The 42,864-nt window shown below is 73.9% G+C and carries 32 protein-coding genes (1 of these 32 cut by a window edge); 8 read left to right on the forward strand and 24 right to left on the reverse strand.

Going from position 1 to position 42,864, the window contains the following annotated elements:
- On the forward strand, nucleotides 1-321 hold the final stretch of the coding sequence (locus ABD823_RS07520) for a glycoside hydrolase family 11 protein (protein ID WP_344857234.1). 687 nt of this gene lie to the left of the window's left edge; 321 of the gene's 1,008 nt are visible here — the last part of the coding sequence; the start codon falls outside the window, past its left edge; its stop codon occupies nucleotides 319-321.
- A gap of 302 nt (nucleotides 322-623) precedes the next feature.
- Nucleotides 624-1,211 carry a DinB family protein gene (locus ABD823_RS07525; RefSeq protein WP_344857235.1) on the forward strand — a complete coding sequence of 196 codons (588 nt, stop codon included), beginning with the start codon at nucleotides 624-626 and terminating at the stop codon, nucleotides 1,209-1,211.
- Between the two features lie 38 nt (nucleotides 1,212-1,249).
- Here the strand turns inward: ABD823_RS07525 and ABD823_RS07530 are convergent, their stop codons facing one another.
- The gene (locus ABD823_RS07530) at nucleotides 1,250-2,566 is read right to left on the reverse strand and encodes a methyl-accepting chemotaxis protein (protein WP_344857237.1); all 1,317 of its coding nucleotides are present in this window, start codon (nucleotides 2,564-2,566) and stop codon (nucleotides 1,250-1,252) included.
- Between the two features lie 298 nt (nucleotides 2,567-2,864).
- Between ABD823_RS07530 and ABD823_RS07535 the strand changes: the two genes are divergently transcribed.
- Nucleotides 2,865-3,491: a mycothiol-dependent nitroreductase Rv2466c family protein gene (locus ABD823_RS07535; protein ID WP_344857239.1), complete on the forward strand. Its 627-nt coding sequence runs from the start codon at nucleotides 2,865-2,867 to the stop codon at nucleotides 3,489-3,491.
- A 137-nt stretch (nucleotides 3,492-3,628) separates the two neighbouring features.
- Here ABD823_RS07535 and ABD823_RS07540 read toward each other — a convergent pair whose 3' ends face one another.
- The 11 genes from ABD823_RS07540 to ABD823_RS07590 all read right to left on the reverse strand — a co-directional run bounded on the left by ABD823_RS07540 (nucleotide 3,629) and on the right by ABD823_RS07590 (nucleotide 15,890).
- Entirely contained in the window at nucleotides 3,629-5,188 is a 1,560-nt protein-coding gene (locus ABD823_RS07540) for an RICIN domain-containing protein (RefSeq protein ID WP_344857240.1), read from the reverse strand.
- Nucleotides 5,185-5,883 (reverse strand): hypothetical protein, encoded by a 699-nt coding sequence (locus ABD823_RS07545; RefSeq protein WP_344857241.1) that lies wholly within the window; start codon nucleotides 5,881-5,883, stop codon nucleotides 5,185-5,187. Before ABD823_RS07545 ends, ABD823_RS07540 begins: the two co-directional genes overlap by 4 nt.
- On the reverse strand, nucleotides 5,880-7,745 hold the full coding sequence (locus tag ABD823_RS07550) for a putative Ig domain-containing protein (RefSeq protein WP_344857243.1): 1,866 nt from the start codon (nucleotides 7,743-7,745) through the stop codon (nucleotides 5,880-5,882). Before ABD823_RS07550 ends, ABD823_RS07545 begins: the two co-directional genes overlap by 4 nt.
- Before the next feature lie 191 nt (nucleotides 7,746-7,936).
- On the reverse strand, nucleotides 7,937-8,545 hold the full coding sequence (gene pilO / locus ABD823_RS07555; protein ID WP_344857244.1) for a type 4a pilus biogenesis protein PilO: 609 nt from the start codon (nucleotides 8,543-8,545) through the stop codon (nucleotides 7,937-7,939).
- A complete protein-coding gene (locus tag ABD823_RS07560; protein ID WP_344857246.1) occupies nucleotides 8,545-9,249 on the reverse strand; it encodes a PilN domain-containing protein in 705 nt (234 codons plus the stop codon). The genes pilO and ABD823_RS07560 overlap by 1 nt, the downstream gene beginning before the upstream one ends.
- Nucleotides 9,249-10,283, reverse strand: a complete 1,035-nt coding sequence (pilM, locus tag ABD823_RS07565) for a type IV pilus assembly protein PilM (RefSeq protein WP_344857247.1) — start codon at nucleotides 10,281-10,283, stop codon at nucleotides 9,249-9,251. The genes ABD823_RS07560 and pilM overlap by 1 nt, the downstream gene beginning before the upstream one ends.
- 34 nt (nucleotides 10,284-10,317) lie before the next feature.
- On the reverse strand, nucleotides 10,318-11,106 hold the full coding sequence (locus ABD823_RS07570; RefSeq protein WP_344857249.1) for a prepilin peptidase: 789 nt from the start codon (nucleotides 11,104-11,106) through the stop codon (nucleotides 10,318-10,320).
- A gap of 82 nt (nucleotides 11,107-11,188) precedes the next feature.
- Nucleotides 11,189-11,659: a prepilin-type N-terminal cleavage/methylation domain-containing protein gene (locus tag ABD823_RS07575; protein WP_344857251.1), complete on the reverse strand. Its 471-nt coding sequence runs from the start codon at nucleotides 11,657-11,659 to the stop codon at nucleotides 11,189-11,191.
- Between the two features lie 116 nt (nucleotides 11,660-11,775).
- Nucleotides 11,776-13,005 carry a type II secretion system F family protein gene (locus ABD823_RS07580; protein ID WP_344857253.1) on the reverse strand — a complete coding sequence of 410 codons (1,230 nt, stop codon included), beginning with the start codon at nucleotides 13,003-13,005 and terminating at the stop codon, nucleotides 11,776-11,778.
- A gap of 2 nt (nucleotides 13,006-13,007) precedes the next feature.
- The gene (locus ABD823_RS07585; RefSeq protein ID WP_344857254.1) at nucleotides 13,008-14,123 is read right to left on the reverse strand and encodes a type IV pilus twitching motility protein PilT; all 1,116 of its coding nucleotides are present in this window, start codon (nucleotides 14,121-14,123) and stop codon (nucleotides 13,008-13,010) included.
- An 87-nt stretch (nucleotides 14,124-14,210) separates the two neighbouring features.
- Nucleotides 14,211-15,890: a GspE/PulE family protein gene (locus ABD823_RS07590; protein ID WP_344857256.1), complete on the reverse strand. Its 1,680-nt coding sequence runs from the start codon at nucleotides 15,888-15,890 to the stop codon at nucleotides 14,211-14,213.
- A 241-nt stretch (nucleotides 15,891-16,131) separates the two neighbouring features.
- Between ABD823_RS07590 and ABD823_RS07595 the strand changes: the two genes are divergently transcribed.
- Complete coding sequence (locus ABD823_RS07595) at nucleotides 16,132-17,553, forward strand: phosphoribosyltransferase family protein (RefSeq protein ID WP_344857257.1); 1,422 nt, start codon at nucleotides 16,132-16,134, stop codon at nucleotides 17,551-17,553.
- 1,302 nt (nucleotides 17,554-18,855) lie between these two features.
- On the opposite strand, the gene ABD823_RS07600 is transcribed toward ABD823_RS07595, so the two are convergent.
- Complete coding sequence (locus ABD823_RS07600; protein WP_344857258.1) at nucleotides 18,856-19,749, reverse strand: serine/threonine-protein kinase; 894 nt, start codon at nucleotides 19,747-19,749, stop codon at nucleotides 18,856-18,858.
- A gap of 29 nt (nucleotides 19,750-19,778) precedes the next feature.
- A complete protein-coding gene (locus tag ABD823_RS07605) occupies nucleotides 19,779-21,689 on the reverse strand; it encodes an N-6 DNA methylase (protein ID WP_344857260.1) in 1,911 nt (636 codons plus the stop codon).
- A gap of 84 nt (nucleotides 21,690-21,773) precedes the next feature.
- Between ABD823_RS07605 and ABD823_RS07610 the strand changes: the two genes are divergently transcribed.
- Complete coding sequence (locus tag ABD823_RS07610; protein ID WP_344857261.1) at nucleotides 21,774-22,571, forward strand: PP2C family protein-serine/threonine phosphatase; 798 nt, start codon at nucleotides 21,774-21,776, stop codon at nucleotides 22,569-22,571.
- Nucleotides 22,572-22,731: 160 nt separating this feature from the next.
- On the opposite strand, the gene ABD823_RS07615 is transcribed toward ABD823_RS07610, so the two are convergent.
- From ABD823_RS07615 to ABD823_RS07655, 9 genes are all read right to left on the reverse strand, one after another.
- Complete coding sequence (locus tag ABD823_RS07615; RefSeq protein ID WP_344857262.1) at nucleotides 22,732-27,942, reverse strand: DNA repair ATPase; 5,211 nt, start codon at nucleotides 27,940-27,942, stop codon at nucleotides 22,732-22,734.
- Nucleotides 27,943-27,950: 8 nt separating this feature from the next.
- Nucleotides 27,951-30,194 (reverse strand): flotillin family protein, encoded by a 2,244-nt coding sequence (locus ABD823_RS07620; protein WP_344857264.1) that lies wholly within the window; start codon nucleotides 30,192-30,194, stop codon nucleotides 27,951-27,953.
- Between the two features lie 11 nt (nucleotides 30,195-30,205).
- On the reverse strand, nucleotides 30,206-30,856 hold the full coding sequence (locus ABD823_RS07625; protein WP_344857266.1) for a hypothetical protein: 651 nt from the start codon (nucleotides 30,854-30,856) through the stop codon (nucleotides 30,206-30,208).
- A gap of 223 nt (nucleotides 30,857-31,079) precedes the next feature.
- A complete protein-coding gene (locus ABD823_RS07630; RefSeq protein ID WP_344857267.1) occupies nucleotides 31,080-31,904 on the reverse strand; it encodes a carbohydrate ABC transporter permease in 825 nt (274 codons plus the stop codon).
- On the reverse strand, nucleotides 31,901-32,878 hold the full coding sequence (locus tag ABD823_RS07635; RefSeq protein ID WP_344857269.1) for a carbohydrate ABC transporter permease: 978 nt from the start codon (nucleotides 32,876-32,878) through the stop codon (nucleotides 31,901-31,903). Before ABD823_RS07635 ends, ABD823_RS07630 begins: the two co-directional genes overlap by 4 nt.
- 74 nt (nucleotides 32,879-32,952) lie before the next feature.
- Nucleotides 32,953-34,209 (reverse strand): extracellular solute-binding protein, encoded by a 1,257-nt coding sequence (locus tag ABD823_RS07640; RefSeq protein ID WP_344857271.1) that lies wholly within the window; start codon nucleotides 34,207-34,209, stop codon nucleotides 32,953-32,955.
- Between the two features lie 69 nt (nucleotides 34,210-34,278).
- Nucleotides 34,279-35,670: a cellulose binding domain-containing protein gene (locus ABD823_RS07645; RefSeq protein WP_344857273.1), complete on the reverse strand. Its 1,392-nt coding sequence runs from the start codon at nucleotides 35,668-35,670 to the stop codon at nucleotides 34,279-34,281.
- 129 nt (nucleotides 35,671-35,799) lie between these two features.
- Complete coding sequence (locus ABD823_RS07650) at nucleotides 35,800-36,552, reverse strand: sugar isomerase domain-containing protein (RefSeq protein WP_344857274.1); 753 nt, start codon at nucleotides 36,550-36,552, stop codon at nucleotides 35,800-35,802.
- A complete protein-coding gene (locus ABD823_RS07655; RefSeq protein ID WP_344857276.1) occupies nucleotides 36,549-37,418 on the reverse strand; it encodes a MurR/RpiR family transcriptional regulator in 870 nt (289 codons plus the stop codon). The genes ABD823_RS07650 and ABD823_RS07655 overlap by 4 nt, the downstream gene beginning before the upstream one ends.
- Nucleotides 37,419-37,497: 79 nt before the next feature.
- Here ABD823_RS07655 and ABD823_RS07660 point away from each other — a divergent pair, with 79 nt between their 5' ends.
- The gene (locus ABD823_RS07660; protein WP_344857279.1) at nucleotides 37,498-38,556 is read left to right on the forward strand and encodes an N-acetylglucosamine kinase; all 1,059 of its coding nucleotides are present in this window, start codon (nucleotides 37,498-37,500) and stop codon (nucleotides 38,554-38,556) included.
- 467 nt (nucleotides 38,557-39,023) lie between these two features.
- Here the strand turns inward: ABD823_RS07660 and ABD823_RS07665 are convergent, their stop codons facing one another.
- Nucleotides 39,024-39,788, reverse strand: coding sequence for a PP2C family protein-serine/threonine phosphatase (locus tag ABD823_RS07665; protein WP_344857281.1), 765 nt, complete (start codon nucleotides 39,786-39,788; stop codon nucleotides 39,024-39,026).
- A gap of 221 nt (nucleotides 39,789-40,009) precedes the next feature.
- Here ABD823_RS07665 and ABD823_RS07670 point away from each other — a divergent pair, with 221 nt between their 5' ends.
- On the forward strand, nucleotides 40,010-41,596 hold the full coding sequence (locus ABD823_RS07670) for a peptide chain release factor 3 (protein WP_344857283.1): 1,587 nt from the start codon (nucleotides 40,010-40,012) through the stop codon (nucleotides 41,594-41,596).
- 92 nt (nucleotides 41,597-41,688) lie between these two features.
- Nucleotides 41,689-42,669: a Gfo/Idh/MocA family protein gene (locus ABD823_RS07675; protein ID WP_344857284.1), complete on the forward strand. Its 981-nt coding sequence runs from the start codon at nucleotides 41,689-41,691 to the stop codon at nucleotides 42,667-42,669.
- Nucleotides 42,670-42,864 lie beyond the last annotated feature (195 nt).

The following is a 42,864-nucleotide window of genomic DNA, read 5'->3' on the forward strand; positions in this document are numbered from 1 at the left end:
GGCTCCTCCGGCGGCAACCCCGGGGGCGGCGATCCCGGCGGCAACCCCGGCGGCGGTGGCTGCACCGCGTCGCTGTCCGCGGGTCAGCAGTGGAGCGACCGGTACAACCTCAACGTCTCGGTCAGCGGTTCGAGCAACTGGACCGTGACCATGAACGTGCCGTCCCCGGCGAAGATCATCGCTACCTGGAACGTCAGCGCCTCCTACCCCAGCGCGCAGGTGCTGACCGCCAGACCCAACGGCAGCGGCAACAACTGGGGTGTGACGATCCAGCACAACGGCAACTGGACCTGGCCGACGGTCTCCTGCAGCGCAGGCTGATCCCGGACCGGGACACCGCACCCGCGGCGCGGCGGCCCACGGCCGCCGCGCCGCACAGCCGCACAGCCGCACAGCCGCACAGCCGCACAGCCGCACAGCCGCACGGCCACCGGCCGGTGGCCGTCTGCCGCGGACACCGCCGACACCACGGGCCGCGGGCCGGGAGGACGCGGCCCGTACGGTGGCCCGGCGGCACACGGGCGGCGACCGCGTGGCCCGCCGCTGCCTTCCGGTCCCTTTCCGGACGGCGGACGGTGGACGGCGGATGGCGGGTGTCGGTGCCGCCTGGGAGGATGCCGGGCATGACCGGATCAGACCCGAAATCGGACCTCCACCGCTACCTGCGGAGCGCGCGCGAGGCCCTGCTGTGGAAACTCGACGGGCTCTCGGAGTACGACGTCCGCCGCCCCCTGACGCCGACCGGCACCAACCTGCTGGGGCTGGTCAAGCACGCGTCCGGTGTCGAGCTCGGCTACTTCGGCCTCGTCTTCGGACGTCCCGTCGAGGCGCCGCCCTGGTTCTCGGAGGAGGCCGAGCCCAACGCGGACATGTGGGCGACCGCAGACGAGACGCGCGAGGACATCGTCGGGTTCTACCGCCGGGTGCAGGCGCACGCGGACGCGACGATCGAGGCGCTGGAGCTGGAGGCGGTCGGCCGTGTGCCGTGGTGGCCGGAGGGCCGCAACGAGGTGACGCTCCACCGGATCCTGGTCCACGTCGCCACCGAGCTCCACCGGCACGCCGGGCACGCCGACATCGTCCGGGAGCTCGTCGACGGGGCGGCCGGGCTGCAGCAGGGCAACGACAACCTGCCCGCGCAGGACCGGGCGTGGTGGGAGGGCTACCGGGAGCGGCTGGAGCGGGCGGCCCGGGAGGCCGCCGGGAGCTGACGGGAGCCGCCCGGCGGCTCGGGCGCGTGGCGCGCCTGTCAGTCGAGTTCGCTGAGGGCCGTGATGACGTAGCGGTGGATGCGCTCCTCCACGGCCTGCGGGACCTTCGTGAACTGCAGGCCGATCTCCGCGGTGTCGTCGTGCGTCCTGCGGTGGACGACGGTGGCGCTCAGCGTCAGGGGCCGCCCGCCCGGCAGCGGGAGGTCGACCTCGACGAGGTCGCCCGTCGCGAGGGGGGTGTCCCGCCGGACGGAGCAGTGGGCGCCGGTCGTGCTCACGTCGACCAGGTGTGCGGGGTGGCCGCCGTCCGCCGTGTGGATCCGGGTCTTCCCGCTGATCGGCGCACGCGGCGCGTTGCGCCGTTCGAGCTGCTCGCTCAGGCGCGCCATGGTCGAGATCCGCCGCATCGCCCGGTCGAGGGACTCCTGGAGCAGGTGGACGCTGGAGCCCTGCCGCCGGGTGATGACGCCGACCTGCGAGGTCGCCTCGTCGAGGTCGCCGACGCCGCCGGTCATCTCGGTGAGCGCCCGCATCATGGCGCCGGCGTTCTCCTCCAGGGAGCGGACGACCGCGGTGATCTCGTCGGTCGAGCGGGTCGTCGCCGTGGCCAGCTCCTTGACCTCGTCGGCCACCACGCCGAACCCGCTGCCCGCCTCGCCCGCGTGGACGGCTTCGATCGTCGCGTTCAGCGCGAGCAGATGGGTCTGCGCGGCGACGCCCGAGATGATCTGGGTCATCCCCTCCACCTTGCGCAGGCTCGCCTCCAGCTGCCCGATGGTGTCGCCGGCCAGGCGCCCCCGCTCGACGACGCGGTGGGTGACGGCGTCGGTCAGGCCGACCTGCTCGTCGATGGTGCCGGCGGTGACGCGCAGCTCCTCGGTCTTGTCGGCCACGACCCGCAGTTCCTCCATGACGGCCGAGATGCTGCTGTTGATCATCTTCTGGGCGCGCTCGCGAGCCTGCTGCTCGTTGAGCCGCCGCTCGGTGTACATGGCGTGCAGCTGCTCCTCCCGGGCGGCGGTGGCCTGGTCCAGCTCCGCCCGCTGGGCGGCGATCGTGCCGAGCATGCCGTCGACGACGCGGCCCAGCTCGTCCAGTTCGCCGCCGCGGCCGGAGCCGAGGCGCGCGTCGCGGTCACCGGAGGCGAGCACGGCCTCGACGGCCTGCCGGAACGACCGGACCCGCCGCCGTTCCCGCCGCTGCGCCAGGAGCACCGCCGCGCCGCCCAGCGGCACCGCCGCGATCGCGGCGAAGCGCTGCTGGCCGGCGAGGGCAAGGGCGAGGACGAGGATGCCGAGGAGCAGGACGGCGGGTCCCGCGAGAGGGAGGCCCGTCCGAGGGCGCGCGTGGTTCACAGGGGTCTCATCGGACGGCGCCGGCCGGTTTTTAGGCCGATTCCCGGTGTCGGTCGTCACCCGGCGCGGGCGCGCCGTCCGGTGCGTCCGCGCCGCCCGGTGCCGGCGGGGCCGTTCCGCGCGCGCGCCGCCCGTACGGCCCTGCCGTGCCGCGTGCGCACGCCGCCCGGTACGGCAGGGCCGCACCACCGGGTGCCGCGGGGGACGGGTGGTCCCGTTGGTACGGTGTTCCGGCCCGCCGAGGAAGGCGGTCCGCCGGGGAAGGCCGCCCGGCGGCAAGGACGTGGAGAGCAGGAGCATGATGGCACCGTCGCAGGAAGCCGGGCGCCCCCGGGTGGACTTCTACTTCGACCCCGCCTGCCCGTTCGCGTGGATCACGTCGCGGTGGATCCTCGAGGTCGAGCGGGTCCGCGACATCGACCTGCACTTCCGGGTGATGAGCCTTTCGGTGCTCAACGAGCACCGCGAGCTGGAGGAGTGGTACCGGGAGTTCTGCGACCGGGCGTGGGGGCCGGTCCGCGTGGCGATCGCCGCCGCGCAGAAGCACGGCGACGAGGTGCTGCGGGACCTCTACACCGCGATGGGGACGAGGATCCACAACCAGAAGAACAAGGACTTCGCGGCGGTCGTCGCCGAGTCCCTGGAGGAGCTCGGGCTGCCGGCCTCGCTCGCCGGGGCGGCCGGCGTCACCGACTACGACGAGGCGCTGCGCGAGAGCCACCGCAGGGGCATGGAGCCGGTGGGCGACGAGGTCGGCACCCCGACGATCCACATCGACGAGGTCGCCTTCTTCGGGCCCGTCCTGTCGGCCATCCCCCGGGGCGAGCAGGCCGGCCGGCTGTTCGACGCGGCGCGGGAGCTGGCCGCGTACCCGAAGTTCTTCGAGCTGAAGCGGACCAGGACGGGCGGGCTCGACTTCGACTGACCCGCCGATCCACCAACCCACGGAGTCACCGACACCACTGACCTACCGAGTCACCGAGTCACCGAGCCGCGGCACCGGTGCCGGTGCCGCGGCGGAGCCCGCGGGCGTCCCCGGCCGGAGCGGCCCGCCCCGGCCGGTCACCTCTCCATGATGTCGGTCAGCGGCAGCGGCCGGTTCAGGTTGGGCGGGGCGTTCCACTTCTGCAGTTCGGAGCCGTCGCAGACGGCCACCTTCGCCTTGCTGGTGCCGTCGCTGTGCGTGTCGGGCTTGAGCGCGTCCAGGTCCGTCGGGGTCAGGCAGTTCCCGTAGCCGTCCATGATGCGGTAGCTGGTGGTGTAGTCGCCGGTGTCGCCGTACACGGTCCAGGTGAGGTTCTCCGGGAGCCAGCCGGTGGCGTTGCAGGCGGTCAGCGTGACGTACTGGTTGGCCGCGGTGGAGCCGGGGCTGCGCAGGCAGTACCCGGCTCTGCTGTCGTTGACGGTGCGGATGCGGCCGGTGGCGCTGGCCTCGGGCGCGGCGACCTCGGGGAACGACCACTTCTGGTTCCAGCGGACGTTTCCGTCGGGTGCCTGCTTGCAGAACCAGACGATCATGTATGCCTTGGTGACCTGGAAGTCCGTGACGTCCAGGCACCGGCTGAACTGCTCGAAGTTCACGAGCTGCCCGGTGGCGCGGCCCGCCATGCCCGTGCCGACGCCGGTCTCCGGGCGGAAGACCTGCTTGTTGAGCGTGCCGCCGCAGGAGCCCAGCACGACGGGGCTCCCGGCCGAGCCGGGGTTCTTCACGTTGAAGCAGAGGCCGTTCACGGCGACGCCGTTGCTCGTGCCCTGGAAGTTGGAGTTGTCGTTGAGGCTCCACTGCTGCCGCGGGGTGCGGTTCTCGCAGGGCCGGAACTCCACGGCGGCGCCGCTCTTCTGCGGCCAGCCCGCATCGAGGCACTTGCCCAGCGGGGCGTCGCCGTCGGGGTCCTCGGAGCCGACCAGCTTGAGGCTCAGGTCCTCGGTGTAGGCGAAGCGCTGCTCACCGGCGCCGGTCCGGCACGGCCGCATCAGCAGGTCGGCGCCGCTCGTGGGCGAGGCGTCGGGACCGGCGTCCATGCACAGCTGGGAGACGGTGGGCTGGGCGACGGGGATCGCCCCTCCGACGATGTTGGCGTTGGTGGTCTGGAACGCGTACGTCGCCTCGATCGTCCGGGTCCCCTCGGTGCCGGGGCCGAAGGCGCCGTCCGGCGCCTCGGTGCCGGTGGAGGAGAGCAGCGCGGTGGACGGCACGTCCAGCGGGGCGCAGCCCATCTCGGCGCCGTCGGCGTTTTTGTAGGTGATGCTCACCCGGTAGCGCGGGGAGCCCGCGCCGTCCTCCGGCAGGACGCCGGAGAGCTCGCACCCCGGCAGCATCTCCACCAGGCCGTTGCCCTCGGCGTCCGCGGCGGCGCGGATCTGCCCGAGCGCGACGTCGATGCCGCTCTGCGCGGCGTGCAGCGCGCGGACGCGCTCCGAGACGTCCCGGGTGGCGGACATCTGGCCGAGCACCACCGGCACCAGCAGCGCGCTCAGCGAGACGCCGACCAGGGTGAGCAGCAGGGCCAGGGGCATCGACCCCCGGTCGGAACCCGGGCCGGAGGTCCGGGCGGAGGTCCGGCCGCGGGCTCCGGCGGGAGCGTTCCACGGCCGGCGGCCGCGCATCGGCGTGCGGATCACGACGGTCTCCCTTCGGAGCAGACGTTGCGGGCGGGGGTCTCCCTGGAGGTGTTCAGGGCGGTGAAGGCGACATCGAGGTTCGCGGTGCCGGCGTTCTCCGCGGTGCCGACGCGGGCGGTCAGGTGCAGCTCCAGCCGCTGGAAGTCGGGGGTGAAGTCGGCGCCGACGGACCCGCCGCCGTCGCGGACCGGCGTGGACCCGGCCCGCTGCAGGACGAAGGGGGGCTTCGCCGTACCGGAGGGGGGCTGTACGGCGAGGCCGTCGGTCACGATGGACGAGGCCAGCGTCTCACCCGGCGCGCCCTCCGCGGGCGGGGAGCCCGGCGTCCAGCGCACCAGTTGCAGGACGCCCCGGCCGAGGTCCAGCCGGAGCTGCCTGCACTGGGGCCGGCCGGTGGCCGGGTCCTCGGCGGTGAACTCCACGTACCGGCGGCCCCGGACCGGGGCGCTCGGCTCGGAGATCCAGGACGCGTAGCGGATCTCCTTGTCCAGCCGCTGGAAGGCGACCTGCAGCTGGGACTGGGCCGACGCCACCGACTCGGTGGTGCTGACGGCGCGGTAGACCTGCAGGACGCCGGCCGTGAAGACCGCCATCAGCACGCCCAGGACACCGAGGGACACCACGACCTCGATCAGCGAGATCCCGTCGTCCCCGGCGGGGCGGGCCCGCCGGGGGAGCGGCCGGTCGCTCGTCACCGCACCCTCCACGTGAACATCAGCGTCGCCGTCTTGCGGGGCGAGTCCGTCACGGTCAGCGTGACGGTGTAGGTGCCCGGGGCGTCCGGGCTGCCGGAGATCACCCCGTGGTGCCTGCCGGTGGAGGCGATGGTCAGCCCCGGCGGCAGCCCCTTCGCCGCCCAGACGTCGTAGCCGCTGTTGCTCCCGCCCGTGGCCTCCAACGGCAGCCGGAGCGGCCGGCCGGCGGTGCTGACCTGGTCGGGGTCGTCCGGGTCCGGGAGCACCAGGGTGAGGTCGTTCTGCCGCCGCTTCAGGACCCGCCACGGGAACGTGGTGGACGCCTCCGCGCCGGTGCGGTCCTTGACGCGGACCGTGGTGAGGTACCGGGTCCCCTGCCGGACGGTGCCGGAGATCTCGCCGGTGTCCGCGTCGATCGCCAGGCCCGCGGGCAGGTTCTCGGCCCGCCAGGTGTACGGGCCGGTGCCGCCGTTCGCCGGGATCCGGAGCCCGTCCACGCGGTCGCGGACGAGGTTCGTCCTCGGCTGTGCGTCGGCGAGCTCCAGCGCCCGCTCCAGGATCTCCCAGTCGAACGCCACGGTGTCGGTCCTGCCTCCCTTGTCGGTGACCTTCACGGTCACCGGCGTGGTCTGCCTGGTCTGCGGGACGCCGGAGACGGTCCCGGTGGCCGCGTCGATCGCCAGGCCCGCGGGCAGGCCGGTCGCCGACCAGGTCAGCGGGGCCCGCCCGCCGGTCGCCGTCAGCTCCAGCGAGACCTTCTCACCGCGGAAGGTCTTCTGGTCTCCGGGCCCGGCGAGCGCGGGCGGGGTGTACACGGTCCAGGTGAACCGGGTGCCGTCGGCGTCCTGCCGCCGGTCGGTGACGGTGGCCGTCACGGTGAAGGTCCCCGGCTTCGTCGGCGTGCCGGTGATCAGGCCGCCCTCGGAGATGCTCAGCCCGCCGGGCAGGCCGGTGGCCTTCCAGGTCAGCGGGAGCCGCCCGCCGGTCGCGGTGAGCTGCAGGTTCGCGGCGTCGCCCACGTAGCCGTGCTGCGCCTCGGGATCGCCCGCGGCGGGCGGCGGCCGGTTGGTGTTGAAGACCGGCTCGGCGGACGGGCTGGTCAGAGCCGAGGTGACGTAGGTGCACCGCCCGTCGGGGCAGTCCTTCTGCGGCCAGGAGATCGCGACGACGACCCGGAAGAACGCGATGTCCGCCTTGCCGGGAGCGGGGTCGGGGGAGTCGGGGTGCTCGCAGGACAGGCCCGTCGTGTCCCCGGCCTGCTGGCGGCAGCGGCCGACGTACCAGGAGCGGTCGTAGTCCGTCCCGTTGACCGTGGTGGTCTCGGGCGAGGTCGGCAGCGGCGCGGAGGCGCCGGCGGATCCTTCCGCCAACTTGTCCCAGGCGGGCTCCATCGTCCGCAGGTAGGGGGCCACGGCGGGCGGGGCGCCGTTCCACTGCGTCATCGTGGCGCTCTCGCCCCGGCCGGAGGGCAGCGCCGAGCCCTTGAGCGCGCGCACCCGCTCGACGCCGTCACCGGCCAGCTGGACCGCGACCTGCTGGCTGCGCTGGCGGCCGGTGAAGCTCAGCGAGTTGGTGAAGAACACCGTCAGCGCGGACATGACGATGCCGATCACCACCATGGAGACCAGCACCTCCACCAGGGTGAACCCGGCCTCACCGCGCACGGGCGCACGGCGGGCCGCCGCGCCCGTCATGCGGCGGGCGGGCGCACCGGGCGTCCCGCGCGCGACCGTGCCGGACGTCCCGCGCATGGCCGTTCGGCGCGCGGCCGTACGGCGGGCGGGCGCCCGGCGGCGGCCGGCGGCGGGGGCCGCGGGCGTGCTCCGCGGCCCGGCCGTACGGCGGGCTCGACCGGCTGGCATCACGCCTCCTGGGGTCCGTCCGGGGTTCCGTTCCGGGCGGGGGCGGGTGCTCCACCCCGGAACAGGGCTTGTCACTGCTGATCGGCCGCGCCGGGCCGCTGTTTAGGGGTCGGTGAGCCCTGCTGCTCAGGGGCCGGGCCGCTCAGGGGTCGGTCAGGAGCCCTGCTGCTCAGGGGGCGGTCAGGGACCGGTCAGGAACCCTGAGCGGCGGTGCCCTCGGCGGGGGCCGCGTCCCCGCTCTGCGGGGCGACGAAGATCTTCAGGTTGACCACGGCGCTCAGCCCGTCGGCGAACGTGCCGCCGTCGCCCGCCTCGGCCGTGAGGCTGGTGACCAGCACGGCCCGCGGCTGCTCCTCCTGCAGTTCCTCCAGGAACGCCTCCAGTTCGGCGGCGCCGCCGGTGACGGTCACGGCGACGGGCAGGGAGTGCATCGCGGTGCCGGACACCTCGATCTGGACGGGGTCGCCGACGTTGACGCCCTGCACGAAGGCGCCCGCCGCCTCGCCCGCCCGCTGGAGCTGGCGCAGGAACCGCTCCGAGTCGGCCGTCGTCGGCAGCGCCTGGCGCGCCGTCTCCAGCCCGGCCCGGTAGCGGGGCAGGTCGTCGTTCTCCCGCCGCAGGTCGGCGAGCTTGCTGCGCAGGGTCGCCATCTGCACCTCGCTGGTCTCGGCCTCCCCGCGCAGGCGGTCGGCCCCGTCCATCTCCGGGCTGACGAGGAGGAACCAGCCGGCGGCCAGCAGGAGGGCGGCGGCGAGCAGGCCGCCGATGATCCAGAGCCGGTCCTTGCGTCCCGCGAACATCAGTCGCCCTCCCCGGCGCCGGTGGTGTACCGGCCGCCGAGCGCGGCGCCGGTGACGTCGACCCGCACGGCGAACCCCACCCCGGGGTCCTGCTCGCGCGCGTCGGTGAGCAGCGCGTTGCCCAGGCCGTCCACCTCGTCGAGCGCGGCGACGTACTCGGCGACGGCCTGCTTGCCGCCGGCGGTGCCCGTGATGCTCAGCTCCCCGACGAGCGTCTCGCCCGAGGTGTTCAGCCGGTCGGCGCCGGCCGCGGCCCCGCCGCCGGCCTCCCGCTCGGTGATCTTCGCGCTGAGGCTGGTGACCGCGACCCCGTCGGGGGCCGCCCTGCGCACGAAGGAGAGCAGGCGGGCCCAGGACAGGTCGTCGGCGAGCAGGGCCGACAGCTGGGAGTCGATGGCCTCCGTCTGCTGCCGGACGGTGACGAGCTCGGAGAACTCCCGCTGCTGGCGGGTGAGGTCCTGCAGGGCGCTCTGGGCGGCGGCCGCCTCGTCCGCCGCCTGCGCGGTCACGTGGCGGGCCGAGCCGTACCAGCCGGCCAGGAGCAGGGCGAACACCAGCAGGGCGGCCAGTACGGCGGCGCGGACCCGGCGGTCCCGCCGGGCGGTCACGATCTCCGGCGGAAGCAGGTCGGCCGCGACGGACAGCATCCGGAACGGGCTCTGCGGGGCCGCCGCGGAGTCGGGCGGGGTGAGGGTCGTGGTCATCAGGCTGCCGCTCCCAGGGCGAGGCCGATCGAGACGGCGGCGGCCGGGCGGAACCGGTCGAGGCCGTCGTGCTTGTCGCGGCGGCCGCGGCGCAGCCGCACCGCGGGGTCGGTGAACGCCACGTCGATGCCGAGCTGCGCGTGCAGGCTCTCGACGAGGCCGGGCAGCAGCGCGCCGCCGCCGGACAGGGCCACCCGGGCGACCCGGGTGGGGCGGCTGCCGGAGCCGAGGTAGGCGAAGGAGGTGCGGATCTCGCCGATCAGCGGGCGGACGGCCTCGCGGACGACGTCGGCGGCCTCGGCGTCGCCGCCCTCCAGGTCGCCGCGCACGCCGACGCGGCGCTTGAGGTCCTCGGCCTGCGCCAGGTCGACGCCGAGCCGGGTGGCGACGGTCTGGGTGACCTCCGCGCCGCCCCGGGGGATGGTGCGGACGATCAGCGGCACGCCGTCGTCGTGCACGACGACGCTCGTCGCGCCGGCGCCGATGTCGACGATGGCCTCCACCTGCGCGTCCAGGCGCGAGACGGCGCGCAGCAGCGCGAACGAGGCCAGGTCCACGCGGGCGACGTGCAGCCCGGCGTCCTCGACGGCGCGCACCATGTCGACGACGGCCTCCTTCGGCGCGGCGATCAGCAGCCCCCGGACCGTCTCCTTGCCGCCCGGGTCCTCCAGCGGGAAGAAGTCGAGCAGCGACCGGTCGGGCGGGAGCGGCAGCGCGTCGCGCACCTGGAACGGCAGGGACGCGCGCAGCTCGCGGGGCGGCAGGTTGCTCACGGACATCTCGCGGACCACGGTCTGCGGGTTGGTCACGCCGAGCACGACCTTGCGGGTGCGGAACTTCGCCGTCGACCAGAGCCGCCTCAGCTCGGCGGTGAGCGGCTTGGCGTCGTGGACGGTGCCGCCCTGCACGACGCCCGGCGGGAGCGGCGCCATGCCGGCGCGCGTGACGACCGGACCGTCCTTGCCGCGGGCGGTCTCCACCGCGCGGATCGACATCGAGCCGATGTCCAGGCCGATGGGGGTGACGGTGGCCATCAGGTGCTCCTCGTCGTGGTCGGGAACGGACAGGTCAGGCGGACGGCGCCAGGAGCCCGCCGTACCAGGCGGTGATCGGCCCGGCGGCGAACAGGGCGAGCAGGGCCCCGGCGAGCATGGCCGGGCCGAACGGCACGGCCGTCTTCCGGCCGGCCCGGCCGGTGGCCAGCAGCACCGCCCCGGCGAGCCCGCCGAGCAGGAAGGCGGCGAACGTGCCGACGACGACCGCGCCCCAGCCCAGCCAGCCGAGGTAGAGGCCGAGCAGGCCGGCGAGCTTCACGTCGCCGAAGCCCATGCCGCCCGGGTGGAACCAGGCGAGCGCGAAGTAGAAGGCGAACAGCACGGCCATCGCGGCCAGGGCGCGCAGGGCCGGTGCCCAGCCGGCGCCCGCGGCCGCCGCGGGGGCCAGCAGCGCGGCGGCGACGAGGTAGGAGGGCAGGACGATCACGTCCGGCAGCCGCTTCACCTCGAAGTCGATCAGGGAGAGGGCCACCGCGACCGCCGCGAGGTAGAGGTAGGCGGGCAGGTCGGGGGCCGTGCCGATCCGGGCGGCCACCGCGGCGAACAGCAGCGCGGTGGCCAGCTCGACCAGCGGGTAGCGGAGGCTGATCGGCGCCGCGCAGGCGGCGCACCGGCCGCGCAGTGCCAGCCAGCTCAGCACCGGGACGTTCTGCCAGGGCCGGACGGGGGCCTGGCAGCGGGGGCAGTGCGAGCCGGGCCGCAGCAGCGACTCGGCCCGCGGCACCCGGTGGACGACCACGTTGAGGAAGGAGCCGACGAGCAGGCCGAGCACGCCTGCCAGGGCGGTCACGAGCGTGTCCATCGGGTCTCTCCTTCCTCGGCGCGGTCTTCCGGGGGTACGGCGGGGCGGCGCGCGGTGCGCGTGCCGCCCCGCCGGCAGGGGGTCACTTGCAGGTCGTCTCGGAGATGCCCGTCTTCTTCGCCACGGAGCCGCCCTCGGCGCTGTTGTACAGGTACACCCCGTCGTCGTTGCCGCCGCTGTTCTTGGCGCAGATGAGGTAGCCGCTGCTCTCCTTGACGTAGGACAGCGTGGTGCCCTCGGAGACGTTCACCTTCTCCGTGGTGTCGGCGGTGGCGAGCTTGAGGACGAAGGTCTTCTTGTTGTCCGGCGCGCTGTCCGGGTACTTGCCCTTCATCGTGTAGAAGTTCTCCACGGTGGTGATGGCGCTGCGCACGTCGGACTGGGCGGCCTTGTCCGCCGCGCCCTTGGTGTAGTTCATGTAGACCGGGATCGCGATGGCGACGAGGACGCCGAGGATGACGACGACGACGAGCAGTTCGATCAGGGTGAAGCCGCGGTCGCCGTGCGCGCGCTTCTGCATACGCCGGAGCGCCGCCTGCAGCGCTGCCTTCATGGTGAGCCTCCTGTGACTCGGTGGGGTGGAAACGGCCTCCGGGCGGTCGCCCGGCGCCGGCCCGGCCGTGCGGCCGGGTGTTTCCGTGGCGCGCACGGAAAGCCTGAGGGGCCTCGTCAGCCCTGGATGTTCTGGTAGACGGTGAACATCGGCAGGTAGAGGCAGAGGACCATGCCGCCGACCGCGACGCCCATGACGATGACCATGAGCGGCTCGATGGCGGAGGTCAGGGACTCGGCTGCCGCGTCGACCTCTCGGTCATAGAAATCGGCAACCTTGTCGAGCATCTGACTGATTTGTCCGCTCTCTTCCCCGACCTCGATCATCTGCGCGACCATGCGCGGGAAGACCGGGTGCCGGCCGAGGTGCGTCGACATGGGCAGGCCGTCGCGCACGGCCGCCTGCAGTTCCTTCGTGGCCTCGCCGACGACCGCGTTGCCGGTGGTGGCGCCCACGACCTCCAGCGCCTGCATGACCGGCACGCCGACGCCGAGCAGGGTGCCGAGGTTGCGGGTGAACCGGCTGATGGCGATCTTCGTGAAGAGCGGTCCGAAGACCGGCAGGCGGAGCTTGAGGCGGTCGAAGGCGAGCCGGAGCGCCGGCTTCGTCCGCAGTCCCCGCCGGAGGAGGAGGGTCCCGCCGACGATCACGCCGAGGGCCAGCGGACCCGACCAGAGCAGGCTGTGGCTGGCGTCGACGAGGATCCGCGTCGGCAGCGGCAGCTCCCCGCCGAACTGGGTGAACATCTCCTCGAAGATGGGGACGATGAAGGCCAGCACGGCCGCGACGAGGATCGCGGTGAAGATCAGGACGATGACGGGGTAGGTCATCGCAGCCTTGATCTTCCCGCGCAGGGCGGCGTCCTTCTCGAAGGTGACCGCGATGCGCTCCAGCGCGCTGTCCAGGAAACCGCCGGTCTCGCCGGCCCGGACCATCGCCACCATGATCGCCGGGAAGACCTTGGGATGCCGGCCGAGCGCCGCCGAGAGCGAGATGCCCGCCTCGATGTCCGTGCGGACCTCGCCGACCGCCTTCTTCAGCGAGGCCTTGGCCGCCTGGTCCTCCAGCACGCCGAGGGAGCGGATCAGCGACATGCCGGAGGCGCTCATGGTCGCGAACTGGCGGGCGAAGACGGCCAGGTCCTTCAGCGTGGTGCGGCCGCCGAGCCCGGGGATCGTGATCTCCCGCCGGAGCAGCGAGCCGCCCTCGGTGACGGAGACGGGGACGAGGCCCTGGTGGCGCAGCTGCTGCACGGCCGCCGCCTGGTTGGCGGCCTCGATCGTGCCCTTGGCCCGCTTCCCGTCGCGGCCGACGGTCTGGTACTCGAAGGTCTTGGTGACGGCCATGGTCACAACCGCCCGACGAGGCGCCTGAGGTCGTCGGCCGAGTGGCAGACGTCCAGGGCGTGCTCGAAGCTGATGACCCGGTCCCGGACCCGCTCGGACAGGTGCTGGTCGAACGTGATCATGCCGTCGCCCGCGCCGGACTGCATGAAGGCCGGGATCTGGTGGTTCTTGCCCTCGCGGATCAGGTTGCGGATCGCGGGGGTGGCCATCATGATCTCCGCGACGACCGCGCGGCCGAAGCCGTCCATCCGCGGGACCAGGGCCTGCGTGACGACGCCCTGCAGCGCCATGGACAGCTGCGTGCGGACCTGCTGCTGCTGGTGCGGCGGGTAGATGTCGATGACGCGGTCGATGGTCTGCGCGGCGCTCTGCGTGTGCAGGGTGGCCAGGACGAGGTGGCCGGTCTCCGCGGCGGCCAGCGCGGTGGAGGTCGTCTCCAGGTCGCGCAGCTCGCCGACGAGGATGATGTCCGGGTCCTGGCGGAGCGCGTGCTTGAGCGCGTCGGCGAACGACAGGGTGTCCGCGCCGACCTCGCGCTGGTTGACGATGCAGCGCTTGTGCGGGTGGAGGAACTCGATCGGGTCCTCGATGGTGATGATGTGCCCCGAGCGGGTGCGGTTGGCCAGGTCGACGAGGCCGGCCAGCGTGGAGGTCTTGCCCGAGCCGGTGGGCCCGGTCACCAGCACGAGCCCGCGGGGCAGGTGGGCGAACCTCGCCACGCCGTCCGGCAGGCCCAGCTCCTCCAGCGGCCTGATGTCGTGCGGGATGGCGCGGAAGGCCGCGCCGTACGAGCCGCGCTGCCGGTAGAAGTTGGCGCGGAAGCGGGAGACGCCCTCGATGCTGTAGGCGACGTCGAGCTCCTGGTTCCGCTCGAAGCGCTCCCACTGGGTCGGGGTCACGGCCGCGCGGAGCAGCCGCTCGGTGTCGGCGGGGGCGAGCCTGCCGTACCCCTGCAGCTGGAAGAGGCGGCCGTCCACCCGGATCGCGGGGGGCGCGCCCACGGTCAGGTGCAGGTCCGAACCGCGCCCGTCGACCAGGGCCACCAGCATCGCGTTGAGGGCCGCGCGCGGGTCCCCGAAGCCCTCTCCCGGGTGGCCGGGCACCTGAACTGACTCCATCGGTTCTCCTTGACGTCCTTGTGCCGGGGCCCATCGGCGGGGCGGACCCCCACCTGAGCCGTTCCGCGTCCGCGGCGGCGCCGCGCGTCAGATGGCGACGCGCAGGACCTCCTGGACGGAGGTCTGGCCGGAGGCCGCCTTGACCAGGCCGTCGGTGCGCAGCGCGTGCATGCCCTGGGCCTCGGCGACGCGCTGCACCTCGGTCGCGGAGGCGTGCTGGACGGTGAGGCGCTCGATCTCCGGCGTCATCGGCATGACCTCGTGGATCGCGATCCGGCCGCGGTACCCGGTGCCGGCGCAGTTGCGGCAGCCGACCGGCCGCCAGAGCCGCTCCGGCCGGGGCAGCAGGCCGTACGGCCAGCCGGCGCCGGTCAGCTCGTCCTCCGCGGGGGCGTACTCCTCCTTGCACCAGTCGCACAGCCGGCGCGCGAGCCGCTGCGCCAGCACGCAGTCGACCGACGAGCCGACGAGGAACGGCTCGATGCCCATCTCGGTCAGCCGGACGACCGCGCTGGGCGCGTCGTTGGTGTGCAGGGTGGACAGCACGAGGTGGCCGGTGAGGGCGGCCTCGACGGCGAGCTGGGCGGTGGCCCGGTCCCGGATCTCGCCGATCAGCACGACGTCGGGGTCCGAGCGCAGGATCGCGGGCAGGACGGCCGCGAAGGTGAGCCCGGCCTTGTGGTCCACCTGCACCTGGTTGATGCCGGGCAGGCGGTACTCGACCGGGTCCTCCACCGTGATGATGTTGACGGTCGGGTTGCTGATCGCCGCCAGGGTGGCGTAGAGCGTGGTCGACTTGCCGGAACCGGTCGGTCCGGTCACCAGCACCATGCCGTGCGGCTTGGTGAAGGAGGCGGAGAAGCGCCGGTGGTTCTCCTCGGTGAAGCCGAGGGTGTCGAGCCTGAGGTTGATGCCGCCGGTGTCGAGGACCCGCAGCACGATCTTCTCGCCCCACACCGTGGGCAGGGTGGCGGTCCGCAGGTCGACCTTCCGGCCGTTGATCATGACGGTGATGCGGCCGTTCTGCGGGACCCGGCGCTCGGTGATGTCGACGTTCGACATGATCTTCAGGCGGGAGATGAGGGCCGACTGCACGTGCCGGGGGATGGTGTCGACCTCGTGCAGCACGCCGTCGATGCGGTAGCGCACCCGCATGTCGTGCTCGGTCGGCTCCAGGTGCAGGTCGGAGGCGCGGTTGGCGATGGCCTGCTCCAGCAGCGAGTTGACGTACCGGACGATCGGCGCGTCCTCCTCGACGGAGTTCAGGTTCGAGACCGTCTCGCCCTGCTGCTCGGCGCGGAGCGACTCGGCGATCTCGCCGAGGTCGTTCTCCTCGCGCTTGAGCCGGTCCATGATGCGGCGCAGGTCGCTGCGGGCCACCACGACGGGGCGGACCGTCATCCCGGTCGCCGCGCGCACGTCGTCGAGGGCCAGCACGTCGCCCGGGTCGGTGATGCCGACGGTGATCTCGCCCGCCTCCTCGTCCAGGGACAGCCCGAGGACGCGGTGGCGCAGCACCAGGGAGAGCGGGATCCTGGCCATCGCGGCGGGCTCGATCGGGTAGCCGACCAGGTCGACGCTCTTGATCCCGTACTCGATCGCCGACGCCTCGGTGAGCTGCCCCTCGGTGACGATGTGGTCGTTGATGAGGACCGCGCGCAGGGAGCGCCCGGTGCTCTCGGCCTCCTCGGCCGCCCGCTCCAGCACCTGCGGGTCGACGCCCAGCTGCTTCAGTGCGTCGAGCAGCGGAGAGAACAGTCGGTTCATGTCATCCCCCGGAAGACGGCCTGCCAGCGGGCGCGCAGGCCCGTTACGGAGACCCCATCGGCAGGCGGGGGCGCCAGTTGAGCCGTCCGCGCGGGAGGCGCGGGCGAGGGGGCGCGGGCGAGGGGGCGGGGAGGTGCTTGTGCGGGGCGCGGGAGGCGCTTGTGCGGGAGGAGGGAGGGTAGGGCCCCGGTGAGCGCCGCGGGCGGCCGGGGAGGCGGCCGCCCGGCAGGAGGTGATCGTGATGTTCGCCGATCGTCGTGACGCGGGGATGCGCCTGGCCGCGCGGGTGCGGGAACGCCTCGGAGGCGTGGACGCGGTCGTGGTGGGCCTGCCCAGGGGAGGCGTCCCGGTGGCCTTCGAGGTGGCGCGGGAGATCGGTGCTCCGCTGGACGTGATCGTGGTGCGCAAGCTCGGCGTGCCGGCCCAGCCGGAGCTGGGGTTCGGCGCCATCGGGGAGGGCGGCGTACGGGTCCTCAACGACGACGTCGTGCGGGCCGTCGGCGTCACGCCCGGGGAGATGGCGCAGGTGGAGCGGCGAGAGCGCGACGAGCTGGACCGCCGGGCCCGCCGGTTCCGCGGTGACCGCCCCCCGGTGAGCCTGGAGGGGCGCACCGTGGTCGTGGTGGACGACGGGATCGCGACGGGCGGCACCGCCCGCGCGGCCTGCCGGGTCGCGCGGGCGCACGGTGCCGCGCGGGTGGTGTCGGCGATCCCCGTCGGCGCGCCGGACGCGATCGAGAGTCTGCGCGGGGTCGCCGACGAGGTGGTGTGCCTGCACGCGCCCGCCGACCTGTTCGCCATCGGCGCCTGGTACACCGACTTCGAGCAGACCTCCGACGCGCAGGTGGTGGAGCTGCTCCAGCGGGCCGCGGCCGCGTACGCCGCCGCCTCAGGGGCGGATGGGCCTGCCGGGGACGCGGCCGGTGCGGGTGCTCCCGCGGGGAGCCGGGCCGGAGCGGCGGATCGGCCGGCGGGGAGCGGGGCCGGGGAACGGGCGGCCGGGGCGCGCGGCTCCGCCTTCGCCGAGGAGGTCGGGGCGGACGCCGGCGGGGTGCGGTTGCCCGGCAGGCTCGCCGTGCCGGAGGGGGCCGCGGGGGTCGTGGTGTTCGTGCACGGCAGTGGGAGCAGCCGGCACAGCCCCCGCAACCGCCAGGTCGCGGCGGCGCTCCACCGGGCCGGTCTGGCCACGTTCCTGTTCGACCTGCTCACCCCGGACGAGGAACTCGACCGGGGGAACGTCTTCGACGTGCCCCTGCTGGCCGGCCGGCTCGCCCGGGTGACCGGCTGGCTGCGCGGCCACCGGGCGGTCCGGGGGCTCCCGGTCGGTTACTTCGGGGCCAGCACCGGCGCCGCCGCCGCGCTCTGGGCGGCCGCCGACCCGGACTGCGAGGTCGCCGCGGTCGTCTCCCGGGGCGGGCGGCCCGACCTGGCGGGGGACCGGCTGCCGGCCGTACGGGCCGCGACCCTGCTGATCGTGGGCGGGCGGGACGAGGCGGTGCTCGACCTCAACCGGGCGGCGCAGCGGCGGCTCCGCTGTGCCGCCAGCCTGCGGATCGTGCCCGGCGCCACCCACCTGTTCGAGGAGCCGGGTGCGCTGGAGACCGTCTCGGAGTTCGCCCGCGAGTGGTTCACCGCCCACCTCGCCCCGGTCGCGCACCGGTGAGACGGAGCTCGCGCACCGGTGCGGCACGGGCGGGGAGGTGAGGCGCCGGTGCGGCGCCGCTCCGGACGGGCCGCCGCGTGTGCTCCGCGGACGGCCGGGACCACAGATCATTTCGGGTGAATCGGATCTTAGGTCAAGATTTCTTCAAATTCCCGTTATGTGATGGTCTGCTCCCAGGTCTGCTAATCAGGGCCTCGTGTGACAGGAGGGGCCCGTGAAGCGATGACCTGAGGTGACGAGCACGCATGAACCGCTCATACGACGCCGCGACGGTGGCGGCGGCGCGGTACGGAGACCCCCGGGCACTGGCCATCATCGTCAGGGACCACCTGCCGCTGGTGTACAACGTCGTCGGCCGGGCGATGAACGGCCACCACGGCGTGGACGACGTGGTGCAGGAGACGTGGTGCAGGAGACGTGGTGCAGGAGACGATGCTGCGGGCCGTGGCGGGCCTGCCCGGGCTGGCCGACCCCCGCGGCCTTCCGTTCCTGGCTGATCTCCATCGCCATGCGCCAGGTCTACGACCGCCGGATCGCCTGGCAGGCGATGCCGTCCGCCGGGCTGGACCAGGTGCCGGAGCCGGCCGATCCGGGGGCCGACTTCGTCGGCCTGACCATCCTCCGGCTCGGCCTGTCCGGCCAGCGGCGCGAGGTCGTGGAGGCGACCCGGTGGCTGGAGGACGATGACCGCGAGCTGCTGTCGGTGTGGTGGCTGGAGGTCGCCGGAGAGCTGACCCGCGCCGAGCTGGCGGCCGGCCTCGGGATCGACGAGCGGCACGCCGCCGTGCGCCTGCAGCGCATGCGCGAGCGGCTGGAGGCCACCCGGACGGTGGTCCGCGCGCTCTCCAGCGCCCGCTGTGCCGGCCTGGAGGCGATCGCCCGAGGCTGGAACGGCAGGCCCGCGCCGCTCTGGCGCAAGCGTTTCACCCGGCACGCCCAGGAGTGCGTCGTCTGCTCGGCCGAGCGGGAAGGGCTGGTCCCGCTGGACCGGCTCCTGGGCGGTCTCGTGCTGCTCCCCGTGCCGCTGGGCGTCTCCGCGGACTCCCTGCTCGCGGCCTGCGCGCAGGCGCTGTACGGCGCGTCCGGGGGGTCCACCGTCCCGGCCCGGGAGACCGCCCGCCGGATCGGGAGGGGCCACCGGCCGGCGCGGGCGGGCGGGCCTGGGCGCCGCGTGGCGGACCTCGCCGCGCAGGCGGCCGCGAAGCCGGTCCTGCTGGTCGCGGCGGGCACGGTCCCGCCCCCGGCCGGGACGCGGCCGGCTCGGATCAGGACGCGGCCGGTTCAGGCCGGGACGCGGCCGGTTCAGGCCAGGACGCGGCCGACCACCCGGGCGTACATCCGCACCGGGCTGGGCGCCGAGGGCGGGCTGAGGAAACCGGGGAGCATGGGCAGGTCCACGGCGAACGGCTGGAGGCGCTCGTAGAGGTCGTCGGCACCGGCCGGGCGGCGCTCGGGGTCCTTCTCCAGCAGTTGCCCGATCAGCCGGTCCAGCTCGCCGGGGATGCCGGGCACCGGCGGCGGGCGCTCCTTGACCTGCCGTTCGAACACGGCGTACTCGGTGGGCCCGGTGAACAGCTGCCTGCCCGTCAGCATCTCGTGGAGCACGCAGCCCAGGGCGTACAGGTCGCTGCGCGGCCCGGTCAGGCCGCGCTGGATCTGCTCGGGGGCCATGTAGGCGGGCGTGCCGAGCAGCTGGCCGATCCGGGTGAACCGGGTGGACCCGGTCTCGCGGAGCATCGCCAGGCCGAAGTCCAGGACCTTGACGCTGCCGTCGGGGCAGAGCATCAGGTTGGTCGGCTTGAGGTCCCGGTGGTAGATCGAGAGCGCGTGCGCGGCCGACAGCACCGCGCAGGCCTGCGCGGCGATCGCCGCGGCCCACGGGACCGGGAGCGGACCGTGCTCGCTGACCAGGTCGGCCACGGTGACGCCCTCGATGAACTGCATCACCTGGAACAGCCGCTGGTCGAAGGTGCCGAAGTCGTAGAGCACGGGGGCGCCGGGGTGCTCCAGCCTGGCCAGGATCCGGGCCTCGCGCAGGAAGCGCTGCTGCAGCTCCTCGTCGGGGCCGGTGTGCAGGCGCAGGAACTTCACCGCGACCCTGCGGTCGAGGTGCCGGTCGTGGCCGGCGTAGACCGCGCCCATGCCTCCCTGCCCGAGGGGGAGGTCGTCGAGAACGTACCGGTCGCCGATGACCATCCGGCCCTCCCCTGCGGACTCGCGGGCTCCTACACCCCTTGGTCGCACGGCCGCAGATGGCCGTCGACCAGTCCGTCAAAGCCTAACCGGATCAAGGTCTCTCCCAGGGCGGCCGTCTCGCGGAGCCCGTCCTCCAGCGCGGCCAGCTCGCGGAAGACCGCGCCGTACCGGCGCTGCTCGGCGATCGGCAGCATCGGCACCCGGGTCCGCCGCACGTCGAGCCTGCTGGAGCCGGGGTGGGCGCGGGCGGTGTCGGCGGAGCGCAGGCACCCGGCCAGGAAGGCGGGGTCGAGCCGGTCCGGGTCCACCCGGTAGAGGGTGAGCTGCGGCCCCAGCGCCGCACCCGGCTCGGTGACCACCCGGACCGCGCCCAGGGCGGTGGCGACGACGTCGCCGGGCCTGAGCATGACCAGCGCGGGGTCGAGCACGGTGCCTCCGGACGGCGGCGCGCCCGCCGCGACGTCGTCGGCGGTCAGGACCGGGACCGGGCCGGAGTCGGCGGTCATCCTCGGCGGGGCCGCCAGGAGGGTGATCAGGCCCGTCTTGACCAGCTCGCCGACCGTCGTGGTGGGCAGCTCCTGCCGCTCGGCGAGCGCCTCCAGGGCCGGCGGCGCGTCCGCCAGCGTGGCCGCGGCCGCCCGGAAGCGGTCCAGCGCGCCGCCGAAGTCGCGGCCGAAGTCCAGCGCGCCCTGCTGCGGGCGGTGCCGCGCGGGCGTGAGGTCGACCTCGTCGTCGAGCAGGTCGATGATCCGCACGGTACGGCCGGGGCCCGGCGGCTCCGCCTCCGGGTCCCGCGTGTAGGCGCGCCAGGCGGGCTCCACCACCGACAGGTCCTCGCCCGCGTCCACCAGCAGGAGCGTCGACGGCGGCCTGCTCCCGTCGGGGCGGCGCAGCAGCCACAGGTCGGGGCCGCCCGGGGCCAGGCTGGCCACCGCGCGCAGCGCCCCGGCCCGCAGCAGGTTGCCCCGGATCCGCTTGCCGGGGCGGCGGCCGGCCGCCGCGGCGGGCATCAGGATCGCCACCAGGCCGCCCGGGCGCACGTGGGCCAGGCAGTGCTGGACCCAGGCCAGCTCGGGCTCTCCGCGCGGCGGCATGCCGTACTCCCAGCGGGGGTCGCCGGTCAGCTCCTCGTGGCCCCAGGCGCGCTCGTTGAACGGCGGGTCGCAGACCACCGCGTCGGCGAGCACGCCGGGCAGGCCGTCCTCGCGGAGCGAGTCGCCGGCCGCGATCCGGGCCCGCGCGCCGTGCAGCAGCAGCCGCACCGCGGTGATCAGGGCGCTGCTGCCGCTGAGCTCCTGGCCGAGCGGGGCGCGGGCGTGCAGCAGGAGGGTGCCGACGCCGCAGGCGGGGTCGAGCACGGTGCCCCCGTCGGCCCGGACGTCCCCGGCGGCCAGCCGGGTCATGAGCGCCGCCACGTCGTCCCTGGTCACCGAGAGCTGCCGGGAGCGCGCCTCGACGTAGCGCGCGCAGAGGAACTCGAACGCGGCCCGCGGCCCGTCCTCGTCGGCGAGCCGGGCGACCAGCCGGAGCAGCGCGGGGTCGGCCGGCGGCTCGGCGGGGCCGGGCAGGTCGGCGGTGGCGGCGGTCACGAGGTCCGGGACGCAGCGCGTCCCGTGCTCGCGCCATGCCTCCGGCTCGCGGTGCAGGAAGAGCAGGAAGGCGCCGACCCGGCCGACCAGCTCGCCCAGGCGCAGGTCGTCGACCGTGGTCCGCATCCGCTGCCAGACCAGGTCGCCCAGGGAGACCTCGAAGGACTTGCCGTTGTGGCGCAGCCACGCGGCGACCTCCGACAGGGAGAAGAGCGGGCTGGAGGCGGTGCCGCCGACCGGCCGGGGGAAGTCCTCGTGGCGGCGGCGCCAGTTGCTCACCGCGGCGCGGCCGACGTCGGCGAGCCGGGCGATGTCGCCCGCGTTGACGGTGATCTCCCGGCTCTCCTCCATGAGCAGTCAGAGTAGTTGACTAAGCTGAAACGGTCTACAACATCTTTGCTTGTGAAGTCCTTCAACCAGTGCTTTACTGCCCTCATGGCACAAAACGAAGGACTGGCACTGCGCTACGCCGCCCGCTCCGATGTCGGGGTCCGCCGCGAGGCGAACGAGGACTCGGGCTACGCCAGCGCGCGCCTGCTGGCCATCGCCGACGGCATGGGCGGCCACGCGGGCGGAGAGGTCGCCAGCTCGCTCGCCGTGACGACGCTCGCCGCGCTGGACGACAGTCTGCCGGCCGCGGGCGCCGATCTGCGGGCGGCCCTGCAGGGCGTCGCCAGGGACGTCAACCACGCGCTGCGCGAGATGGCCGAGCGCGAGCCCGCGCTGCGCGGGATGGGCACCACCTTCACCGCCATGCTCTGGGACGGCGCCGCGTTCGCCCTCGCCCACGTCGGCGACTCCCGCGCCTACATGCTGCGCGACGGCGCCCTCTACCAGATCACCCACGACCACACCCTCGTCCAGTCGCTGGTGGACGACGGGCGCATCACCCCCGAGCAGGCGGCCGAGCACCCCCGCCGGTCGATGGTGCTGCGCGTGCTGGAGGGTACCGGCGACGGCGACCTCGACCTGACCCTGCGCGAGGCGCGGCCGGGCGACCGCTACCTGCTCTGCTCCGACGGCCTGACCGGGGTGGTCGGCCCGGAGGCCCTCTTCAACACCCTCACCGACATCGACGACCCGGACGAGGCCGCCCGGTGGCTCATCGAGCTGGCCAACAGCGGCGGCGGCCCCGACAACATCACCTGCGTCGTCGCCGACTTCGGCCCCTACCCGGCCGGCGCCGAGCGGTTCGTCGTGGGCGCCGCCGCCGAGCGGAGGCTGACGCACTGAGGAGCCGCGCCCGCCACGGCGCGCCCCGGGCCGCGCGCCCCCGGGCCGCGCGCCCCCGGGCCGCGCGCCCCCGGGCCGCGTGCCTGAGACCCGTGACCCCGTGCCCGCGGTCCGCGCGGCTCCGGGCCGGTGCGGACCGCGGTCCGCACCGGCCCGGTCCTCACACCCCCGGGGCGAGCCGGTCGGCGGCCCGGTCGATGGCGGTTCCGACCCGGTCGGCGAGCAGCCCGACCGCGCCGACGGCCCGGGTCACCGGATCGTCCTCGGCGCCGCCCAGCGCCTGCGAGCGCACGTAGGCCGCCTTCACCTCGGCCCACCGCGCGGCCTGCGCGGGGGTGAGCCGCCCCCTGATCTCGGCCAGCTTCAGGAGGTTGGCCTCGGCTCCGGAGGTGAGGGTCTGCGCCTCGCCGAGATAGTGGTCGTCGATGACGGCCTCCAGCTCGGCGTCGTTCATCACCGGGGAGATCCGCGCCGCCAGCCCGGTCATGTTCCGGTAGGACCCCTGGAGCCGGAACGGCGGTTCGGTCCGCGCGGCGTCGGACTGCGCGGCCGAGGCGATGTAGGCCTGGTTGACGGCCAGCACCACCCGCTGGACGTGCAGCAGCTTGCGCAGGACCGCGAGGATCTGCTCCAGCTCGACCGGGGAGTAGGGGTGGGCCAGCCGGTCGGCGCGGACGGCCGGGTCGCCCTGCGCCAGCCGTACCAGCAGGCGGACGTCCTCGCGCTCGCGGGCCGACAGCGGCGCCAGGACGGGGTTGGAGGTCAGCGCGTTGTCGACGTAGCTGAGCGCGAACACCTCCTCCCGGCCCGACAGCACGTCGCCGAGGTTCCAGACGTCGGCGCGGTTGGCGAGCATGTCGGGGATGCGGAACCGGGCGCCCGACTCGGTGTACGGATTGCCCGCCATGCAGACCGCGAAGCGCTTGCCGCGCAGGTCGTAGGTGCGGCTGCGGCCGTTCCAGACCCCCTCCATGCGGCGCTGGCCGTCGCACAGCGAGATGAACTTCTGCAGCAGCTCGGGGGAGGTGTGCTGGATGTCGTCGAGGTAGAGCAGGACGTTGTTGCCCATCTCCAGCGCAAAGTTGATCTTCTCGACCTCCTGGCGCGAGGTCGCGTCGGGAGCCTCGGCCGGGTCCACCGAGGTGACCCGGTGGCCCAGCGCCGGGCCGTTGACCTTCACGAAGACCAGGCCCAGACGGCTGGCGACGTACTCCATCAGGGTGGTCTTGCCGTAGCCGGGCGGAGAGATGAGCAGCAGCAGGCCCATCTGGTCGGTCCGCTTGGCGTCGCCGCTCGCGCCCAGCTGCTTGGCCAGGTTGTCGCCGATGAGCGGCAGGTAGACCTCGTCGAGCAACTGGTTGCGGACGAAGGAGCTCATCACCTTCGGCCGGTACTCCTCCAGGCGCAGGCGGGCGCGCTCGGCGGCGACCAGCTCGTTGCGGCGCCGCAGGTAGTCCCGGTAGGCGGGCGCCCTGCGGGTCCGGAACCACCGGGTCCGGGCGAGGAACTCGTCCAGGCGCACCGTCAGGCTCCGCCCGGTGACGCGCGGGTGCGCGCCGAGCAGCCCCTCGGCGGTCGCCTCCAGCGCCGCCGACGAGTCGTGGCGGGGCAGCTCCTCGCAGAGCAGTACGGCGACCGCCTCGGGCAGCTCGGGGACGTGCCCGCGCCCCGGTGCGGAGTCGGGGACGTGCCCGCGGCCCGGTGCGGAGGCCTCGGCGAGGTCCGCGGCGGAGCCCCCCGGGGGATCCGCGGCGGCGGCCCCGGCGAAGGCGCCCAGCCACGCCTCGGCCAGCCGCCTGCGGCCGCGCAGGTCGCCGGAGAGGGCGCGCAGGTAGGCGGCGAACTCGGCGCGGGAGGCGCCCAGCGCCCGGTCGAAGCGCTCCAGCAACCTCCGGGCGCCGGCGCCGGTCACGAACCCGGCGGGGGAGCCCGCCAGCTCCTCGAAGAGATACTCCCCGGCCAGCTCGGCGACCTCCTCGCGGTCCCCGGCGTTCCAGCCGTCCCCGCCGGACGGACCGGCACCGCCCGTACCGTCCGCACCGCCGGGCCCGGCCGGGTCCGCCCCGCCGTCCGGTACGGCCGCGCCGCCCGCCCCGGCTCCGGCGTCCGGGCGGGGCGCGCCGCCCGGTACGGCCGGGCCGTCCAGGTCGGCCAGGAAGGCCGCGACGGCGGAGCCGAGGGCGCGGCGGGTCTCCTCCACCGCCGCCACGTGCCCGAACCGGGCCCGCGCCCGGGCCAGCGAGACCACCCGCGTGCTCCAGGCGGCGCGCCCGGCCTCGTCCGTCCCGAAGGCCCAGAAGAACTGGGCGGCCGCCCGCGCGGCCGGGGGATAGCGGAGCAGCCCGGCACCGGCGTGCAGCCGGAGCAGCACGTCCAGGATCACCGCGGCGTCGTGGTCGTGCACGCCCCGCTCGTAGCCCTCGTCGTAGCGGCTCTCCGCGACCCGGCGGACGATCCGCAGCAGCTCCCCGTCGGCCACCGCCGCCTCGTGCAGCGCGTCGAGCGAGAGCACCTGGCCGTCGTCCCCCGGCAGCGGCGCGCCCGCCTCGGCCGCGGCCAGGATCACGGCGGCCAGGTGCTCGCCCCGGTAGACCTCCGGCGACTCCGAGACCAGCAGCTGCGACCAGAACGGCCGGGTCGCGGCGAACGCGGGGTCGCCGACGGGGGCGCGGTAGTCGGTCCCGGTGACGGCGAAGGCCATCTCCTCGCCGTGCGGGACCAGCGTCAGGTCCGCCTCCTGGGTGTTGACCGCGAACCGGTGCCGGCCCAGCCGGATGGTCTCGCCGCCGTCGGCGTACAGGTCGAGCCGGTCGCGCAGCGCCCGCCCCGCCTCCTGCCGGGCCGCCTTGACGCGGCCCTCCAGCTCCTCGGCGCGGACCGCCTCGCCCAGCTCGCGCAGCTCGGCGGCGACCGCGTGCAGCTTGCGCACCATCGGGTCGGAGGCGAAGTAGGTGTTGACCTCGTCGGCCGAGTCGAGCGAGGCCGCGCGCCGCCGCACGCTCGCCAGGATCCGGTCCGCCGATCCGGCCAGCCGGTCGGCCCGGCGGGCCCGCTCGTCCAGCAGGGCCTGCCGCCGGGAGGAGAACGCCTCGTAGACGTCCTCCCGCTTGGCCGCCAGCTGCGCCAGGAAGTCGTCGAACTCGGTGAAGCGCGACTCCAGGTCCTCCAGCCGCAGCATCAGCCGGCCGAGCTGCTCGTCGCACCGGTCGGGGGTGTCGGCCGTCGCCAGGGCCCCGGCGATCGCCTGCCCCAGCAGGGCGAACTCGGCGGCGAAGGCGGCCCGGCCCTCGCTCGCCAGCAGCTCGCGCCGGCGCGCCCGCAGGGTCGCCCGCGCCCGGTTGACCTCGCCGAGCACCTCGCCGACCCGCTCCAGGATGGCGGTGCGGACCCCGGCGTCGGCGATGTCGAGCGTGCCGACCACCTCGACCACGACCTCCAGGCCCCGGGCCTGCGCGGTCAGCCGCTCGTCGACGGGCTCCGCCTCGGCCGTGGAGGCGATCTCCGCGGCCTGCGCGGCCAGGCGCCCGACCTCGGAGCGGTAGTCGGTGAAGGCGTCCTCGCCCGCCAGGAAGGAGACCGCGCGCCGCGCCGTCTCGTCGAGCCCGTCCCGCAGCTCGGCGTCCAGCAGGTCGATCCGGCCGGTGTCGACGTGGCGCAGCTCGCGCAGGGTCACCAGGTGCCCCTGCGCCCGGCGGAGCCCGTCCAGCCGGGTGACCCACTCGGCGGCCGAGCGGGCCGCCTCCCCGCGGGCCCGGCGCAGGAGGGAGGCGACCTGCCCGGCGGCCTCCTCCACCGCCGCGGCGGCCTGCTCGGTGAGGACGCGGACCTTCTCGAACTCGTCCAGCACCTGCTCGGCGGTGGCCCGCAGGTCGGCCAGAGGGACGCGCAGGTCTGCGGGCAGGCCGGGGTCGGCCAGCCAGTGGTAGTGGTCGAAGACCCGTACGCAGGCCGCGATCAGCGCCTCGAACACCGCCTGCGAGGGCGCCATCTCCTCGACCATGCGGGCCACCGACAGGCAGTCGGAGACGCCGCGCACCAGTTCGGCGTTGCCGATCCGCTCCAGCGGCCCGGTCCCGACCGGCTGGGCGGCGGCGTAGACGTCGGAGGTGAACGGCGTCTGCCACACCTGCATCGGGTGCACCCGGGTGGGCTCCTCCGAGACCGCCCGGAACACCACCAGCGTGCCGTCGTCGAACAGCGAGTAGCCGTGGCAGGGGATCGGCGTCGCCACCTGCTTGCGGATCACGTTGTACGGCAGCAGCAGCGAGCGGCCCTCGGCCCGGGCGTAGAACACGTAGAGCACGTCCTCGCCGTTGGCCGAGCGGATGACCCGCTCGAACTCCAGGTCGGTGACGTCGGTGTCGAAGGTCTTGCTCACCCCGGTGGACAGGTAGTAGCCGCCCGGGAAGATGATGCCCTGGTCCTCCGGGAGCCGCCGGCATGCCTGGCCGATGCCGTCCAGCCGTACGACGTCCCTGGTCCGGGTGTTGAAGACCAGGTGCCGCCAGGAGGTCTCGTTGTAGGGCCGGATGCGCAGCAGGATCAGCGGGCCGATCCTGGCGTGCTGCACGTCGGCGTCGGCGAGGCTCTGCAGCGGCTCGGCGACCGGTTCGTGGTAGATCCCCTCGCCGGTCTCCGTGTTGTCCTCGATCTTGATGGTGAGGTCGCCGCCGACGGTCTCGACGAACACCTCGCCCTGGATCGAGATGTGCGGGTGCCGTCCGAGCACGTGGTCGTCGCGGGTGGCGGCGGTCCACTCGAAGTCGTGCGAGGCGGGGAAGACGTGGTCGCGCTCGCCCCGGTCGTCGATGTAGTCGAGCGAGCCGTCCGCGCCGACCTGCCAGCGCAGCACCCGGATGTCGTTCGGGCCGGTCTGGAAGACGGCCAGCAGCTTGCCCTCCACGCGGCGCAGCTGGAGCAGCCGGGTATGGCGGTAGTACCGGTAGAGCTCGGCGAAGTCCCGCTCGAACCGCGGGTGGCGGAGGAGCGGCTCGGGGTCGGAATCGGTGTCGAATCGGACGGTGTCCCCGTCCCGGCTGAAGCGGTGCACGGAGAAGACGTCGGCGACGGTGGTCTCCGGCTTCAGCCCGATGAAGACGTTGTAGCCGAAGAGCATCAGGTCGCCGATCGAGACGATGTCGCGGGGCACGCAGTTGTTCTCGGTGCGGATCCGCTCGGTCCCGATCAGGCGGAGCTCGGTCCCGCCGAAGACGTCCAGGCGCCGGGCGTTGAGCTCCTCGGCCCGCCGGGCCAGCTCCGCGGCCTGCTCGGCGAGCCGGGCGCGGAGCACCTCGTAGGTGCCCGCGTCCAGCTCCCGGTCCGTCGTGCCCTGCGGGTCGGCGAGGGCCTCGGGGGTGTCGGTGACACTCACGTCCGGTGTCACTCCCGGCCGGTGTCGGCGGCGGCGGAGCCGTTACCCGTCGGCGGCGCCTCCGTGACCGCGACGGTCACCGGCACGTCCGCCGTGGCGACGGCCGCCGGCGCGTCCGGGGCCGCGACGGCCGCCACCGTGGCGGTGGGCGTCACCGGCACCGCGGCGGCCGTGGTCGTGGAGGCGGCGCTCCCGCCGTTCCCGGCGGCGAGCAGCTCGCGCAGCCGGGTCCCCTCGGGGCCGCCCTCGCCCATCAGCTTGACCAGCAGCGCCGACAGCGACAGGTCCCGCACGTCGGAGCTGCCCAGCGAGCCGAGGATCCGGGTCAGGTCGGCGGGCAGGCTCTGCGACCCGTCGAGGTACGGCCCGGCGAGCGTGCGGGCCACACCGGAGTGCTCCACGAAGCCGTCCACGCTCTTGCCCATGGCGACCGCGCCGACCAGCTTGTCGAAGAACACGCTGTCGCCGCCGACGATGTCGATGTCGGCCTTCTCCAGGCCCGCGGCGAGCACCACGGCCTGCGCCTCGGCGACCTTGACCTGGGAGGTGACGCCGGCCAGCCGGATCTCCTTCTCCGCCTCCAGCCGCAGGCGGTACTCCTCGTGGCCCCGGCTCGCCTCGTCCATCGCGGCCAGCGCCGCCGCCTTCTCGGTCAGGCCCTCGGCCTCGGCCTTGAGCGTCTCGCCGACCCGCGCGGCCTCGGCCAGCGCCTTGGCCTGCTCGCCCTCGGCCTCCGCCTTGAGCTTCTCGCGCACGGCGGCGGCGACGGCCAGCGCCTTGGCCTGCTCGCCCTCGGCGGCGGCCAGCGCCTTCTCCCGCTCGACCACGGCCTCGGCCCGGCCGACCTTCTCGATCGCGGCGGCGTTGCGCTCGGCGACCTGCACCTCGGCCAGGCCGGTCGCGGCGGCCTCGGCCTGGACGCCCTCGGCCAGGCGGATCTTGGCGCGGGCGTCGAGCTCGGCGGCCTGCTGGCGCGCCTCGGCCAGCACCAGGGCCTCGCGGGCCTTGTGCTTGGACGCCGCCTCGGCCGCCTCGGCGGCCTTGATGTCCTTGACCAGCTTCTCCTGCGCCTCGGCCTCGGCCTGGATGATCACGGCCTGGCGGGTCCGCTCGGCCTCCTCGACCACCCGCAGGCGCTTGATGTTCTCCTCCTGCTCGGCGACCGTCTTCTCCACCGCGACGCGCTCGCGGACCACCTCGGCGATCGAGCGCTTCTCGCCCTCGACCTCCTTGTCCTTGGCGATGCGGGACAGCTCGGTCTCGCGTTCGCGGGCGATGACCTCCAGCATGCGGTCCTTCTCGATCCGCTCGGTCTCGATGGCGATGACCCGCTCGCGGTTCTTGGCCGCCACCTCGATCTCCCGGGCCTGGTTCTCCCGCTGGATGCCGAGCTGCTCCTCGGTGCGCAGGTCCGCGGTGCTGGCCTTGAGCCGCTCCTCGGCCCGGACCCGGGCGATCTCGGCCTCCTCGCGGGCGCGCATGGTCTCGACCTCGCGCTTCTGCTTGATCTCCGCGTCGGCCTGGCGGCGCTCCAGCTCCAGGATGGCCTCCCGCGCGTCCACGTTCTGGCGGGTGATCTCCTTCTCCTCGTGGCGCTGGTACTCGTTGGTCCGCACGTGCTCGATCGCGGTCAGTTCGGTGATCTTGCGGATGCCCTGCGCGTCGAGGATGTTGGCCGGGTCGAGCTTGCTCAGCGGCGTCTGCTCCAGGTAGTCGATCGCCGCGTCCTCAAGGCTGTAGCCGTTCAGGTCGGTGCCGATGACCTGGATGATCTGGTCGCGGAAGTGGTCGCGCTGGGTGTAGAGGTCGACGAAGTCGAGCTGCTTGCCGACGGTCTTCAGCGCCTCGGAGAACTTGGCGTTGAACAGCTCCTGCAGCGTCTCCTGGTGGCTGGCGCGGGCGGTGCCGATGGCCTGGGCGACCTTCACCACGTCCTCGACGGTCTTGTTCACCCGCACGAAGAAGGTGATCTTGATGTCGGCGCGGATGTTGTCCCGGCAGATCAGGCCCTCGTTGCCGGAGCGCTCGATCTCGATGGTCTTCACCGAGATGTCCATGAACTCCGCCTTGTGGACGACGGGCAGCACGACGGCTCCGGTGAAGGTGACGTCGACCTTGTTCACCTTGGAGACGATGAGCGCCTTGCCCTGCTCCACCTTGTGGAACAGGCGTGTGATCATGAATGCGAGGCCGATGACGACGAGCAGGACGACGGCCAGGAGCACGCCGAAGCCGGTGGAGATGACGTCCATGGTTCCCTCGGTTAGATGGGGCGGTCGGGGTCGAGTTCCGCGTCGTACGGCATCACCCAGAAGAACTCGCCGTCGGGGTCGTAGGCGAAGATCAGGGCGGTGCTGCCGGCGCCGAAGACGTCGTCGCCGGTCTGCCTGACTTGCACGAGAGCGGAGGAGCCGTCGGGAGCGGTGACCTCGGCCTGGCCGAAGTCCCTTCCCACCCGGCCGGTACGGATGACGCAGGTGCGGCCCACGAAGTCGGCGCGGGAGGGGACGCGCTCCTTCGGTACGGCGCGCCGCAGCGGCGCCGTCAGCAGGCGGGTGCCGAGCCACGCGCAGGCGAGCGCCGCGACGGGCACGGCGGCCGGTGCGGGGGTGCCCGCGAGGGCGGGGGTGCCGGTGACCAGGACGGATCCGGCGAGGCTGGTGAACCAGGCGATGGCCACCAGCAGGGAGACGGACACGGAGACCGGCACCCCGCGCAGGCCCAGGCCCGCCAGGAGGCCGGCGAGGCCGCCGGGCTCGGCGCCCTCGGCCCCGTCACCCGCCGCGTCGCCGTCCAGGACGGCTCCGAGGAGGAGGGAGAGGATCCAGTAGCCGGTCACCACGACCAGCAGGAAGCTGAACAGGACGGTGGGAAAGGAGAGTGCGGCCTCGATGAACCGTTCCAACCGACCCATGGATGAAGAAGATCCCCCTGCTGGCAACCCCGTCGCCGCGTCCCCCCGAACGCGTGCGCCTGACTATATCTCCTTAAAGAACGGGTAAAGGGGATAGTTCCCGGAATTTCAAACTTCTTGGGATTTATGAGGTTATGAACCCCTGGTGGCCGGGGCGGGGCGCGGACCTCCTGATCCGCCCGGGGCGGGAGACCGGCCCCGTGCCGCGGCCCGGGGCGGGCGCTCACCCCTTCACCGCTCCGGCGGCCATGCCCACGCCCACCCTGCGCTGCAGGAACAGGAAGAGCACCAGGACGGGCAGGGCGAACAGCGTGGCCGCCGCCATGGTGGCCCCCCAGTCGGCGCCGAACACGTCGCGGAACGACGACAGCCAGACCGGAAGCGTCCGCTTGCCCTGGTCCTTGATGATCAGGACGTTGACGAAGGCGAACTCGTTCCAGGCGGTGATGAACCCGAACAGCGAGGTCGCCATCAGGCCGGGTGCGAGGAGCGGGAAGACCACCCTGCGGAAGGCCGCCGGCCGGGTGCAGCCGTCGACCAGCGCCGCCTCCTCGATCTCGGCCGGGACGGCCGCCAGGAAACCGCGGAGGGTCACGATCGTGAACGGCAGCGTGATCATGAAGTACACGCCGGTCAGCATGGCGAGGGAGTCCAGCAGGCCGCTGTCGCGGGCGATGACGAACACCGGGACGAGCAGCGCCTCCCAGGGAGCCATCTGCGCGGCGAAGACCGCCACGATGAACGCCCCCCTCCCCCTCCAGCGCATCCGCGCGACCGCGAAGGCGGCCAGGAGCGAGACGACGAGCGCGGCCAGCACGGCGGCGCCGGTGACGAGCAGGCTGTTGCGCCAGAAGGTCCAGAACCCCTCGGCGCCGATCGCGGTGGCGAAGTGCTCGACCGTCGGGCGGGCGGGCCACAGCGCGGGCGTCTCCGACTGGATGTCGGCGGTCGGCTTGAACGCGGTGACGACCATCCAGTAGACCGGGAAGATCATCACCGTGAGGACGGCGAGGGCGGCGGCGTTCAGCGCGATCCGGCGCGGTCTCACGTCTCGGCTCCTTCCTGCGCGAGCATCCGCCGCAGGTTCCCGACCAGGGCGGCGGCGAGGACGACGACGGTGACCATGGCCACGGCCGAGCCGAGGTCGTAGCGGTGCAGCGTCCGGGCGATCTTGAACGCGTAGACGGGCAGCGTGGTCGTCGCGCCGTCGGGACCGCCCTGGCTGAGCACCCAGATCTGCGGGAAGCACTTGAAGACCCAGATCACCTCCAGGGCGGTGATCAGGGCGAACATCGGGCGCAGGAGCGGGAAGGTGATCCGCCGGAAGACCTGCCACCCGCCCGCGCCGTCGAGCCTGGCCGACTCGTAGAGCTCGACGGGCACGGTGGTCAGGCCCGCGTAGAGGGTGAGCGCGGCGAACGGCACGGACTGCCACACCACCAGGGCGACCAGCACGCCGAACATGGCCGTGCCGTTCGCGAACCAGGAGTAGCCCTGGAAGGAGTCGAGCCCGAGCCCGGCGAGGAGCCGGTTGACGACGCCGAGCTCCGACTGGAACAACCACTGGAAGACCGTGGTGGCGGCGATGACCGGCGTGGCCCACACGAGCGCGAGCACGCTCATCAGGGCCGTGCGCATGCGGCGGCCCAGCCGCAGGAGCATGAGGGCGACGCCGGTCGACAGGCCCACGATGAGCACCACGTTGACCGCGGTCCACGCGAAGGTGCGCAGCACCACGGCCCAGAACTCGGCGGCGGCCGTCAGCTCCCGGTAGTTGTCCAGGCCGACGAAGGCCGCGCCGCCCCGGATCAGCTCGCGCATCCTGAAGTGCTGGACGGAGATCAGGGCGGCCCGCAGCAGCGGGTAGAGCAGCAGGAGCACGCCTCCGGCGACGGCCGGGGCGATCAGCAGGTACGGCCACGCCCGCGAGAGCCGCCGGCCCGCGCGGCGGGCGGCGGGCGGCGCCGCGTGCCGGTGGCCGGAGTCCGCTTCCGGGGCGGGGGCATGGGTGGCGGCGGGCACGGCGCCCTCCCTCCGAGGTCGGCGATGTCGGCGAGGTCGGCGCCGCCCGGCCGCACGCCGGGCGGCGCGGGTGGTCAGGAGCCGCCGCCGAGCGTCGCGGTGATCGCCTCGGAGACCTTGCGGGCCTCGGCGGCGGGGTCCTTGCCGGTGAGCACCGCGGTCATGTACTGCTTGATGACCTGCGTGGCCTCCACGGCGGCCCAGTCGGGCGTGTTCGGGGTGGCCCGGCCGTGGGCGGCGCCCGCGGCCATCGCGGCGGTGCCCTCGTCCGAGCCGAGCACGTGCGCCAGCGACGTCTTGTTCGGCACGAAGCTCATCGTCCTGGCCAGGTCGCTCTGGAACTTCTCGCCGGTCAGCGCCTTGAGGACCTCATAAGCCTCGTCGTGGTGCGCGGACGCCTCGGGGATGATCAGATCCGACCCGCCGGTGAACACCGTCCCGGGCCTGCCGGGGGTCTTGCCGGGGATCGGGAAGAAACCCATCTTGCCCTCCATCCCGGGCTCGACCTCCAGCACCCGGGCGGCGGCGCCGGGCACGCTGATCATCTGGGCCACCCGGCCCCGGGCGAAGACCTCGTGCTGCGGCGGGTTGGCCTCGTCGGCGTCCTTCGGCCCCCTGCCCAGCGCCTGGAGCCTCTTGTAGAAGTCCATCCCGGCCAGCGCCTGCGGCGTGTCGAGCGCGCCCTTCCACCGCCCGCCGTCCCGCACCGCGAGGTCGCCGCCCTCGTCCCAGACGAACCCGGCCAGCACGTACCAGGTCTGCCCGGTCAGGTAGATGCCCTGGTCGCCCCCCTTGTTCAGCTCGGCGGTGACGTCCAGCCACTCCTCACGGGTCCTCGGCGGGGAGTCGATCCCGGCCTTGGCGAACAGGTCCTTGTTGTAGACGACGACGCGGTTGGCCGCGTACCAGGGGATGCCGTACTGCCTGCCGTCGACGTTGCCGGGCTGGGCCAGGCCGGGCAGCCAGTCCCCGCCGCCCAGATCGGCGATCTTGTCGGTGAGGTCCTTGACCCCGCCGCCGGCGGCGTACTGCGCGACCTGGGTGTTGCCGACCTCGATCACGTCCGGCGGGTCGGTGCTGGCCAGCGCGGCGGTGACCCGTTCGCCGATGCCGTCCCACGCCTGGATCCGGATGTCGAGGTCGACGTCCCGGTGGGCGGCCTCGTAGTCGGTCTCGAACCGCTCGACGAGCTCGTCCGTGACGCTGCCGTCCATGATCCAGACGGTGAGTCCGGTCGGTCCGGCGCCGGTGGACGGCTCGCCGGAACCGCAGGCGGCGGCCCCCGCGGTCAGGGCGAGAGCGGCCGCCGCGGCGAGAAGGCGCTGCTTCATGGTGGACCTCTTTCGGAAGAGGGGGCGCGGCCCGCCGGTCCACGGGGATCCGCCGGGCCGCACGGCGGCTCAGGGGGCGGGGACGGTGTCGGTGAAGGAGGTGGAGGCGGCGCGGAAGGCGCCGACCCTGTCCAGCACCTCGGCGGGCGGGACGACCTCGCCCTTGCTGTGGTAGACCCAGTCGACCTGCTGGTGGTAGGTGCGCGGAGCACCGCCGCCCTGCAGGTCGATGAACCACTGGTTGAACATCAGCCACATCGGCGTCTCGGGGTAGTAGATGTCACCGTGGTCGGCGAACAGGCGGCCGTCGACGTAGTACCTGATCCGGCCCCCGGAGACCTGCATCACCAGGTCGTGCCAGCCGGCGAAGCTCGCGCGCTCCTCGGTGTGGGTGTTGACGGCCAGCCACGGGTCGTTGCGGTAGGTCTCCCAGCTGGTGGTGTACAGGATGCTGCCCGGCTCGCCCCATCCGCCGTTGGGGAGGTACTCGAAGTCGAGCTCGCCGTAGTCGGGGTCGAGGTCGCGGGCCAGCGGGGTGATGGTGAAGAAGGTCTGCACGACGTGCTCGCCGTCGGGCCCGCTGACCGGGGCGTCGCTGAACCTCACCCGGGCGGCGTAGGTGCCCTCGAAGAACTTGCGGCTCGCCGTCGACAGCTCGGCGTGGACGGTGCCCGAGGCGGTGCCGTCGGTGGAGGAGGCCAGCTGGAGCACCTGGCCGCCGCCCGCCGAGGGGAAGGTCACGGCGGAGGGCGACCAGGCGGCGCCGGGCACGCCGGGCCCGCCCGCGCTGGAGCGCACCGTCCAGCCGCGCTGGGCCAGCCGCGGATCGGAGGAGCCGGTGTAGGAGAAGTCGTCGAAGAGCGTGCCCTGGCTGGTCCCGGGGGTGCCCGACGGGGTGGGGGAGGGGCTCTGCGACGGGTCGCCGCCGCCCGCGGCGGGGACGCCCCAGGCGAGCCGCCCGTCCACGAACACCGCCACCTTGTCCCAGTCGGCGTAGGAGGTCCGGGCGCCGAAGGAGTAGTCGTCGCTCTGGGAGAAGTTCTGCCAGTCGGCGCGGTGGAAGCGCAGCTGGAGGTCGCCGGTGTCCGCGCCGGCCGCGAGGGTCCCGGAGGTGAAACCGACCTCCAGGTAGCGGTCGGCGGTCGGCACGGGGGAGGGGAGGCCGGCGAAGCGCCCCGTCACGGTGGAGCAGCCGACCACGGCCCACGAGCAGGCGAAGCGGTAGGCCGTCTCCCCCCGGAAGTAGTAGCGGATCTTCACCTGGTCGAGCGGTAAGGGCGCGCTGCCGGTGTTGACGAGCTTGAACCACGGTTCGGCCTGCGCGGTGGTGGCGCCGGTCGAACTGGTCCTGTACTGCAGGCGCACCGACTGGGCGGCGGAGGCCGGTACGGCCAGGGCGACGCCGCCGAGGGAGACCGGGAGGGCGAGGGCCAGCAGAACCTTCAGGAAACGTCGGGGCATGAGGTGATCTCCTTCTGCGGAACCCCCGAGCGGTCGTGCGGCACGGCGGTGGGATCCGCCGTCGGTGGCCGGCCGGAACCGCGTGTCCCCCGGTGGACGCGGCCCGTGACCGGGTGCCCCCGGGGCGCGTCAGGCGCCCCGGCGGAGCCGGCCGGCGTAGCAGGCCTCCAGGGCCAGGTTGTGCGCGTCCCCCTCGGGGACGTTCGCCGACAGGTAGACCGGCGGCACCCGTCCCGCGGCGAGCAGCCCGCGCACCGCCTCGGCGACGACGAGCTGGACGAGCAGGGCGGAGGTGATGGTGGAGACGGCTCCGACGGCTCCTCCGCCGGGCAGCGGGAGCACGGCGTCGCCGTACGGGGCCCGGTTGTCGAGGACGACGTCGGCCAGGTCGCACAGCCTGCGGCCCGAGGGGTGCTTCGGGGAGACCGCCAGGCTGTGCTGGAGGGAGGTGATCGCGATCAGGTCGTGACCGCGCTCCTTGACGAGGGTGGCGAGCTCGACGACGACGCCGTTGACGCCCGAGCTGGAGATGACGACGAACAGGTCGCGGGCCTCGACGGGCGCGGCGTCCAGGATGCGGCGCGCGACGGAGGGGTCGCGCTCCAGGTCGTAGCGGCGGAGCTCGTCCGGGTCGGCGCCGCCGTACAGGACGATGTCCCGCAGCGCGAGCCGGTTGGTGGGCACCAGGCCGCCGGCCCGGCCGGCGATCTCCATGGCGACCGCCTCGGAGTGGCCGGAGCCGAACGCCTGGATGACGCCGCCCCCGTCGAGGGCCGCCGTGACGAGGGCGGCGGCCCGCCTGACGGGCGCGGCCTGGTCGTGGGGGATGGTCCGTACCAGGTCGGCGATGTGCTCGGCGTAGCGGTGGGGGTCGATCGTCACGCGTCTCCTTCGGGAAGCCGGTGGCCGGTCACGGCCCGGACGGTCAGGTCGAACGCCTGCCGGGTGCGCTCGTAGGTGCGCTGCGCGACCGAGACGTAGACCACGTCGAGGACGAGCAGCTGGGAGTGGATCGCGGCGAACCCGTCGCTCCTGAACGTGGTCTCCCTGCTGGCCGTGGTCAGCACCAGCTCGGCCGCCTCGGCCAGCGGCGACCTCGGGTGCGAGGTGACGGCCACCGTGACCGCCCCGTGGCTGCCCGCCTCGGCGAGCACCTCGATGACCTCGCGGGTCCTGCCGCTGTGCGAGATGCCGACGGCCACGTCGCCCTCGGTGAGCAGCGCCGCGTCGGTGAGCGCGCTGTGCGCGTCGGACCTGCTCCAGGTGGGGATGCGGATGCGCTGGAGGCGGTACTCCATCTCGCTCGCCACCGCCGCGCTGCTGGACACGCCGAACAGCAGGACCCGTCCGGCCTGCGCGATCGCGGAGGCCGCCTTCTCGACGGTGGCGAGGTCGAGCTGCGCCGCGGTCTCCTGGATGAGCCGGATGTCGTTGCCGGAGACCACGCCGAGCACCCGCTCCAGGCCGTCGCCGGGCAGGATCTCCTGGCCGATGTCGGTCTCCCACGTCTGCTGGGCGGCCCGGCCCTGCTCGGTGGCGAGCGCGACCCTGAGCTCGGCGTAGCCGCCGAAGCCCAGCGCCCGGCAGAAGCGGGTGACCGTCGCGGTCGAGGTGCCGCTGCGCTCCGCCAGGTCGATGATCGTCGACCTGGCGGCCTCTCCGGGGCTGCTGAGGATCAGCTCCGCCACCCGGCGCAGCGCCTCGGGCAGCTCCGGCTGCTCGGCCCGGATCCGGCCCAGTAGGTCCACGGCGTCCTCCGTCTCACGTGTGATGAAAATTATGCTCACCATCTGGTGCTGTCAAGGTACATGGTAGATAATTTTTGACATGAGCCTGATCCTCGGCGTGGACGCGGGGGGCACGTCGTCACGCGCGCTGGTGAGCACGCCCGGCGGCGCGGTCGTCGGGCGGGGCCTGGCCGGCGGCGGCAACCCCATGGCGCTCGGCCCCGCGGACGCCTTCGCGCACCTGGCCGCCGCCGTCCGGCAGGCCCTGGCCGGGATGGACCCCGGACGGGTGGAGGCCGCCGTCGTCGGGCTGGCCGGAGCCGGCCTGCTGCGCCGGGCGGCCGTCCGGGCGGCGTTCGAGCGCGCGTTCGCGGACGCCGGGCTCCGCTGCGCCCCGCGGGTCGTGGGCGACGTCGCGGTGGCCTTCGCGGCCGGTTCCGCCTCTCCCTCGGGTACCGTGCTGATCTCCGGCACGGGTGCGATAGCGGCGAAAATTATTGACCACGAGCCCGTGGCCCTGTCCGACGGGTTCGGCTGGCAGCTCGGCGACGAGGGGTCGGCGTTCTGGCTCGGCCGGGCCGCCGCCCGCACCGCCGTACGCGAACTCGCCGAGGCGACCGGCCGGGCGGGCGCGGGGCCGGGGGCCGACCGGCCGGCGGACCCCGCGCACCCGCCCCGGCGCACCGGCCCGCTGACCCGGCTCGTCACCCGTCACCTCCTGGCGGACGGCGGGCGGGAGGGCCCGGAGGGGGACGGCGGGGACGTCGTCGACAGGCTCGCCGCGGCCGTGCAGGCGCGGCCGCCTCTCGCGCTCGCGGCCCTGGCGCCGCTGGTCGGCCGGGCGGCGCTGCAGGGCGACCCCGCGGCGCTCGGCATCGTACGGCGGGCCGCGCGCAGACTCGTGCGTACGGCCCTGGAGGTCCACGCCGGCGGCGGCGCGCCCGTGGTGCTGGCCGGGAGCGTGCTGACGAGCGCGGGTCCCGTGCAGCGGGCCGTACGGGAGCTGCTCGAGCCGGACGCGGTGGTCGCCGTGGCGGGGGACGGCGCGGGCGCGGCGGCCTGGCTCGCGCTGCGCGAGCTCGTCACCCCGGCGGAGGCGGCCCGCCTGCACGCGGAGCTCACCCGCCCGCGCACGACCCGGGGAGGACCCGCCGGGTAGGCCCGGCGGACCGGGCCCCGGCCGCCCGCGGGCGCGCGGCGTCCGGCCGTCGCGCCTGCGCTGTGTCACCGGACGCCGGGCCCGCGCGGTGGCGTCACGGCCCGGTGCGCTCGCGGGGCGCCGCGTCCGGCGCTAGGCGCTGGTGACCAGGTAGGCGAGACCGATCAGGATGACGACGGGGATGAGCCAGACGACGGCCTCTCGGGCGAATTCCTTGTACACGGCGGCGTCCCTTCGCGGAGCGTGACCGGAGACAGGCGCGGGAAACCGACGATAACCCCGGCCGGGGACTCCGCCAAGGCTCCGCGCGGCCACGGTGTGTCACGGGTCGGGGGACCCGAGCACCCGCGCGGCGCGCTGTGCCGTGTAGCGGGATGCCGGGCCGCCACGGGACGCCGGGCCCGCGCGGTGGCGTCACGGCCCGGTGCGTTCGCGGGGCGCCGCGTCCGCCCGGCGGGGCCGCGCGCCTACGGCGAGGCCGCGCCGACGATCAGCGGGGCGTCCTGCGGCGGGCCCGGCTCGTCCACCACGTCGGCCAGCACGCAGGTGATGTTGTCCGGGCCGCCGCCGTCGCAGGCGAGCTCGACGAGCGTGCGGGCCGCGGTGTCGAGGTCGTCGATCGTGGCGAGCACGTGCCGGAGCCGGTCGGCGTCCACCACTCCGGACAGGCCGTCGGAGCAGAGCAGGTAGCGGTCGCCGACCTCGGCGTCCCGCAGGGACAGGTCGATCTCGATGTTCTCGTTGCCGTCGAGGACCTGGAGCAGGATCGACCGGTGCGGGTGCCGGGCGGCCTCCTCGGCGGTGATGCGCCCGTCGTCCATCAGCGTCTGGACCAGCGTGTGGTCGTAGGTGATCTGGTAGAGATCGCCCTCGCGGAGGAGATAGGCGCGGGAGTCGCCGATGTGGGCCAGGGCGACGCGCAGCCCGTCCCAGAGCATCAGGGTCAGCGTGGTGCCCATCCCGGTGAGGCTCGGATCCTGCGCGACCAGCTCGCGCAGGCGCTGGTTGGCCCGGCGGACCCCGGCCTCCGCCGCGGCGGCCAGGTCCGCGGGGTGCTCGTGGTCGAGGGCGGCGACCACGGCGACCGCCGCCGAGCTGGCGACCTCCCCGCCCACGTGGCCGCCCATCCCGTCGGCGACGGCCAGCAACCGGGGGCCCGCGTAGGCGGAGTCCTCGTTGCCCTGGCGGACCCGGCCGACATCCGAAGCCGCCGCATAGCGGAGCATGATCATCTACACACCACTGCTGAAACGTCGAGTCGCACGGGTGGGTCGCTTTCGGACGGTCGGTACGGGCATGAGATCTTCCAACGATCCACCGTGCGCCGTGGGTGGCGCAAGCGACCGGGAGAAGTGTCGTCGTATCAGTTGGTGCACCTGGCGGCGCGTAAGCTCTGTTCCGACATCCGACAGTACCCGGACACGCGTCCCCATGGCACGGCGAGGAGAGCACGATGACCACCGCGATCGCGCAGGAGGCGGCGCGGCGCCGCACGTTCGCGGTGATCAGCCACCCCGACGCCGGAAAGTCGACGATGACCGAGGCGCTGGCGCTGCACGCCTCGGCGATCATGGAGGCCGGCGCCGTGCACGGCAAGGCCGGCCGGCGCGGCGTGACCTCCGACTGGATGGACATCGAGAAGGCCCGCGGCATCTCCATCACCTCGGCCGCGCTGCGCTTCGAGTACCGCGGGCACATGTTCAACCTGGTCGACACCCCCGGCCACGCCGACTTCTCCGAGGACACCTACCGGGTGCTGGCCGCCGTCGACTGCGCGGTCATGCTGCTGGACGCCGCCAAGGGCATGGAGCCGCAGACCCTCAAGCTCTTCGAGGTCTGCCGCCACCGCCGCATCCCCGTCGTCACGTTCGTCAACAAGTGGGACCGGCCCGGCCGCGAGGCGCTGGAGCTGCTGGACGAGATCGAGGAGAAGACCGGCCTGCGGCCCACCCCCGTCACCTGGCCGATCGGCACCGGCGGCTTCTTCCACGGGGTCATCGACCGCCTGGCCGGGCGGATCGTGCGCTACACCCGCACGCCGGGCGGCGCCACCAAGGCCATCGAGACCGAGCTCACGCCCGAGCAGGCGCTCGCCGAGATCGGGGAGGACTGGGAGCGGGCCAAGGACGAGGCCGACCTGCTCACGGAGATCGGCTCCGACCACGACCAGAAGGCGTTCGAGTCCCACGAGACGACCCCGGTGCTGTTCGGCGCGGCCCTGTCCAACTTCGGCGTCGGCCGCCTGCTGGACGCCATGGTGGACCTCGCCCCGCCGCCCGCGCCCCGCCCCGACGCCAAGGGCGACCCGCGCCCGATCGAGGAGCCCTTCTCCGGCCTGGTCTTCAAGGTCCAGGCCAACATGGACCCCTCGCACCGCGACCGGATCGCCTTCGTCCGGGTCTGCTCCGGCCGCTTCGAGCGCGGCATGGTGCTGACCCACGCCGCGACCGGGCGCCCCTTCGCCACCAAGTACGCCCAGTCGGTCTTCGGGCAGGAGCGCGCCACGATCGACGAGGCCTACCCCGGAGACGTGATCGGACTGGTCAACGCCACCGCGCTGCGGCCGGGCGACACCCTCTACGACGGCAGGCCGGTCGAGTTCCCGAAGATCCCCAGCTTCGCGCCGGAGCACTTCTGGGCCGCCCGGGTGCGCGACTCCAGCCGGTCCAAGCAGTTCCGCAAGGGCATCGAGCAGATGGAGGCCGAGGGCGTCGTCCAGGTGCTCCGCTCCGACATCCGCGGCGACCAGTCGCCGGTGCTCGCGGCGGTCGGCCCGATGCAGTTCGACGTGGTCAAGCACCGGCTGGCGGGGGAGTTCAACACCGAGATCCTGCTGGACCGGCTCGACTTCAGCCTCGCCCGGCTCACCGACGCCGACTCGGCGCCGGTCCTGGCCCGCCAGCGCGGGGTGGAGGTCTTCACCCGCACCCTCGACGGGGCGCTGCTGGCGCTGTTCACCGACGAGTGGCGGATGCGGGGCGTGCTGCGGGACCACCCGGACCTGGTGCTGGAGCCGCTGCTCGCCGACACCCGGGGCTGACGCCCGCCGCCGGGGGTGTCCTCCGGTACGGCCTGCCCCCGGCTGGTGGGAGCGTTCCCACCAGCCCTCTCGGCATGATGGGATATGTCCCCATGAGCACGATTAAGTGGGGCATCCTGGCGACCGGCGGCATCGCCGCGACCTTCACCGAGGACCTGAAACTGCTGCCGGACGCAGAGGTGGTCGCCGTCGGCTCCCGCTCGGCCGGGAGCGCCCGCGCCTTCGCCGACCGCTACGGCATCCCCCGCGCCCACGGCAGCTGGGCCGAACTGGCCGCCGACCCCGACGTGGACATCGTCTACGTCGCCACCCCGCACAGCGCCCACTACGACGCGGTGACGACCTGCCTGAACGCGGGCAAGGCCGTGCTGTGCGAGAAGCCGTTCACCCTCGACCGGGTCCGGGCCGCCGAGCTGGTGGACCTCGCCCGCGAGCGCGGCCTGTTCCTCATGGAGGCCATGTGGATGCGCTGCAACCCCGCCATCCGCAAGCTCGTCGAGCTGGTCCGCGAGGGCGTGCTCGGCCCGGTCAACACCGTCCACGCCGACTTCGGCATCTCCGTCTCCGTCGGCCCCGACCACCGGCTCCGCGACCCGGCGCTGGGCGGCGGCGCCCTGCTCGACCTGGGCGTCTACCCGGTCTCCTTCGCCCACATGGTGCTCGGCGCCCCGGAGAAGGTGCAGTCCTGGGCCCGGCTGACCCCGGAGGGCGTGGACGAGAACACCGGCATGCTGCTCGGCTACCCCGACGGCGCGGTCGCGATGCTGTCCTGCGGGATCACCGCGCACAGCCCGGTCACGGCCTCGGTCTCCGGGCCGCTCGGCCGGATCGAGCTGCCGCACCTGTTCTTCCGGCCCGAGGCGTTCACCCTCTACCGGACCGACGGCGAGCCGGAGACCTTCCAGGTGCCCTTCGACGGCAACGGCATGAACCACGAGGCGGTCGAGGCCATGCGCTGCCTGCGTGAGGGCCTGCTGGAGAGCCCGCTGGTGCCCTGGAGTTCGACGCTCGAGGTGATGGGCATCCTCGACGAGGTCCGCGCCCAGGTCGGCGTGCGTTTCCCCGGCGAGTGACCCGGTCGCCCGGCCGGATCCCCGTACGGCGGGCCGGGCGGGCTGCTCCCCTGCCGTGACCTGGCCTGCCCCCTCCCGCAGCGCTCTTCGCCGGATCCCTTTCCCGCGTCTTTTCCTGGTCCCGCCTCCGGCGTGCCTTCGCCGGGTCCCGGGCCCGGGTGGCCGGTCGCCGGGGGCGCGGGGACGGGCCGGTGC

Source organism: Planomonospora alba (assembly GCF_039534085.1).
In the GTDB taxonomy this organism is placed as follows: domain Bacteria; phylum Actinomycetota; class Actinomycetes; order Streptosporangiales; family Streptosporangiaceae; genus Planomonospora_B; species Planomonospora_B alba.

Bases quoted from the DNA above. Each gene is read 5' to 3' on its own strand.
- ABD823_RS07525 (WP_344857235.1), top strand. From the start codon at position 624: ATGACCGGATCAGACCCGAAATCGGACCTCCACCGCTACCTGCGGAGC.
- ABD823_RS07535 (WP_344857239.1), top strand. From the start codon at position 2,865: ATGATGGCACCGTCGCAGGAAGCCGGGCGCCCCCGGGTGGACTTCTAC.
- ABD823_RS07550 (WP_344857243.1), bottom strand. From the start codon at position 7,745: ATGCCAGCCGGTCGAGCCCGCCGTACGGCCGGGCCGCGGAGCACGCCC.
- pilO (WP_344857244.1), bottom strand. From the start codon at position 8,545: ATGTTCGCGGGACGCAAGGACCGGCTCTGGATCATCGGCGGCCTGCTC.
- ABD823_RS07560 (WP_344857246.1), bottom strand. From the start codon at position 9,249: ATGACCACGACCCTCACCCCGCCCGACTCCGCGGCGGCCCCGCAGAGC.
- pilM (WP_344857247.1), bottom strand. From the start codon at position 10,283: ATGGCCACCGTCACCCCCATCGGCCTGGACATCGGCTCGATGTCGATC.
- ABD823_RS07570 (WP_344857249.1), bottom strand. From the start codon at position 11,106: ATGGACACGCTCGTGACCGCCCTGGCAGGCGTGCTCGGCCTGCTCGTC.
- ABD823_RS07575 (WP_344857251.1), bottom strand. From the start codon at position 11,659: ATGAAGGCAGCGCTGCAGGCGGCGCTCCGGCGTATGCAGAAGCGCGCG.
- ABD823_RS07580 (WP_344857253.1), bottom strand. From the start codon at position 13,005: ATGGCCGTCACCAAGACCTTCGAGTACCAGACCGTCGGCCGCGACGGG.
- ABD823_RS07585 (WP_344857254.1), bottom strand. From the start codon at position 14,123: ATGGAGTCAGTTCAGGTGCCCGGCCACCCGGGAGAGGGCTTCGGGGAC.
- ABD823_RS07590 (WP_344857256.1), bottom strand. From the start codon at position 15,890: ATGAACCGACTGTTCTCTCCGCTGCTCGACGCACTGAAGCAGCTGGGC.
- ABD823_RS07595 (WP_344857257.1), top strand. From the start codon at position 16,132: ATGTTCGCCGATCGTCGTGACGCGGGGATGCGCCTGGCCGCGCGGGTG.
- ABD823_RS07600 (WP_344857258.1), bottom strand. From the start codon at position 19,749: ATGGTCATCGGCGACCGGTACGTTCTCGACGACCTCCCCCTCGGGCAG.
- ABD823_RS07605 (WP_344857260.1), bottom strand. From the start codon at position 21,689: ATGGAGGAGAGCCGGGAGATCACCGTCAACGCGGGCGACATCGCCCGG.
- ABD823_RS07610 (WP_344857261.1), top strand. From the start codon at position 21,774: ATGGCACAAAACGAAGGACTGGCACTGCGCTACGCCGCCCGCTCCGAT.
- ABD823_RS07620 (WP_344857264.1), bottom strand. From the start codon at position 30,194: ATGGACGTCATCTCCACCGGCTTCGGCGTGCTCCTGGCCGTCGTCCTG.
- ABD823_RS07625 (WP_344857266.1), bottom strand. From the start codon at position 30,856: ATGGGTCGGTTGGAACGGTTCATCGAGGCCGCACTCTCCTTTCCCACC.
- ABD823_RS07640 (WP_344857271.1), bottom strand. From the start codon at position 34,209: ATGAAGCAGCGCCTTCTCGCCGCGGCGGCCGCTCTCGCCCTGACCGCG.
- ABD823_RS07645 (WP_344857273.1), bottom strand. From the start codon at position 35,670: ATGCCCCGACGTTTCCTGAAGGTTCTGCTGGCCCTCGCCCTCCCGGTC.
- ABD823_RS07660 (WP_344857279.1), top strand. From the start codon at position 37,498: ATGAGCCTGATCCTCGGCGTGGACGCGGGGGGCACGTCGTCACGCGCG.
- ABD823_RS07665 (WP_344857281.1), bottom strand. From the start codon at position 39,788: ATGATCATGCTCCGCTATGCGGCGGCTTCGGATGTCGGCCGGGTCCGC.
- ABD823_RS07670 (WP_344857283.1), top strand. From the start codon at position 40,010: ATGACCACCGCGATCGCGCAGGAGGCGGCGCGGCGCCGCACGTTCGCG.
- ABD823_RS07675 (WP_344857284.1), top strand. From the start codon at position 41,689: ATGAGCACGATTAAGTGGGGCATCCTGGCGACCGGCGGCATCGCCGCG.